41 protein-coding genes and 1 tRNA gene are annotated in these 46,646 nt (G+C 61.9%); 24 read left to right on the top strand and 18 right to left on the bottom strand.

The genetic code is table 11. The annotated features are described in order from the left end of the window. Nucleotide 1: 1 nt before the first annotated feature. The 3 genes from htpG (at nt 2) to yfcE (ending at nt 3,543) form a co-directional block, all read left to right on the top strand. Complete coding sequence (gene htpG, locus ACT67G_RS06050; RefSeq protein WP_443663485.1) at nt 2-1,834, top strand: molecular chaperone HtpG; 1,833 nt, start codon at nt 2-4, stop codon at nt 1,832-1,834. A 132-nt stretch (nt 1,835-1,966) separates the two neighbouring features. Further along, nucleotides 1,967-2,962, top strand: coding sequence for a Gfo/Idh/MocA family protein (locus ACT67G_RS06045; protein ID WP_443663483.1), 996 nt, complete (start codon nt 1,967-1,969; stop codon nt 2,960-2,962). 29 nt (nt 2,963-2,991) lie between these two features. Then, entirely contained in the window at nt 2,992-3,543 is a 552-nt protein-coding gene (yfcE, locus tag ACT67G_RS06040) for a phosphodiesterase (protein WP_443663481.1), read from the top strand. 51 nt (nt 3,544-3,594) lie between these two features. Here the strand turns inward: yfcE and ACT67G_RS06035 are convergent, their stop codons facing one another. The 8 genes from ACT67G_RS06035 to ACT67G_RS06000 form a co-directional block, all read right to left on the bottom strand. Further along, nucleotides 3,595-4,419: a glycosyltransferase family 8 protein gene (locus tag ACT67G_RS06035; protein ID WP_443663480.1), complete on the bottom strand. Its 825-nt coding sequence runs from the start codon at nt 4,417-4,419 to the stop codon at nt 3,595-3,597. Further along, nucleotides 4,416-5,534 (bottom strand): DUF3810 domain-containing protein, encoded by a 1,119-nt coding sequence (locus ACT67G_RS06030; protein WP_443663478.1) that lies wholly within the window; start codon nt 5,532-5,534, stop codon nt 4,416-4,418. Before ACT67G_RS06030 ends, ACT67G_RS06035 begins: the two co-directional genes overlap by 4 nt. Nucleotides 5,535-5,568: 34 nt before the next feature. Continuing rightward, entirely contained in the window at nt 5,569-6,303 is a 735-nt protein-coding gene (locus ACT67G_RS06025) for an ABC transporter ATP-binding protein (protein WP_443663476.1), read from the bottom strand. After that, entirely contained in the window at nt 6,296-7,090 is a 795-nt protein-coding gene (locus tag ACT67G_RS06020) for an ABC transporter ATP-binding protein (RefSeq protein WP_443663474.1), read from the bottom strand. Before ACT67G_RS06020 ends, ACT67G_RS06025 begins: the two co-directional genes overlap by 8 nt. Beyond that, on the bottom strand, nt 7,090-7,905 hold the full coding sequence (locus ACT67G_RS06015; protein ID WP_325245376.1) for an ABC transporter permease: 816 nt from the start codon (nt 7,903-7,905) through the stop codon (nt 7,090-7,092). Before ACT67G_RS06015 ends, ACT67G_RS06020 begins: the two co-directional genes overlap by 1 nt. After that, nucleotides 7,902-8,852: an ABC transporter permease gene (locus tag ACT67G_RS06010; protein WP_443663472.1), complete on the bottom strand. Its 951-nt coding sequence runs from the start codon at nt 8,850-8,852 to the stop codon at nt 7,902-7,904. Before ACT67G_RS06010 ends, ACT67G_RS06015 begins: the two co-directional genes overlap by 4 nt. A 51-nt stretch (nt 8,853-8,903) precedes the next feature. Then, on the bottom strand, nt 8,904-10,430 hold the full coding sequence (locus ACT67G_RS06005; protein WP_443663471.1) for an ABC transporter substrate-binding protein: 1,527 nt from the start codon (nt 10,428-10,430) through the stop codon (nt 8,904-8,906). Nucleotides 10,431-10,616: 186 nt separating this feature from the next. Further along, a complete protein-coding gene (locus ACT67G_RS06000) occupies nt 10,617-11,867 on the bottom strand; it encodes an AI-2E family transporter (protein WP_443663469.1) in 1,251 nt (416 codons plus the stop codon). A gap of 199 nt (nt 11,868-12,066) precedes the next feature. On the opposite strand from ACT67G_RS06000, the gene ACT67G_RS05995 reads away from it, so the two are divergent. Both ACT67G_RS05995 and ACT67G_RS05990 read left to right on the top strand, forming a co-directional pair. Further along, nucleotides 12,067-12,951, top strand: a complete 885-nt coding sequence (locus ACT67G_RS05995) for a diacylglycerol/lipid kinase family protein (RefSeq protein WP_326215953.1) — start codon at nt 12,067-12,069, stop codon at nt 12,949-12,951. Further along, on the top strand, nt 12,948-13,571 hold the full coding sequence (locus ACT67G_RS05990) for an NUDIX hydrolase (RefSeq protein ID WP_443663467.1): 624 nt from the start codon (nt 12,948-12,950) through the stop codon (nt 13,569-13,571). The genes ACT67G_RS05995 and ACT67G_RS05990 overlap by 4 nt, the downstream gene beginning before the upstream one ends. Before the next feature lie 45 nt (nt 13,572-13,616). Here the strand turns inward: ACT67G_RS05990 and ACT67G_RS05985 are convergent, their stop codons facing one another. Further along, nucleotides 13,617-14,756, bottom strand: coding sequence for a GNAT family N-acetyltransferase (locus tag ACT67G_RS05985; RefSeq protein ID WP_443663466.1), 1,140 nt, complete (start codon nt 14,754-14,756; stop codon nt 13,617-13,619). A gap of 348 nt (nt 14,757-15,104) precedes the next feature. Here ACT67G_RS05985 and ACT67G_RS05980 point away from each other — a divergent pair, with 348 nt between their 5' ends. Both ACT67G_RS05980 and ACT67G_RS05975 read left to right on the top strand, forming a co-directional pair. Next, nucleotides 15,105-15,284, top strand: coding sequence for a hypothetical protein (locus ACT67G_RS05980; RefSeq protein ID WP_326215950.1), 180 nt, complete (start codon nt 15,105-15,107; stop codon nt 15,282-15,284). 174 nt (nt 15,285-15,458) lie between these two features. Next, a tRNA-Ser gene (locus tag ACT67G_RS05975) sits at nt 15,459-15,550 on the top strand. Nucleotides 15,551-15,687: 137 nt separating this feature from the next. Here ACT67G_RS05975 and ACT67G_RS05970 read toward each other — a convergent pair. After that, nucleotides 15,688-17,346, bottom strand: coding sequence for a ribonuclease J (locus ACT67G_RS05970; RefSeq protein WP_326215949.1), 1,659 nt, complete (start codon nt 17,344-17,346; stop codon nt 15,688-15,690). Between the two features lie 471 nt (nt 17,347-17,817). Between ACT67G_RS05970 and ACT67G_RS05965 the strand changes: the two genes are divergently transcribed. The 12 genes from ACT67G_RS05965 to ACT67G_RS05910 all read left to right on the top strand — a co-directional run bounded on the left by ACT67G_RS05965 (nt 17,818) and on the right by ACT67G_RS05910 (nt 32,086). Then, nucleotides 17,818-18,843 (top strand): LacI family DNA-binding transcriptional regulator, encoded by a 1,026-nt coding sequence (locus tag ACT67G_RS05965; protein ID WP_326215948.1) that lies wholly within the window; start codon nt 17,818-17,820, stop codon nt 18,841-18,843. A 129-nt stretch (nt 18,844-18,972) separates the two neighbouring features. Beyond that, a complete protein-coding gene (locus ACT67G_RS05960; protein ID WP_443663463.1) occupies nt 18,973-20,967 on the top strand; it encodes a DHH family phosphoesterase in 1,995 nt (664 codons plus the stop codon). A gap of 54 nt (nt 20,968-21,021) precedes the next feature. Next, complete coding sequence (gene rplI / locus ACT67G_RS05955) at nt 21,022-21,471, top strand: 50S ribosomal protein L9 (RefSeq protein WP_443663461.1); 450 nt, start codon at nt 21,022-21,024, stop codon at nt 21,469-21,471. Nucleotides 21,472-21,533: 62 nt separating this feature from the next. Beyond that, nucleotides 21,534-22,886, top strand: coding sequence for a replicative DNA helicase (gene dnaB, locus ACT67G_RS05950; RefSeq protein WP_443663460.1), 1,353 nt, complete (start codon nt 21,534-21,536; stop codon nt 22,884-22,886). A 35-nt stretch (nt 22,887-22,921) separates the two neighbouring features. Beyond that, nucleotides 22,922-24,286 carry a tRNA lysidine(34) synthetase TilS gene (gene tilS / locus ACT67G_RS05945; RefSeq protein WP_443663458.1) on the top strand — a complete coding sequence of 455 codons (1,365 nt, stop codon included), beginning with the start codon at nt 22,922-22,924 and terminating at the stop codon, nt 24,284-24,286. Next, entirely contained in the window at nt 24,276-24,827 is a 552-nt protein-coding gene (hpt, locus tag ACT67G_RS05940; protein WP_325247392.1) for a hypoxanthine phosphoribosyltransferase, read from the top strand. Before tilS ends, hpt begins: the two co-directional genes overlap by 11 nt. Before the next feature lie 53 nt (nt 24,828-24,880). After that, nucleotides 24,881-26,758, top strand: coding sequence for an ATP-dependent zinc metalloprotease FtsH (gene ftsH, locus ACT67G_RS05935; RefSeq protein WP_325247391.1), 1,878 nt, complete (start codon nt 24,881-24,883; stop codon nt 26,756-26,758). Nucleotides 26,759-27,107: 349 nt separating this feature from the next. Further along, nucleotides 27,108-28,313 carry an ABC transporter substrate-binding protein gene (locus ACT67G_RS05930; protein ID WP_443663456.1) on the top strand — a complete coding sequence of 402 codons (1,206 nt, stop codon included), beginning with the start codon at nt 27,108-27,110 and terminating at the stop codon, nt 28,311-28,313. Between the two features lie 153 nt (nt 28,314-28,466). Further along, entirely contained in the window at nt 28,467-29,354 is an 888-nt protein-coding gene (locus tag ACT67G_RS05925; RefSeq protein WP_325244017.1) for a branched-chain amino acid ABC transporter permease, read from the top strand. Between the two features lie 14 nt (nt 29,355-29,368). Beyond that, nucleotides 29,369-30,541 (top strand): branched-chain amino acid ABC transporter permease, encoded by a 1,173-nt coding sequence (locus ACT67G_RS05920; RefSeq protein ID WP_325244015.1) that lies wholly within the window; start codon nt 29,369-29,371, stop codon nt 30,539-30,541. After that, nucleotides 30,538-31,386: an ABC transporter ATP-binding protein gene (locus ACT67G_RS05915; protein ID WP_325244013.1), complete on the top strand. Its 849-nt coding sequence runs from the start codon at nt 30,538-30,540 to the stop codon at nt 31,384-31,386. Before ACT67G_RS05920 ends, ACT67G_RS05915 begins: the two co-directional genes overlap by 4 nt. After that, a complete protein-coding gene (locus tag ACT67G_RS05910; protein WP_326215942.1) occupies nt 31,373-32,086 on the top strand; it encodes an ABC transporter ATP-binding protein in 714 nt (237 codons plus the stop codon). Before ACT67G_RS05915 ends, ACT67G_RS05910 begins: the two co-directional genes overlap by 14 nt. 47 nt (nt 32,087-32,133) lie before the next feature. Here ACT67G_RS05910 and ACT67G_RS05905 read toward each other — a convergent pair whose 3' ends face one another. The 7 genes from ACT67G_RS05905 to ACT67G_RS05875 form a co-directional block, all read right to left on the bottom strand. Next, nucleotides 32,134-33,525 carry a YfcC family protein gene (locus tag ACT67G_RS05905; RefSeq protein ID WP_443663454.1) on the bottom strand — a complete coding sequence of 464 codons (1,392 nt, stop codon included), beginning with the start codon at nt 33,523-33,525 and terminating at the stop codon, nt 32,134-32,136. A gap of 23 nt (nt 33,526-33,548) precedes the next feature. Next, the gene (argF, locus tag ACT67G_RS05900; RefSeq protein ID WP_443663452.1) at nt 33,549-34,547 is read right to left on the bottom strand and encodes an ornithine carbamoyltransferase; all 999 of its coding nucleotides are present in this window, start codon (nt 34,545-34,547) and stop codon (nt 33,549-33,551) included. 45 nt (nt 34,548-34,592) lie between these two features. Continuing rightward, nucleotides 34,593-35,816: an arginine deiminase gene (gene arcA, locus ACT67G_RS05895; RefSeq protein ID WP_325244005.1), complete on the bottom strand. Its 1,224-nt coding sequence runs from the start codon at nt 35,814-35,816 to the stop codon at nt 34,593-34,595. A gap of 159 nt (nt 35,817-35,975) precedes the next feature. Continuing rightward, a complete protein-coding gene (locus ACT67G_RS05890; protein WP_443663450.1) occupies nt 35,976-37,964 on the bottom strand; it encodes a M56 family metallopeptidase in 1,989 nt (662 codons plus the stop codon). Beyond that, nucleotides 37,957-38,346 carry a BlaI/MecI/CopY family transcriptional regulator gene (locus tag ACT67G_RS05885; protein WP_325247565.1) on the bottom strand — a complete coding sequence of 130 codons (390 nt, stop codon included), beginning with the start codon at nt 38,344-38,346 and terminating at the stop codon, nt 37,957-37,959. Before ACT67G_RS05885 ends, ACT67G_RS05890 begins: the two co-directional genes overlap by 8 nt. A 146-nt stretch (nt 38,347-38,492) precedes the next feature. Next, nucleotides 38,493-39,683 (bottom strand): dicarboxylate/amino acid:cation symporter, encoded by a 1,191-nt coding sequence (locus ACT67G_RS05880; RefSeq protein ID WP_325247566.1) that lies wholly within the window; start codon nt 39,681-39,683, stop codon nt 38,493-38,495. Between the two features lie 32 nt (nt 39,684-39,715). Then, nucleotides 39,716-40,999, bottom strand: coding sequence for an L-cysteine desulfidase family protein (locus tag ACT67G_RS05875; RefSeq protein WP_325247567.1), 1,284 nt, complete (start codon nt 40,997-40,999; stop codon nt 39,716-39,718). 424 nt (nt 41,000-41,423) lie between these two features. On the opposite strand from ACT67G_RS05875, the gene ACT67G_RS05870 reads away from it, so the two are divergent. Then, nucleotides 41,424-42,287: a patatin-like phospholipase family protein gene (locus ACT67G_RS05870; RefSeq protein ID WP_325247568.1), complete on the top strand. Its 864-nt coding sequence runs from the start codon at nt 41,424-41,426 to the stop codon at nt 42,285-42,287. 230 nt (nt 42,288-42,517) lie between these two features. Next, nucleotides 42,518-44,266 (top strand): Na/Pi cotransporter family protein, encoded by a 1,749-nt coding sequence (locus ACT67G_RS05865; protein ID WP_443663448.1) that lies wholly within the window; start codon nt 42,518-42,520, stop codon nt 44,264-44,266. Between the two features lie 36 nt (nt 44,267-44,302). Here ACT67G_RS05865 and ACT67G_RS05860 read toward each other — a convergent pair whose 3' ends face one another. Further along, a complete protein-coding gene (locus tag ACT67G_RS05860) occupies nt 44,303-44,554 on the bottom strand; it encodes a hypothetical protein (RefSeq protein WP_443663446.1) in 252 nt (83 codons plus the stop codon). Between ACT67G_RS05860 and ACT67G_RS05855 the strand changes: the two genes are divergently transcribed. From ACT67G_RS05855 to ACT67G_RS05845, 3 genes are all read left to right on the top strand, one after another. Next, nucleotides 44,536-45,459, top strand: a complete 924-nt coding sequence (locus tag ACT67G_RS05855; RefSeq protein WP_443663444.1) for a transporter substrate-binding domain-containing protein — start codon at nt 44,536-44,538, stop codon at nt 45,457-45,459. The two genes, ACT67G_RS05860 and ACT67G_RS05855, sit on opposite strands and share 19 nt — an antisense overlap. Before the next feature lie 98 nt (nt 45,460-45,557). Then, nucleotides 45,558-46,346 (top strand): amino acid ABC transporter permease, encoded by a 789-nt coding sequence (locus tag ACT67G_RS05850; RefSeq protein ID WP_325247572.1) that lies wholly within the window; start codon nt 45,558-45,560, stop codon nt 46,344-46,346. 1 nt (nt 46,347) lies between these two features. After that, on the top strand, nt 46,348-46,646 hold a 299-nt coding region (locus ACT67G_RS05845; protein ID WP_443663487.1), incomplete at its 3' end, for an ATP-binding cassette domain-containing protein.

Here is a 46,646-nt window from a genome sequence, read left to right as displayed (position 1 = left end):
GATCAACTCCATCTACACCCATAAGGAGATCTTCCTGCGGGAGATCATCTCCAACGCCAGCGACGCCTGCGACAAGCTGTGCTACCAGGCGTTGACGGACGAGAGCGTGGGCATGTCCCGCAAGGACTTCGCCATCCACATCACCGTGGACAAGGACGCGCGGACCCTCACCGTCTCCGACAACGGCATCGGTATGGACCAGGCGGACCTGGAGAACAACCTGGGCATCATCGCCTCCTCCGGTTCCTACCGCTTCAAGCAGGAGGTGGGGGACGACGCCAAGGACACCGACGTCATCGGCCAGTTCGGCGTGGGCTTCTACTCCGCCTTCATGGTGGCAGACAAGATCACCGTGGTGACGAAGAAGTACGGCGCTGAGATCGGCTATACCTGGGTCTCCTCCGGCGCGGACGGCTACACCATCACCCCCTGCGACAAGGAGAGTGTGGGCACCGACATCATCATGCACATCAAGGAGGACACCGAGGACGAGAAGTACAGCGAGTTCCTGGAGTCCTGGCGCCTCCAGGAGCTGGTGCGCAAGTACTCCGACTATATCCGCTTCCCCATCCGGATGGAGGTCTCCAAGACCCGCCGCAAGGAGGGCTCTCCCGACGACAAGCCGGAGTACGAGACCTATACGGAGGAGGAGACCCTCAACTCCATGGTGCCCATCTGGCAGCGGCGCAAGTCCAGCGTCAAGCCCGAGGAGTACAACAAGTTCTACCGGGACAAGTTCCACGACTACGCCGATCCCCAGCGGGTCATCACCGTCTCCGCCGAGGGCGCCGTCACCTACAAGGCGCTGCTGTTCATCCCCGGCGCCACGCCCTTCGACTACTACACCAAGGAGTATGAAAAGGGCCTCCAGCTCTACTCCAACGGCGTTCTCATCATGGACAAGTGCGCCGACCTCCTGCCGGAGCATTTCCGCTTCGTCCGGGGCGTGGTGGACTCTCCGGACCTGTCTCTCAACATCTCCCGGGAGCTGCTGCAGCATGACCGCCAGCTGAAGGTCATCGCCGCCAACCTGGAAAAGAAGATCAAGAGCGAGCTGGAGAAGATGTGCAAGGAGGACCGGGAGGCCTACGAGACCTTCTGGAAGAACTTCGGCCGCCAGATCAAGTACGGCGTGGTGGGCGAGTACGGCGCCCACAAGGAGCTGCTGCAGGACCTGCTGCTCTTCTACTCCTCCACGGAGAAAAAGCCCGTGACATTGGCGGAGTATGTCTCCCGGATGAAGGAGGATCAGAAGTATATCTACTACGCCGCCGGCGACTCCCTGGACAAGATCGACAAGCTCCCCCAGACTGAGGGCCTGCGGGAGTCCGGCACGGAGATCCTCTACTTCACCGAGGAGGTGGACGAGTTCTGCGCCCAGATCCTCCACACCTACCAGGACAAGGAGTTCCGCTCCGTGCTGGACCAGGAGATCGCCGAGGGCGACCGGGAGAAGGCCCAGGAGACCCAGGACGCCCACAAGGCTGCCTTTGACTTCATCAAGGAGACCCTGGGAGACAAGGTCAAGGAGGTTCGGGCCTCCACCCGCCTGAAGTCCCACCCCGTCTGCCTCACCGCCGGAGAGGGCCTCTCCTTCGAGATGGAGAAGTATTTCCAGGCGGTCCAGCCGGACTCCCCCATCCATGCAGACCGGATCCTGGAGCTCAATGTGGAGCACCCGGCTTTCGCTGCTCTGGAAGCCGCCGTCACGGCGGACCCGGAGAAGGCCAAGAAGTACGCCGCTTTGTTCTACGACCAGGCGCTGCTGATCGCGGGCCTTCCCCTGGAAGATCCCGCCGGGTACACGGACCTGGTGTGTGAGCTGATGAAATAAGATCCCAAAGCACCCCGTCCCCGCCGTCCAAAATCAGGACGGCGGGGACGTTTTGACAGCAGCAACGTTGTATTGTATAGTAAGGAAGAATGAAACCGTGGCCCCGGCCACGCTGTAAGGAGGAACTTCCCGATGAATCTTGGTATTCTGGGTGCCGGCTACATTGCCGGGGTGATGGCGGAGACCATCCGCAAGATGAACGAGAGCGGAGACCATACTGTCCGGCTGTACGCCGTGGCCGCCCGGGACGCAGACCGGGCCCAGGCCTTTGCCGCCCGGTACGGGGCGGAGAAGGCCTACGGCTCTTATGAGGAGATGCTGCGGGATCCGGATCTGGATTTCGCCTACATCGCCACCCCCCACTCCCACCACTACCATCTCATCAAGCTGTGCGCCGACCACGGCAAGCACGTACTGTGCGAGAAGTCCTTCACCGTCAACGCCCGGCAGGCGGAGGACGCCATCCGCTATGCCAGAGACAAGGGCGTGCTGGTGACGGAGGCCATCTGGACCCGCTACCAGCCCATGCGGAAGATCATTGATGAGACCATCGCCTCCGGCATCATCGGAGAGCCGAAGATGCTCACGGCGAACCTGTGCTACGCCATCACCCAGAACCACCGGATCGTGGTGCCGGAACTGGCGGGGGGCGCGCTGCTGGACGTGGGGGTGTACACCCTGAACTTTGCGGAGATGGTATTCGGCCGGGCCGACGGCGTCCGGTGCGCCTGCACGAAAAACGAAAACGGCGTGGACCTCACAGACTCCATCACCCTCACCTGGCGGGACGGCCGGGTGGCCAACCTCACCGCCGGGGTCCACTGCGTGTCCGACCAGCTGGGGGTCATCTACGGCACCGACGGCTATGTGATGGTGGAGGACATCAACAATCCCACGGGACTCAAGGTCTTTGACGGGGACCGCCGCCTGGTGCGTGAGGTATCCTGCCCGCCCAAGCTCACCGGCTATGAGTACGAGGTGCTGGAGACTGCCCGCTGCATCCGGGAGGGGCTGCGGGAGTGCCCCTCCATGCCCCATGAGGAGACCATCCACATGCTGGAGCTGATGGATCACGTCCGGGCCCAGATGGGCATTCACTATCCCTGCGAGGATGTGGACGCCCTGTGAGGGATCAAAGGGGAAAGGAGAAAACCACCATGAAATGGATGATCGCGTCGGACCTCCACGGCTCCGCGTATTACTGTGAAAAGCTGCTGGCGGCCTTTGATGCCGAGCAGGCAGACCGGCTGCTGCTGCTGGGGGACCTCCTCTACCACGGTCCCCGCAATGACCTGCCCCGGGACTACGATCCCCGCGCCGTGACGGCCCTGCTCAACGGCTGTAAGGAGCGGCTGCTGTGCGTTCGGGGCAACTGCGACGCCGAGGTGGACCAGATGGTGCTGGAGTTCCCCATCCTGGCGGAATACGCCCTGCTGGAGGTGGAGGGCCGAGTGCTCTTTGCCACCCATGGCCACAAGTACGGCCCCGACAACTTGCCGCCATTGTGCCCCGGGGACATCCTCCTCAGCGGCCACACCCATGTGCCGGTGTGCCGGGAGGCGGAGGGCATCCTTTTGATGAACCCCGGTTCTGCCTCCATGCCCAAGGAGGGAAGCGCCGCCGGGTATATGACCCTGGAGAGGGGCGTCTTTACCTGGAAGGACTTTGACGGCGCTGTGGTGCGGGAGTACCGGCTCCCTCCCCGATAAAGGGAAACCTCTGAAAGAAAAAAGAACGCGGGATTGCTTCCCGCGTTCTTTTTATGCCTGGCTCCGGTCTTCTCCCAGAAGACGCTGGATGTATTTGTACAACGCGGAGAACCGGCCCCGGTAGCTCTTGCGCCAGGGCTTGTTCTTGCCGCAGAAATGGAGAATGGCGGTGTGGGTCACCACCCAGTCCATGTCCTTCTCCCCCTGGCTCATGAGGCGGTAGGCGTCAAAGCGCCGGGCGTCGTAGTTCCAGAGAGTCTCGTCCACCGGGAAGAGCTCCGTGCCGTACAGCCCGTTGAGAATGTCCTGGTCCGGCAGGATCAGCACGTCCGCGTGCTCCCGGGCGTAGGTGAAGATCTCCTCAGGAGCCATGCGGTGCCGCATGGCATCAAGGTCCATCACCAGCACGCCGGAGTTGAAATATCCCTCCGCCTCCGGGGTGTCCAGCCGCAGGCGGTTGACCCGGCTGGAGATGTCCGTGAGCCCCCGGTGGATGGAGGCTGCCATCAGCGCGCCCTGGAGATCTGTGTCGTACAGGGGGCGCACCGGGCCGATGACCAGGATGTCCGGGTCCAGGTACAGCACCCGGTCCAACGTGGGAGGCAGCAGCTGGGCGGAGAGCAGCCGGTAGTACATGGCCCGGGAGTAGTAGCGCACCACCGGCGCCCCGGCAAAAAGATCCTCCGGCACCGCCACGGGGTGCAGCGCCCCGTGGGGAGCGCACAGGGCCTCCAGAGAGGCCAGATCCTCCGCCGTCAGCCCGTCGCCTACCAGATAAACGTCAAAGGCCTCGCCGGGATTGTTCAGGTACAGCGAGCCCAGCATCACCCGCAGAGGGTGAAGATAGTTGCGGTCCAAAGTCACGAGAATGTTCATGGAGTTCCTCCTGCTGAGTGTGATTGCGGCAGGTACCAGGTGACCAGAAGATCCACCACCGTGCCGTAGGACTGTACGCCGTCGGTGTCCCCGTAGCTTTTCAAAAAGCCGTCGTATACCCCCTGGGTGATGGTGGCGGTGGCCTTGTCTTCAAACTGATCCCAGTAGGCGTTGTTGTCCGCCAGATCTGCCCGCACCGTCTCCGGCAGAGAGTCCCGGATGGCCTGCCAGGCCTCCGGATCCGCCCGGTAGAGGGCGTTGCCCAGATGAATATACCCAAAAAGCCACCCGGAATATGTATAATCCGCCAGGCCCGAGGTGGTGCAGGCGAGGATGGAGAGGAAGTTGCACTCCTCCTCCGCCGCCACGCCCCGCTGATGGGCCAGCTCATGGGCCACCGTGGAGGGCAGCAGACACGCCGGGGAGTCCACATTCACGTTGGATTCTCCGGTAAAGGGGCAGTAGATGCCCGTAAAGTTCATGGCGCTCATCACCCGGGAGAAGTGGACGGCTTTCACCCCCCGGTCCTGGAAGGCCAGGAAGGGAAAGAGTTCCTCCACCTCCCCGTAGACCTGGGTGCTCTCCGAGAGGATCTGCTCCTTGGGCACGCCAAAGAGGCCCGCTTCCGTCCGGGGAACGGTATCTGCCGCCTCCTGGAGCATTTGGGCAAAGTACGCCGTCACAGCGGTGAGGTCCTCCGTGGCCACCGGCTGGGCATAGACGCCGGAGCGGTCCTGAAAACTGTCGGCGTAATACTCCACGCCCCACAGGGCGCAAAATCCGCCGTACACCGTCAGCACCGCGCACACGGCACCCAGTACGGCGCTGTAAGTGCGGTTTCCCCGGCGGCCCTTGGCCTGGATCACCGCGATGATGCTCCAGATGAGGTATGCCGCCGCTGCCAGGGCGATAAGGATGCACAGCACCTCCATGACGGAGAAGTCCACCCGGTAGCAAAGGCTCCCCAAAAAGCGGCGGAAGGGGGCGATGACCTGATTTTTCAGGGCGTTCATCCACGCCCGGTTTCCCCGGACCAGGCAGAAAAGGCCCAGAAAGGCCAGCTCTGCCGCAAGCCAGAGGTGTAATTTCCAGTGTCGTTTGAAAAATGCCTTCATGATTTTGCTCGATGTCGCAGTGGGGTGGGTGGGGTCAGTCGGCGGCCGCCAGGAGTTCCCGGGTGTAGTCCGCCTGGGGGTGGTCAAAAATGTCGTCCACGGCGCCCTGTTCCACGATGCGGCCGGCTTTCATCACCAGCACCCGGTCGCAGAGCTGGTAGACCACATTGAGGTCGTGGGAGATGAAGAGATAGCTGAGATCCAGCTGATCCCGCAGGGACTTGAGGAGCTTCAAAATCTGGGCCTGGATGGTGACGTCCAGGGCGGAGACGGGCTCGTCGGCAATGAGGAATTTGGGCCGCTGGATCAGGGCCGTGGCGATGGATACCCGCTGGCGCTGGCCGCCGGAGAGCTCCGAGGGCCGGGCCTCCAGGCACTCCTCCGGCAGCTCCACCCGCTCCAGCATGTCCCGCACCCGGTGTTTGCGCTCCGCGGCGTCGTATTTCCCGTAGATGCGCAGGGGCTCCTCCAGGATCCAGGAGACCGTGTAGGCGGGGTTCAGGGAGCTGTATGGGTCCTGAAAGATCATCTGGGGCCGCTTGGTGTAGTGGATCACCTGTCCGGCGCCGGGCTTGACGATGCCCAGGATGGTCTTGGCCAGGGTGGATTTGCCGGTGCCGGACTCTCCCACCAGCCCCAGGATTTCTCCGTGGCGGACATCAAAGGTCACGTCGTGGAGGACCTCCTGATAAGGGCCCCGCCGGAAGAGACCGCCATCCCGGTAGCCGCTGGTGACATGCTGCACCGAAAGGACCAGTTCGTTATCCATGCTGGTCCTCCTTTCGCTGCCGGGTGGGGATGGCGGCAATGAGGCGGCGGGTATACTCCGCCTGGGGATGGAAGAACACCGTGTCGGTGTCCCCCTCTTCCACCAGCACGCCCCGCTGCATGACAGCTACCCGACGGCACAGCTTGCGCACCACCTTCAAATTGTGGGAGATAAAGAGCATGGAGATGCCGGACTCGGCATTCAGACGCTTCAAAAGGGTCAGAATCTGGGCCTGGATGGTGACATCCAGGGCCGTGGTGGGCTCGTCCAGCAGCAAGAGCTTGGGACGGGCGACGATGGCGGCGGCAATCATGGCCCGCTGCAGCATGCCGCCGGAGAGCTCGTGGGGGTATTTTTCCGCCAGCACCTCCACGTCGGGGAGCTCTACGGCGCCCATGGCCTCCAGAGCCAGGCGGCGGCGCTCCTCCTTGGGAAGGTCCGTGTGGATGCGCAATGTTTCGGACACCTGGGGCCCGATCTTCATCAGGGGGTCCATGCAGCTCATGGGCTCCTGGAACACCACGCCGATATCCTTGCCCTGGATCTTACGAAGCTGGGAGCGGTGGGCGTAGAGCAGGTCCTGCCCGTCCAGGGTGATGGTGCCGGAATAGTCGCACTGTTTGCGGGGCAGCAATCCCGCCACGCTCATGGCGGTGACGGATTTGCCGGAGCCGGATTCTCCCACCAGTCCCAAAATCTCGCCGTCATGGATGGTAAGGGACACCCCGGAGACGGCCTCCCGGGTGCGGTTGTGGAATTTCACATGCAGGTCACGGATCTCCAGCATCAAACCACCTCCTTGTCCCGGCGCTGCAATCCCTCGCCGATGAGGCCCACGCTGAACACCAGCAGCACGATGGTGCCGCCGGTAAACAGGGCGTACCAGGGGGCCACGCCCATCATGCTCTGGGCCTCCGAGAGCATATAGCCCAGGGAGGCGTCCGGCGGGGTGACGCCGATGCCCAGATAGCTCATGGAGGCCTCTGCCAGAACCGCGTTGTTGAAGCCGATGGTGAGAGCAGGCAGCAGGACCGAGAGGGTGTTGGGCAGCAGGTGTACTGTCAGGATCCGGGCCGGGGAGGCGCCCATGAGCCGGGCGCTTTTCACGTAGTTCACATCCCGCAGCGCGGCAAAGGCTGTGCGGGTCACCCGGGCAAAGCTGGGGATGAACACCAGACCCAGGGCCAGCACCACATTATACTTGTTGCCGGGACCCAGGAGGCTGATGACCACCAGGGCCAGCAAAATGCTGGGGAAGGCCGTCAGCACATCCCCCAGGCGCATGAGCACCGCGTCGGCAAGGCCCCCGAAGTACCCGGTAAGAGCGCCGATGGCGGTGCCCAGCACGGCGCCGATGACCACGGTGAAAAAGGCGATGAGGAAGGTGGTGCCCGCCCCCTGGAGTACCCGGCTGAAAATGTCCCGGCCGAAGCTGTCGGTGCCCATGAGATGGGCCAGGGAGGGCGGGTCGAATTTGGGCCCCACGGAGATGGCGTTGGGGTCATAGGGCGTCCAGAAAAAGCCCAGAAGGATCAGGGCCGTGAGGAGGCCCGCCAAAATCAGTCCGGCGGTGAGGAATCCGTTGCGGGATGTTTTCTTCATACGCCGCCTCCTAACCGCAGGCGGGGGTCGATCCGCTGGTTGATGAGGTCCGCCACGGTGCCCGAGAGCACCACCCAGAAGGCCAGGATCACCACGATGGCCTGCACCACCGGATAGTCCCGGTTGGAGATGGAGGCCACCAGCATCCGCCCCAGGCCCGGCACCGCAAAGACCTGCTCGGCCACGATGCTGCCTGCCACAATCTCCGCCATGGTCTGGGCCAGGAAGGTCACCACCGGCACCAGGGCGTTTTTCAAAACGTGATGGAGCAGCACCGCCCGGCGGTCATTGCCCCGGGAGATGGCGGTGCGGACATAGGCTTTGCCCAGCTCCTCCCGGATGGTGCTGCGCAGCATCCGCACCGTCATGGCGATGCGGGGAATGGCAATGGACACGGCGGGAAACACCAGATACCCCAGGGCCCCGGCAAAGTCCTCCCCCAGATCCGGGAAGCTGCCGTGGGTAAAGACGTGGAGCACGGTGCTGAAGAGCCACGTCAGGAGGATACCTGTAAAGAAGGGGGGAACCGCCATGCACAGCTGGTTGAAGGCAGTGCGGCCGGCCTCTACCGCTCCGCTGCCCGTGCGGGCGGACCACACCCCCAGGGGGATGGACACCGCCACGATCATCACAAAGCTCAAAAGGCTCAGCACCAGCGTCACCGCCACTTTGGGGCCAATAATGTCCCAGACGGGCTGGTTATAGTTATAGGAGATCCCCAGGTTCCCGGTGAAAAAGCCTGCCAGCCATTCCCCGTAGCGCACCAGCAGGGGACGGTCCAGCCCCAGCTCTGCTTTCAGGGCGGCCACCCGTTCCGGGGTGGCCTGGGTGCCCAGCATGGCGGTGGCGGCGTCGCCGGAAATGAGATCAAAGGCCACGAATGCCAGAAGGGAGACGATGACCATGGTGATCAGCAGCATGGCGACTCGCCGTACCGCGTACTTCATCGTCTTCGTCCCCCTTTCGGGCAGGCGGCGCATAAACAGCCGCCCATTATATTACTCCGCGAATCGGACCGTGGAGAGGTCCAGCACGTAGATGGGATAGAACTGCAGGCCCTCCAGCCCCGTCCGCATGGCCACCAGATCCGCCAGGTCCTGAATATAGACGTTGGCGGCGTGCTCCGTCAAGTTTTTCTCCATGGCCTTGTACAGCTCCGTCTGCTCCGCATCGTCGTAGCAGGTGACGGCCTGCTGGAACAGCGCGTCGTAATCGGCGTTGGAGTAGTTGATAAAGTTGTCGTCTGCCGTGGAGGTGAACCGCTCCAGCAAAGCCCGGGCGGTCATGTTGGCGGCGTCCACGCCCACCACGGTGGACTGGAACTGCCGGCCCACATAGGTGTCGTTGACCCAGCTTTCCCACTCCACAGGCTGGATGGTGGCGTTGATGCCCACAGCCTTGAGCTGCTCCACCAGCACCGTGGCGGTGTCCATGTGGGGCTGGTAGTTGGAGGGGACGGTGATGGTCATGTCGAACCCGTCGGGATACCCGGCCTGGGTCAGCAGCTCCTGGGCCTTGGCGGGATCGTAGGTGTAGTAGTCGGTGAGGCTCTCGTCAAAGTACTTGCCGAAGGCGGGGTACATGCTGGAGCCGATGGGGGCGCCGTAGCCGTCGAAGGCCAGGTCAATGATTCCCTGCTTGTCCACAGCATAGCACAGGGCCTGGCGCACCAGCTCATTGTCAAAGGGCGCCACGTCGTTGTTGAGGTACAGGGCCTGGACCAGGTTCATCGTGCCCTCCAGGATCTGGAAGTCGTCTCCCAGCTGGGCCACCTGGGTGCTGGTAAGGTGGCTGCAAAGGTCGATGGCGCCGCTCTGGAGGCTCATCAGCAGGCTGTCGGCGTTTTCGATGATCTTGAAGGTCACCTGATCCAGGTAGGCGGGGGTGCCCCAGTATTCGTCAAACTTCTCCAGAACGATGGAGTCCTGGGCAGTGCGGGAGGTGAACTTGAACGGGCCGGTGCCCACCGGGGCGGTGTCCTGCTGGTCGTAATCTGCCGGCAAAATGGCGGTGGTCAGATAGGAGATAAACTCATTGCTGGGCTCCGTCAGGGTGATGACCACGGTGGCCTCATCGGGAGCCTCGATGGAGGCGATGGAGGAGAAGGCCTCCACCGGCACGATGCTGGCGTCCTGGGGATCCTTGCACCGCTCCAGGGAGTACACCACATCGTCGGCGGTGACCGTCTCGCCGTTGTGGAACTTCACACCCTGGCGCAGGGTGAAGGTGTAGACGGTCCCGTCTTCGGAAACTTCATATTTCTCCGCCACGGCAGGCGTGAGATCGCCCTCCGGGGTGGGTTTCATCAGTCCTTCAAACACATTGAACATGATTTCCCGGGTTCCTGCCTTCACGGTCTTGTGAGGGTCAAGACTCTCATCCAGGTCCTGTGCGATGCCAACGGTGATGGCGTTGGCCTGCGTTGCGTCCTCCGGCGTCTCGGCTGTGCTGCTGTCTCCGCATCCGCTGAGTACAGTGCACAGGAGGCCTGCCAGAAGAAGGAACGCCAAGAGCTTCTTCTTCATGATTCAGTTCTCCTTTTCATCACTGCCCGCTTCCGGGTCAGTGTCGGACGGGAATGTCCGCCCGTGACAAAATAAGCGGCCCTGTATAAAAAGAGCCTTGCAGGAGCTTGTTATTTTTCTAACTTACTGCCTGCAAGGCTGTATTGTACACGATGGCGCCCGTGATTGCAAGGGCTTTGACACAAATTAGAGGGGCTTTTGGGGCGTGTCGGGGGATTTTTCCTCCTCCTGGGCGGATACCACGGCGCCGGGGCGGTCATAAGAGGCATCGTCAGTGGGCAGATCCTTCCGGCGCAGCCGGGCGCGCAGGAAGAAATCCACGGCGTTGTAGAGGCAGGCGCACACCGGCACGCCGAAAAACATCCCCGGTACGCCGAAGAAGCTGCCGCCCACCAGAATGGCGATGATGACCCACAGGCTGGAAAGGCCCGTCTTGTCCCCCAGGATCTTGGGGCCGATGACGTTGCCGTCCAGCTGCTGGAGGGCCAGGACAAAGAGCATGAAGTACACCGCCTGGAGGGGGTTGACCAGCAGGATGAGGAAGATGCTGGGGATGGCCCCCAGGAAGGGGCCGAAGAAGGGGATCACGTTGGTGACGCCCACGATGACGGACACCAGGGGCGTGTAGGGAAATTTCAAAATGGAGCAGCCCACAAAACAGATGATGCCGATGATCAGGGAGTCCAGCAGCTTTCCCCGGACGAAGCCGGCGAAGATCTCGTCGGTCTTCCGGGCGCCCCGCAGCACCCAGTCCACGTACCGGGTGGGAACCAGGGCATAGGTCATCTTCCGGGCGTAGGCGGCGCAGTGCTCCTTGGTGGCCAGCAGGTACACCGAGGCGATGATGCCCACCAGCAGGTCCTTGAAGAACACCAGCACCGTCATCACGCCGCCGGAGACGGCGGTCATCAGCGTGGTGGCCTGGGGCAGGGCCTCCTTGGTCAGCCACGTCTGGATATCCTCATAATAGGTGTTCATCTGCTGGGTGACCCAGTGCTCCACATCGGGATTGGATTCCAGCAGGTGCTGGATCCAGCCGCTGATGGTGTTGTAGTAGGATTCCGCGCTGCCGAAGAGCTGCAGCACGCTGCGGTAGAGTTCCGGCAGCAGGATGGAGGCCAGCAGATGGAACAGAACATAGATCACCAGCCAGGTAAGGATCAGGCTCACCGCCCGGGCACCCCGGGAGATCCTGCCCGCGCTGCGGGCCTTGGCCACGGCGGAGGCAAACAGGTGTCCCTCGAAAAAGTCCACCATGGGGGAGAGCAGATAGGCGATAAAGGCACCGTAGAGGATGGGCTGCACCGCCTGCAGCAGCTGCCTGCCGATATTCACCACCACCCGCTGCCCGAAGAGCGAGTCGTAAAAGAGCAAAATGGCTGCCACGGTGACAAACACCGTCACCGCCAGGGCCACGGGCCGGCTTTCATGTTTCATGTAAGGCCGCCTCCTTCTCAGAGATATCCATATTCCATTTCATTGTACATGCTGCGCTGACAAAATGCAATCGTCGGCCCCAGGCCGCCCCCTGATTTTTGATGCCTTCTTTACGTTGCCGCCAGCCTTGCATTCCGCAGGGGGCCGTGTTATACTGCCTTTGTTTTTAGCAGTACCGCCCTGGGCAAGGAGGTTTCAAATGGAAAAGAAGCTGTTGTTTTTGGTCAATCCCAAGGCCGGACGCAATAAGTCCCGGGGGCCGCTGTTTGACGCGGTGTCCGTGTTGTGTCAGGCAGGATATCTGGTGAACGTCCACGAGACCACTGCCGCCGGAGACGCGGCAGCCACTGCCGCCGCCCAGGGGGCGGACTACGACCTGGTGGTGGCCGTGGGCGGGGACGGTACCCTCAATGAGACGGTGTCCGGCCTCATGCGGCTGGAGCAGCCGCCCCTGCTGGGATATCTCCCCCAGGGCAGCACCAATGATTTCGCCGCCAGCCTCCACATTTCCGGCGACCCGGCGGAGGCCGCCCGGGCCATTGTTCGCCATCAGGTGCGCACCCTGGACATCGGGGAGTGGAACCAGCGGAACTTCGTGTATGTGGCCTCTTTCGGGGCCTTTACCCGCTCCTCCTACGCGGCGCCCCAGGCCGCCAAAAACGCCCTGGGCCATTTCGCCTATATCCTGGAGGGCATGAAGGATCTGAGTACCCTGCGGCCCTATCCCCTGCGCATCGACGCCGACGGGGAGAATCTGGACGGGGACTATCTCTTCGGCGCCGTGTCCAACTCCACCTCCATCGGCGGACTCATGAAGCTGGATCCTGCCCGGGTGGTGCTGGATGACGGCCGCTTTGAGCTGCTGCTGATCCCCAACCCCAAGACGGCGGTGGGACTGCAGAATCTCATCTTCGCCCTGCTGAACCAGGATTACACCAGCGGCGGTGTCGTGTTCCGCCACGTCTCCCATCTCCATCTGGAAACGGATACGGAGCTGCCCTGGTCCCTGGATGGAGAGTATGCCCCCAGTGTGCCGGAGGTAGACATCGTCAACCGCCAGGCGGCATTGAGGATGCTGCTGTGAGGGAGCTGGAGCGCCTGGAGCGGCGCTTTGCAGGCCATGTGCCGGGGCTGCTGGGGGCCCGGCACAGCTATGCCGTGCTCTGCCCCCTGGTGGAGACGGCGGAGGGCCTTTCCCTGCTCTTTGAGGTGCGCTCAGCCTCCCTGCGCCGCCAGCCGGGAGAGGTGTGCTTCCCCGGCGGTCAGGCGGAGCCCGGGGAGGATGCCGCTGCCTGCGCCCTGCGGGAGACGGAGGAGGAGCTTGCTATCCCCCGCCGGGAGATCCGGGTGCTGGGGACCCCGGACTTTATCTGCAACCAGCGGGGCTTTTTGCTCCAGCCGGTGCTGGGACTGGTATCGGCGGCGGGATTTGGGGCCCTGCGCCCTTCCCCGGCGGAGGTGGCGGAGGTGTTCACCGCGCCCCTCTCCTTTTTCCGGCAGACGCCTCCCCAGGTGTACGCCTATGATCTGGTCCCCACGGAGCCGGAGAACTTCCCCTATGATGACATAGGGGTGGGGCAGGATTACCGCTGGAGCCGGGGGCGGGTGGAGGTGCCGGTGTGGTACTGGCACCGCCACGCCATCTGGGGCATGACCGCCCGCCTGGTGCGGGATCTGACGGATACCCTGGAGGAGACCTTATAACAAAACAGGGGACCGGAAGCCGTCTGGCTCCGGTCCCCTGTTTTGTTATGCTTCCGTGTTCCCCAGAAATTCCGGGCGGTAGCCGATATCCTTTTCCAGGATCTCCTGGCCCTCCGGCGTCTTTCCCACGGATGTAAAGCCGTACCGGATAAAAAACGCCCGGCCCGTCTCGTCCGAGGACTCCAGCACCGTGCGCAGGCGCTGCCGTCCCAGAGGGCGGTAGTGGGCCACCGCCTGGCCCAGCAGCTGTACGCCGAAGCCCCGCTGCCGAACCGCCTGGGGCAGGCACAGCAGGGAGATATAGCCGATCCCCGCTTCCGCGTCCCGGGCTGTGTCCAGCTGCACCACGCCCACCGGCCCCTCCGGCAGGCATCCCACCAGGGTGGTATGTCCCGCGGCACCGGAGAGCAGGCGCCGGGCGTCAAAGGGCTCCTGGCGGCCGCTCTCCTGCCACACGCTTTGCACGCAGCCGGTAAAAAATGCCTCGTCTTCCGGCAGGGCCAGAGGCCGGAACCACAGCCCCGGCTCCAGGGCGTTGGGGTGCTTTTTCAGCACGGCACCCCCGGTAAAGCGGGGATCCTCCAGATGGCTGGCGTCATCCCGGTATACCACGTGCAGTTTACCGTCCTCCCACTCCAGCAGGGAGACGGCGGTGTTGGAGCCGGTGGGCGTCTGGCCCAGCTGTTCCAGGGAATAGCCCTGTACCGTGGCCAGCAGGATGCGGATGGCGCAGCCGTGGGAGAAGACCGCCACGGTGCGGCCGTCGTTTTCCGCCGCGATCTTCTCTACGGCGTGGAGCACCCGGTCCCGGACCTGGGCGGGAGTCTCCGCCCCCTCCGCGTGCCACAGGTGCAGCCGGTGGGAGAAATTTTCCATCTGCTCCGGATCTGTCCGGGCGATCTCCCCCCAGGTCTTCTGCTCCCATACGCCCACGCAGATCTCCCGCAGGTCGCGGCACCGGTGGAGAGGCAGTTTTTTGGGGATGTAAATGGCGGCGGCGGTGGCGCAGGTGCGGTAGAGGTCGCTGGCGTATACGGCATCGATGTGGATGTCCGCGAACCGCCGCTCCAGAGCCCGGACCTGCTGTTGGCCCAGGTCGGTGAGGATACTGTTGTATTGGCCCTGGGCAATGCGGTAGAGGTTGCCCTCAGCCTCCGCATGCCGGATGAGATAGAGTTTGGTCATGAGTGCCTCCCGGGATGGATTGCAAAGGATGGATGCCCCGTCCGCTTATTTGCAGCGGCCTGCCGCATTGAAAATGATGGCGATGGGCAGCAGAAGCAAACACAGCAGCGGTATGCGGCACATCTCTTTCCACAAAATTTTGAAAAAACGGCCCCGCCGGGAAATGCGTCCTCCGCAAAGGGGCGTTTGCCGTTCGTTCACATTATATAAGAATTGCTCTCCGGTGTAAATCCACAGAGGTCAAGAAAGTTTTGCTCCCCGCCGGATGGCTGTTATGTATTTTTTTCCGGGGTGTTTTTTGTTTTCCGGGGGCATACTACCTCCGTGCCGAAAAGGAGTGACTTGATTATGAAGCTTAGTACCGGATTTTGGGTCGGTATGAGCGCCGGTCTCATGGCCGGCGCAGCCATGGGGATGATGGCGCCCTGCGGCAGGCAGTCCATGAAAACGCAGGTGGGTAAGAGTATCCACAAGCTGGGTGTCGCCGTGGACCATGCCGTGGACAACATCGTCTCCGATCTGCGCTGAAGCGCTGCGGCGGGGTGGGAGGCTGCTGTCTCCTGCCCCGCTGCCTGTCCCAGCAAAAATTTGAAAAAACCGTGATTCGGGGCTTGACTTTCCAAAAACCTCTGCTATAATAATAACGCTGTCGCTTTTGAGCGGCATCAAAGTGCATATGTTTTTTGCTACTGGAACAGCTATGGAGAAGTCGCCTAGTTGGTCGAGGGCGCATGATTGGAAATCATGTAGGCCCCTAAAGGGTCTCGAGGGTTCGAATCCCTCCTTCTCCGCCACATCGGAGCAAGCGTTGATCGCTTGCTCCGATTTTTTTATCCGCAGACAGTTTTGATATTTTCCAGGATATCTTCCCCGCCCGGTGCAGAGAAAAAAAGACGGCCCACAGGGGCCGTCTTTCTTGTTTGTTCGGTTTTTACAGGCGGGTCACCACGGGGATCACCATGGGGGAGCGCTTGGTGGTCTTGAAGAGGTAGCTGCTGACGGCGGACTTCACCGCGCCCTTGAGCTCTCCGTCGTCCCGGCTGCGCTTGCGGGTGACGGACTCCGCCGCCTCCAGCGCCACGTTCTGGAGCTCCTTCATCAGGTCGCCGGACTCCTTGACATAGATAAAGCCGCGGGTGACGATGTCCGGCGGGCTCAGCAGGGCGCCGTCGTGGCTGGAGATGGGCATTACCACCACCACCATGCCGTCCTCGGCCAGGCGCTTGCGGTCCCGCATCACCACGGCGCCCACATCGCCCACGCCGGAGCCGTCCACGTACACCTCGCCGGCGGGCACGGAGCCGCCGATCTTCAGGGTCTTCACCGTCAGCTCGATGACGGAGCCGTTGTCGGCAATGGCGATGTGGTTGCGGTCCATGCCCATTTCCTGGGCCAGCTGGGAGTGGATCTGCAGCATCCGCTGCTCGCCGTGGAGGGGAATAAAGAAGCGGGGCTTGGTGAGGGCGTGGATGATCTTCAGCTCCTCCTGGCAGGCATGGCCGGAGACGTGCAGCATGTCGGCCCGGTCATAGACCACCTTGACGCCCTTGCGGAAGAGCTCGTTGATGACCCGGGAGATGGTAACCTCGTTGCCGGGGATGGCGGAGGCGGAAATGATGACCTTGTCCCCCGCGCCAATCTCCACCTGCTTGTGGGTGGAGAAGGCCATGCGGTACAGGGCACTCATCTCCTCGCCCTGGGAGCCGGTGGTGACAATGACCTGCTTGTTCTTGGGCAGGCCCTTGATCTTGTTGATGTCCACCAGGGTGTTCTTGGGCACCTTCATATAGCCCAGCTCCGTGGAGACCTTCATCATGTTCTCCATGGAGCGGCCGGTGACGGCCACCTTCCGGCCGCAGGCAGCGGCGGCATCCAGCACCTGCTGGATGCGGTGGACGTTGGAGGCAAAGGTGGTGACGATGATGCGGTCCTCGCAGTTTTGGAACTGGCGCTTGAAGGTGGCGCCCACGGTCTTCTCCGACGGGGTGAAGCCCGGCCGCTCCACGTTGGTGGAGTCGGCGCACAGGGCCAGCACGCCCTCCTTGCCCAGCTCGCCCAGGCGGGCCAGATCGATGACTTCCCCGTCAATGGGGGTGGAGTCGATCTTGAAGTCGCCGGTGTGCACCACAGTGCCCATCCGGGTGTGGATGGCGAAGGCCACGGAGTCGGCGATGGAGTGGTTGACATGGATGAACTCCACAGAGAACTTACCGGCCCGGACGGTTTTGCCGGGCTCCACGGTGATGAGCTTGGTGCTCTTGAGGAGGCCGTGCTCCTCCAGCTTCAGCTTGATGAGGCCCGCGGTGAAGCGGGTGCAGTAGATGGGCATATTCACCTGCTTGAGCACGTAGGGGATGGCGCCCACGTGATCCTCGTGTCCGTGGGTGATAAACAGGCCCCGGATCCGGGCGCGGTTCTTGATGAGGTAGCTGACGTCCGGAATAATGGAGTCGATGCCGTACATGTCGTCCCCGGGGAACGCCATGCCGCAGTCCACTACAATGATCTCGCCGCCGTATTCGTAGACGGTCATGTTCTTGCCAATCTCGTTGAGACCGCCAAGGGGAATGATTTTCAATTTTTCTGCCATAGTTTGATCAGGTACTCCTTTTTTTGAAATTCGTGTTTCCCATGACCGGCAGTGTGGCGTGCGGAGGGGAAAGAGGGCTGTTTCCTGGGGAAAGAGCCCCAAAAAGCGGGAAAATTCCGGCATTCCCCCTAAAAAAGGGCACGCAAAGTAAAGACGCCCGGATACCTGTACGGCCCCGTTCCGCCGCCAGGAGTTCGGTCGCGTCATGCGCTCGGTCATATGGAAAATAATCTATTTGACCGGAATGGCACCACAGGCCAACCGGTGAAATACAACAAAGAGAGGCTGCGGGACATTTCCCCGCGCAGCTTAAGTCGATACTCTAGTATACCACACAGGGCACGGTTTGTATACTGTTTTTTCACGTAAACTTTGGAAAAAATCCGCCGGGACTTGACAACCAACCCAAACATGTTATGATTTTCCCATTGGAGAGTGTTTATTTTATATAAAAAAGAGGAGGCGCGGCGGATGCGGGCAACCATCAAAATGATCGCGGAGCGGGCCGGGGTTTCCATCGGTACGGTGGACCGGGTGCTTCACGATCGTCCGTACGTGAAAGCGGAGGTACGGGAGCGGATCTTGCAGGTGATGGAGGAGCTGGACTACCGGCCCAACCGCATGGCCAGCGCCCTTGCCACCAGCGGCACCCCCCGGCGCTTCGTGGTGGTACAGCCCGCCTGGAAGGAGTACCTGGGAGAGGCTATGGCGGAGGGCGTGGCCCAGTTCCGCAAAGCCCGCCGGGACTATAACCTGACGGTGGACGTCCTGGAATATCCCCGCAACGACATGGCTGCCTGCCTGCGCCTTCTGGAGCAGGTGGAGCGGGAGGGAGCCCAGGGCATCGCCCTGAGCGGCTTCGACTGCGAGAGCGTCCGCCGCAAGCTGGAGGAGCTCTCCCAGCGGCGGATCCCGGTGGTGACCTTCAACTCCGACATCGCCAACGCCCCGCGGCTGTGCTACGTGGGCGAGAATGCCCGCCGGGCCGGCCGTACCGCCGGAGAGATCGCCTCCAAGTTCTACCGCCCCGGGGACCGGATGCTGCTGGTATACGGCGGCCCGGAGTTCGCCGGCCACAAGGCCCGGGCGGAGGGGTTTTTGGAGCGGCTGGAAGAGGTGGGTATCCCCCGGGAGGTGTGCCGCCTGGCCGCCACCCACAATGAGTACGCCGAGACCCTGGAGGCAGTGTCCCAGGCCCTGGAACAGGAGCCTGCCCTGCATTATATCTATATGGCCAACGTCAGCGTTCCCGCCTGTGTGGAGGCAGTGCGCAAAGCGGGAAAGACCGGGCAGGTGCGCATCCTGGCCCACGATATCAGCCCCGAGATCCGCGCCTTTTTGAAAGAGGGCGTGGTGGACTTCGCCATTGACCAGAACCTCACCTATCAGATCCGCCATGCGCTGGAGCTGCTCTTTTGCGCGGTGGTGGAAAACCGGATGCCCAAGCAGGAGTGCTACTATCCGGAAAATCCCATTCTCAACGCCGAAAACAGCTGACAAGGGCCGCCCGTCCGCCGGATGGGCGGTTTTTGCTGTTGCACGGATTTTGGAAAGATGGTATACTGATATACCTAGTAATTCGCAGATTTTTTCACAGGTACTGCTGTCCAAAAGGAGACTGCCGGTATGAACAATAAAAAGCTATCCCGCCTGCTGGAGCCCAATTTGAAGCTCTATTTTCTGGTGATGGCCGCCTTTTCCGTGGTCACCGCCACAGTGAGCTTGAGAGTGGGTCTGGTGGAGGTTGCCGTGACCGTGGGGCTGTATGTCTACTTTACCCGGGCCAATCAGTCCCGCCGCCAGGGTATTTTGCAGTATATCGACAATTTGACCGGCAGCGTGGATACCGCCAGCAAGTCCACCCTCATCAACTCCCCCCTGCCCATCATGGTCTTTCGGCCAGACACCGGGGAGGTCATCTGGAGCAATGAGAACTTTCTCCAGCTGGCGGGGGTGCGGGAGCACCTCTTTGAGATGAAGGTGGAGGACGCGGTGCCCCACCTGCCGGTGGAGTGGCTGCTGGAGGGCAAGACGGAATGCCCGGAGCGGGTGGTCATGAACAACCGGCGCTTCCGGGTGTACGGCAGCCTGGTGCGCAGCCGCGGAAAGGGTACGGAGCAGAACCTGGTGGCCACCACCTACTGGGTGGATACCACCGATGCCGATGACCTCCGGGAGCATTACACCGCCTCCCGGCCGGTGATGGCCATTTTGCTCATCGATAACTACGAGGATCTCATGAAGGCCTGCGCCGATACCCAGCGCAGCGCCGTCCAGGCCCAGATCGACGAAAAGCTCAATGCCTGGGCTGCCCAGGGCCAGGGGATTTTGCTGAAAACCGACCGGGACCACTACCTCTTCATCTTTGAAGAGCAGTATTACCAGCCCTTTGTCCAGGAGCGTTTCGCCGTGCTGGACGCCATGCGGGAGATCAAGGTGGGCGAGGGCGTCCACCCCACCCTCTCCATCGGCGTGGGCAAGGATGCGGACAGCCTCCGGGAGCTGTACAAAAACGCCAACCTCTCGGTGGAGATGGCCCTCAGCCGGGGCGGCGACCAGGCGGTGGTGCGGGGCCGCATGGACTTCGAGTTCTACGGCGGCCGCTCCAAGACCACGGAAAAGCGCACCAAGGTCAAGTCCCGGGTCATGGCCAACGCCTTGAGCGAGCTGATTGCCGACGCCACGGAGATCTATATCATGGGCCACAGCTTCGCGGATATGGATGCTGTGGGCGCGGCGGCAGGCCTTTGCTGCGCCGCCCGCAAGCGGGGTAAAAAAGCCCGCATCGTCATCAATCTGGAGCACAACGCCGCCGGACTGGTGCTGGATCGGCTGCGGGCCCTGCCGGAGTATGAGGGGGTGTTTACCTCCCCGTCGGAGGCCTTCATCAACATCCGCCCCGGCGCGCTGCTGGTGGTGGTGGATACCAACCGGCCGGATATGGTGGAGAGCCAGCAGCTGCTGGAGTCCTGCAACCGGGTGGCGGTCATCGACCACCACCGCCGGGCGGCCTCCTACATTGAAAACGCCGCCTTCAGCTTCCACGAGCCCTACGCCTCCTCCACTTCGGAGCTGGTGACGGAGCTTCTGCAGTACCTGGTGGATTCCGCCGACCTCCTGCGGGAGGAGGCGGAGGCCCTGCTGGCGGGCATCGTGCTGGATACCAAGCACTTCACCCTCCGCACCGGCGGCCGTACCTTCGAGGCTGCGGCGTTTTTGCGCCGGGCAGGAGCCGACACCACCGATGTCCAGCGGCTGTTCCAGAACGATCTGCAGGACATGGTCTCCCGCTACGACATCATCCGCCGGGCCCAGCTCTACCGGGAGAATATCGCCGTGGCGGTGATCCCCCAGGACGGGGTGGACCGGGTGGCGGCGGCCCAGGCGGCGGACGAGCTGCTGACCCTCAAGGGGGTCAAGGCCTCCTTTGTGGTCTACCGCAGCGGGGAGGATGTGCTCATGTCCGCCCGCTCCCTGGGTGAGATCAACGTCCAGGTGATCCTGGAGGCTCTGGGCGGCGGTGGCAACTCCGCCACGGCCGGCGGCCGTGTGGAAAACGGCGACATCGACACCGTGCAGCAGGATCTGCTGGCGGCCATCGATCACTATTTTGAAAAATGACCCGCGGCCCCAGGGGCTCCAAGGGTCAATCTTGAAGAAACGAGGAACGAATCCATGAAAGTCATTTTACAGCAGGACGTCAAGGGCCAGGGCAAGAAGGGCCAGATGGTGGAGGTCTCCGAGGGCTACGCCCGCAACTACCTCCTGCCCCGGAAGCTGGCCATCGCCGCCACGGCGGACGCCATCAATACCATGAACCTCAAGGAGAAGGCCCGCAAGGCCGAGGAGGCCCGCTTGAAGGCTGAGGCCGAGGCCACCGCCGAAAAGCTCAAGGAGTGCCAGGTGAAGCTCACCGCCAAGGCCGGAAACGGCGGCCGCCTCTTCGGCGCCGTCACCGCCAAGGAGATCTCCGAGGGGCTCAAGGCCCAGTTCGGTCTGGACATCCCCAAGCAGAAGCTGGTGCTGGAGGAGCCCATCAAGGCATTCGGCACCTATCAGATCAAGGCCAAGCTGGGCTTTGAGGTCACCGGCACGGTTTACGTGGCCGTGTACGAGGAAAAATAAGGATACCCGCGGGGGAGCTGCCCCGTTTCCATTTTGATTGCTGATCCCGGAGGTGATGATCCATGGCAAATGAAGACCTGCTGCTGCGGCAGATGCCCCACTCCCTGGAGGGGGAGCAGGCGGTGCTGGGTTCCATGCTCATTGACCCGGACTGCGTCAAGGACGTCATGGATAAGCTGCGGCCGTCGGATTTCTACCTGCGCCAGAACCGGGAGATCTTCGAGACCATTTACACCATGTTCACCTACGCCAAGCCCATCGACGGCATCACCGTCTGTGAGGAGATGCAAAAGGCGGGCACCTACGACGACCAGACCACCCGCTCCTACCTTGCCCAGCTGATGGAGATCACCCCCACCAGTGCCAACGTCATGGAGTACGTGGCCATCGTCCATGACAAGGCCATGTTGCGGGGCGTGGCCCAGGCCGCCGCCGAGATCACCGCCATGGTGCAGGAGGGCGTGGGTGAGGCCTCCGCCATTTTGGAGAACGCGGAGCAGAAGATCTACGCCGTGCGCCGGGGCCAGGGTGCCCAGAGCATGGTGCCGCTGCGGCAGGTGCTGCCGGAGGTGCTGGACCGCCTGAGCGAAATGAGCGAGAGCGATTCCCGCCTGCCGGGCCTTTCCACGGGCCTTTCCGCCGTGGACCAGAAGATCACCGGCCTTAATAAATCGGACCTCATTTTGCTGGCGGCCCGTCCCGGCATGGGTAAGACCTCCTTTGCCATGAACGTGGCGCTGAACGTGGCCAAGTCCACCCAGAAGACGGTGGCCATCTTCTCTCTGGAGATGTCCCGGGAGCAGCTGGCCATGCGCCTTTTATCCTCGGAGGCCTGCGTGGAGAACTACCGCCTCAAGACCGGCTCCCTGCGGGAGACGGACTGGGAGAAGATCGCCGGCGCCGCCACGGTTTTGAACCGGGTGGATGTGCGCATCGACGACAACCCCATGCTCTCCGTGGCGGATATGAATGCCAAGTGCCGCCGCCTGGACAACCTGGGCCTGGTGGTCATCGACTACCTGCAGCTGATGACCTCTGCCGGGGGCAAGGGCCACAGCGGCGAAAACCGCCAGCAGGTGGTCTCCGATATCTCCCGGATGCTCAAGATCATGGCCAAGGAGCTGAACATCCCCGTCATCTGCCTGAGCCAGCTCTCCCGTGCCAACGAAAAGCGGGACGATAAGCGGCCCATGCTCTCCGACCTGCGGGAATCCGGCGCCATCGAGCAGGACGCGGATATCGTTCTCTTTTTGTACCGGGACGACTATTATAATGAGGACTCCGAAAAGCACAACATCGCCGAGTGCATCGTGGCCAAGAACCGCCACGGCGAGACCGGCAAGGTGGAACTGCGGTGGATGCCGGAGTACACCACCTTCTCCACACTGGATACCCGCTATGACGACGAGGAATGAGCCGGCCTGATGCCGGAGATGGGAGGCAGGCGCCTATGTGTGAGGTTCTGGACCGGGTGCCCCGCTGGCTTTTGCCGGGACCGGGACAGACGGTGCTGTGCGCCGTCTCCGGCGGCCTGGACTCCATGTGCCTGCTCTATCTGCTGGCGGATTGGTGCGGCAGGCGGCAGGGCCGGGTGGTGGCGGCCCACTTCAATCACCGCCTCCGGGGGGCGGACTCCGACAGGGACCAGGCCTTCGTGGAAAGCTGGTGCGCCGCCCGGGGGATCGAGGCCGTCTGCGGCTCCGGAGACGTGGCGGCCCTGGCCGCCGGGGAGGGCCTGTCCCTGGAGGAGGCCGCCCGGGACCTGCGGTATGCCTTTTTGCGCCGGGAGGCGGAGAAGCTGGGGGGCGTGCGGATCTACACCGCCCACCACGCCGATGACAACGCCGAGACCATCCTCTTCCACCTGATCCGGGGCACCGGGGTGGCGGGACTTGCCGGCATGACATACCAGCACGAGGGCATTTACCGCCCCCTGCTGGATCTCACCCGGCAGGAGCTGGCCCAATACGCCGCCGCCCATGAGATCCCCCATGTGGAGGATGCCAGCAATGCCGATCCGGATGCCGCCGCCCGGAATTTCCTGCGGCTGGAGGTGATGCCGCTTCTGCGGCAGATCAACCCCAGGGCCGTGGAGCACATCAATGCCGCCGGACGCCGCCTGCGGGTGGTGGACCGGTCTCTGGAGGAGGAGGCCGCCCGCCGCACCGCCCATGTGGAGGTCCGGGAGGGCCGGGTGACACTGGCGGGACAGGCCCTGGCAGAGGCCACTGCCGCGGTGCGGCCCCGGATGCTGCTGCGGCTCTTTGATCTTCTGGGGGTGGGCCGGAGGGATATCACCGCCGCCCACCTGAACGCCATCCTCCGCCTGATGCGCAGTACCCTCCGGGGACGGGAGAGCCGCCTGGACCTGCCTCACGGCGTCACCGCCCGGTACTGCCGGGAGTGGCTGATCCTGGAGACCCGCCCCCAGCCCCTGACGGAGGTCCAGCTGCTGCCGGGCTGCCCCGTCACCTGGGGAGATTACACCCTGACCCTGCTGGACCGCCGGGCGGGGCCGGGCCTTGCCCTGCGGCCCCGGCGGCAGGAGGAGCGGATGAGCCTCACCGTAGGGCCCTGCCAGGCAGGGGACCGGCTGACGCTGCCGGGAGAGCGGGGCGGGCGCACCGTCAAGCGGCTGTGCCTGGACCGGCACATCACCCTGGCGGAGCGGGACCGGCTCCCCGCCGTTTACCTGGGGGACCGCCTGGCCGCCGTGTGGGGACTGGGTGTGGATATGGAATTTGCACCGGAGGGGGAGCCCTGCCGGTTTATCCAAATTATGAAAAAAACAGAGGAGAATCACCATGAAAAGTGAGATGGAACAGGACATCCTGAAGGTACTGGTTACGGAAGAGGAGCTCAAGGCCCGCATCGCGGAGCTGGGCGCGGAGCTCTATGACCGCTTCCAGGGCAAGCAGCCGTTGTTTTTGGGGGTGCTGAAGGGCTCCTTCGTCTTTATGGCGGACCTGGTACGCGCCTGCCAGCTGCAAAGCGACGTGGAGTTCATCGCCGTGAGCTCTTATCAGAACGCCACCGTGTCCTCCGGGCGGGTGCAGATCACCCATGACCTCCAGCAGGACATCACCGGCCGCCACCTCATCATTGTGGAGGACATTCTGGACTCCGGCAATACCCTGGCCTTCCTGAAGGAGTATTTCCTCACCAAGGGGGCCGCGTCCATCACCATCGTGACGCTGCTGGATAAGCCCTCCCGCCGGGTGAAGGCCATCACCGCGGATCTGGCGGGCTTTGTGGTGCCGGACGAATTCGTGGTGGGCTACGGCCTGGATTATTGCCAGCGCTACCGCAATGTGCCCTATATCGGCGTTTTGAAGCCGGAGGTCTACAGCAAGTAAGATCCCGGCCACGTCTGCCGGGAGCATCCGGCGGAAAAGGAGGAACCCGTCCCGTGAACAAGCAAAACCGCACATCCAACCTCAGCTTTATCCTGCTGCTGGTAGTCATCCTGGGATGCCTGGGCTGGCTGTGGCAGGCGGATGATCACGCCCCACAGGTGTCCTATGCCCAGGTTCGGCAGCTTTTCCTGCAGGAAAAGGTGAAGACCTTCGACATCGACACCGACCACACTCTGACCTTGACGCTGCGGGAGCCGGTGGACGGCAACAGCGAGGTCCGCTACAAGCTCTATGATTTCCAGCTCTTTTACGATGACCTCAATGACCTGGTGCAGCAGCAGTACGCCGATGGGATCATCACCGACTACGATTACCCGGATCCGGAGACCACCAACTGGCTGGAAGTGCTGCTGCCCTGGGTGCTGACGGCGCTGCTGCTGGGCGGCCTGTGGTACTTTATGGTGCTGCGGGGCCAGGCCGGAGGCGTGGGACCCGACAAGATGGCCAAATTCGGCTCCGCCCGCACCCGGATGCTCTCCGACAAGGATAAGAAGATCACCTTCGACGATGTGGCCGGCGCCGACGAGGAGAAGGAGGAACTCCAGGAGATCGTGGAATTCCTGCGGGATCCCAAGCAGTTTATGGCCCTGGGCGCCCGGATTCCCAAAGGCGTGCTGCTGGTAGGCCCTCCGGGCACCGGCAAGACCCTCCTGGCCAAGGCTGTGGCCGGAGAGGCCGGGGTGGGCTTCCTCTCCATCTCCGGCTCCGACTTTGTGGAGCTGTACGTGGGCGTAGGCGCCAGCCGCGTCCGGGACCTCTTTGACCAGGCCAAGAAGAACTCCCCCGCCATCGTCTTTATCGATGAGATCGATGCTGTGGGCCGCCAGAGAGGCACAGGCCTGGGCGGCGGACACGACGAGCGGGAACAAACCCTCAACCAGCTGCTGGTGGAGATGGACGGCTTCGCCGCCAACGAGGGCGTGGTGGTTCTGGCCGCCACCAACCGGGCCGACGTGCTGGATCCCGCCCTGCTGCGCCCCGGCCGGTTCGACCGGCAGATTTACGTGGGCCTGCCGGATATCAAGGGCCGGGAAGAGATCCTACAGGTTCACGCCAAGGGCAAGCCCCTGGCGGAGGATGTGGATCTCAAGCGCCTGGCCCAGGGGACTCCCGGCTTCACCGGCGCCGACCTGGAGAACCTCATCAACGAGGGCGCCCTGCTGGCCGCCCGCCGCAAGCGCAAGTTCATCACCATGGCCGATCTCAAGGAGGCGGAGATCAAGGTCATTGCCGGCCCTGAGAAGAAAAGCCGCATCATCCCCCAGCATGAGCGGGAACTCACCGCCTATCACGAGGCGGGCCACGCGGTGGTGATGCACGTCCTGCCGGACCATGATCCCGTTACCCAGATCACCATTGTGCCCCGGGGCAAGGCCGGCGGCATGACCATCTCGTTGCCGGAGGAGGACCGTTCCTACCTCTCCAAGCGGTATATGGAAGATCAGATCGTGGCCCTGCTGGGCGGCCGGGTGGCGGAGAAGCTGTGCCTGGGAGACATCTCCACCGGCGCCAGCAACGACATCCAGCGTGCCACGGAGATCGCCCGGAAGATGGTGGCCTCCTACGGCATGAGCGACAAGATCGGCACCGTCTCCTTCGAGTCCGGCCACGACGAGGTGTTCATCGGCCGCACCATGACCCAGGGCCGCAGCTATTCCGAGGCTGTAGCCGCCCAGATCGACGAGGAGGTCAAGGCCCTGGTGCAGCGCTCCTACGACCGCTGCGAGTCCATCCTCCGGGACAACCGGCGCAAGCTGGACACCGTGGCCCAGTATCTGCTGGAGCACGAGACCATGGATCAAGAGGCCTTTTTGGCGGTCTTTGACGAAAAGCCCGCCCCTCCGGCGGAGGACGCCGCCGATTCCCAGTGATCCTGATTTCTGACAAAAACCGCCGCGGTTTTCCGCGGCGGTTTTTTTGAACCAAGAAAAAGTTAAAAATGCCTGAAAAATTTCTCCCAAGATGGGCAAAATCACGAAAAAGACTGTCTCCCAGCTGCGGACAAAATTCCATAGTTTTAAAATTGATTTTCACGACTGTCCACGTACAGAGGACAAATGACCGGATAATGGAGAGGACAGGCGGCCTGGAGGCAGAAAAAACGGCGTTTCTTTCTGTGAATTATGAATCTTGAAAACCGGGGCAAAATCTCTTAGAATGCCATTATTACATTGGGGGCCGTGGAAGAGGCTCCCAAGAGGATCAGGAGGAAAAGAAGCTATGAAGAAGATTCTGGCATTGGTTCTGGCCATGGCCATGACGCTGTCTCTGGCGGCCTGCGGCTCCAGCGGCACCAGCGGCGAGACTGCCGACACCACCGGCGATAGCGGCTCCGGCGACAAGGTCGTCAAGATCGGCGTGTTTGAGCCCGCCTCCGGCGACTCCGCCTCCGGCGGCAAGAAGGAAATGCTGGGCATGCAGTTCGCCAACTCCGAGACGCCCACCGTGGACATCGGCGGCGAGACCTACAATGTGGAGCTGGTCTATGCCGACAATGGCTCCGATACGTCCAAGGCACCCTCTGCCGCTTCCACGCTGGTCAGCGAGGGCGTGAGCATCGTGCTGGGCTCCTACGGCTCCGGCGTGTCCATCGCCGCCGGCAACACCTTCCGTGACGCGGGCATCCCTGCCATCGGCGTCACCTGCACCAACCCCAACGTCACCGCCGGCAACGACTACTATTTCCGCATCTGCTTCCTGGATCCCTTCCAGGGCACCGTTCTGGCCAACTTCGCCGGTGAGAAGTTCGGCGCCAAGAAGGCGTACCTGCTGGGCGAGCAGGGCAACGAGTATGACCAGGGCCTCATCGCCTTCTTCGAGCAGGCCTTCACCGCCGCCGGCGGCACCGTGGTCAAGGACTCCTTCCCCAAGAACAACTCCGACTTCACCTCTTACCTGAACAAGGCCAAGAGCGAGGGCGCCGAGGTCATCTTCACCCCCGTCTCCATCGCCTATGCCACCCAGATCGTCTCCCAGGCTGCCAAGCTGGGCATCGACATCCCCTTCCTGGGCTCTGATACCCTGGACGACAACAAGGTCCTGGAGGCTGCCAAGGGCACCAACATCCAGCTCTACGTCTCCACCTTCTATCAGGAAGGCGGCAACCCCGACTTCGACGCGGGCATCAAGGACTATATCAACAACAACGCCGACGCCAAGACCGCCAACGGCGGCGACGACACCATCGCGGCTGTGACTGCCATGGGCTATGACGCCTACTATGTGGCCCTGGAGGCCCTCAAGGCCGCCGGTTCCACGGATTCCGCCGCTGTCCAGCAGGCTCTGTGGGACGTCACCTATGACGGTGTCTCCGGCCACATTGCCTTCGACGACACCAACGGCGACGCCGTCCGCGACACTGCCTATATCAAGGTGTGCGACACGGCTGCCGGCGCCTGGACGCTGGAGAAGTCCCAGACCGCCTGAGAACACACATGCTGTCAGCTTGGCGGGGGTCCCTACCCCCGCCAAGCCCATGTCTCCCGGTTCCGGGAGTCCGGTTCTGGGCGGTCCTGAAAGGGACGGCGGGAGGGTCCTTTTCAAGACCGCCCAAATCTGCAAACAAGGGAGGAACCTTTTGTGGAATACGCCATTTCCGTACTGCTCTCCGGTATCTCCGTGGGAGGACAGTACGCCCTCATCGCCATTGGGTATACCATGGTGTACGGCATTTTGCGCCTCATCAACTTCGCCCACGGCGACGTGTTCATGGTGGCGGGCCTCATCGCCATCTATCTTACCACCATGGGGCTGCCCCTGCCTGTGACGCTGCTGCTGGTGATCGTGCTGACGGTTGCCCTGGGCTTCATCATTGAGCGGGTGGCCTATAAGCCCCTGCGCTCGGCGCCCCGGATGAGCGTCATGATCTCCGCCATCGGCGTCAGCTACCTGCTGCAAAACACCGCCACCTTCGTCACCGGCGGCCAGCCCATGAACTACCCCACCATTCCCGCCCTCTCCAAGATGGTCACCATCGGCGGGGCCTCCACCACCCTGGTGACGGTGGTCACCCCCATTCTGGTGGTGGTGCTGGTGATCGCCCTGGTGCAGCTCATCAACCACACCAAGATCGGCATGGCCATGCGGGCCGTGGCCAAGGACTTTGAGACCAGCCAGCTGATGGGCATCAAGATCAACTCCGTCATCTCCATGACCTTCATCATCGGCTCCGCCCTGGCGGCCCTGGGCTCCATTTTGTACTTTACCAACTATCCCTATATCACCCCCACCGCCGGCGCCATGCCGGGGCTGAAGGCCTTCGTGGCGGCGGTATTCGGCGGCATCGGCTCCATTCCCGGGGCCGTCATCGGTGCATTCCTCATCGGCATCTGCGAAAATATCATCAAGGCCCTGCCCTTTGAAGGGGCCACCACCTTCGTGGACGCCTTCACCTTCGCCCTGCTCATCGTGATCCTGGTGGTCAAGCCCACCGGCCTCTTCGGTGAGAAGGCCACCGACAAAGTGTAAAGGGGGCGCAGGAAATGATTCGGAAAAAGACAGTCAACAAGGGCGCCCTGGCGGGCTTCATCGGCGCTGTGGCCGTGCTGGCCCTGGTGATCATCCTGGAAAATACCATGGGGCCCAACGGCCAGCTCTTCACCGTGCTGAAAAAGGGCGCGGTGTATACCCTGGTGGCCGTGTCCATGAACCTGCTCAACGGCTTTACGGGCCTCTTTTCCCTGGGCCAGGCGGGCTTTATGCTGCTGGGCGCTTACACCTATGCCATTTTGACGGTCCCTGTGGCCGCCAAGGATACGGTCTACTACCTCTACGGCGGCTCCGCCGTGAAGTTCTCCCTGCCGGACATCTTCTACGGCATCTTCGGCTCTGAGGGTGCCGGCGGCATGGTGGCCCTGACGCTGGGCGTGCTGCTGGCCATCATCCTGGGCGGATTGGTGGCGGCCATCTTCGCCTACCTGATCGGCCTCCCCGTCCTGCGGCTCAAGAGCGACTATCTGGCCATCGCCACGCTGGGCTTCGCGGAGATCATCCGGGCCATCTTCCAGTGGCAGGCCCTGGGCCCCGTCACCAACGGCGCAAACATGATCACCCAGATCCCCATTTTCTCCAGCTTCAACATCAAGCTGGCAAACGGCGGCACACTGTATCTCTCCACCGCCTTCCCCATCCTCATCATGATGATCTGCCTGGCGATTATCGTCATGCTCATCAACTCCTCCTACGGCCGGGCCTTCAAGGCCATCCGGGAGGATGAGATCGCCGCGGAGGCCATGGGCATCAACCTGGCCCACCACAAGATGCTCTCCTTCTGCATCAGCTCCTTCTTCGCCGGTGTGGGCGGCGCCCTCTTCGCCATGTACGCCAGCAACGCCCAGGCCATGGTGTATACCTCTACCATGACCTATGAGATTTTGCTGATCGTGGTCATCGGCGGCATCGGCTCCATTACCGGCAGCGTCCTGGCCACCTTCCTGTATGTGGCCTGCTCGGAGTGGTGGCTCCGGGGCCTGGATATGGGCTCCTTCCTGGGGATCCAGTCGGGCCTGTTCCGCAACGGCTTCCGCATGGTGGTCTTCTCCGTGGTCATCATGATCGTGGTGCTGTTCTTCCGCCGGGGCATCATGGGTGACAAGGAGCTCACCGATCTCTTCCGGCGCCGCAAAAAACCGCAAGCAAAGGAGGCGGCGAAATGAGTGAGAACGTCCTTCGCCTGGAACATGTGACCATGCAGTTCGGCGGTGTGGTGGCCGTCAACGATCTGAACCTGGAGGTCAACAAGGGGGAGATCGTGGCCCTTATCGGCCCCAACGGCGCCGGCAAGACCACGGCCTTCAACTGCATCACCGGCGTCTACCAGCCCACCAACGGCCGGGTTTCCTTCCTGGGGGAGACCATGGTGGAAAACCATCCCCAGGGCAAGATGCAAAAGCTCTACGCTGGGGAGCAAAAGGGCATGTATACCCAGGCCATCGCCCCCACCCCGGATAAGATCACGGCCCTGGGCATCGCACGGACCTTCCAGAATATCCGTCTGTTCTCCAAGCTCTCCGTACTGGAAAATGTCCTCATTGCCAAGCACATGCGGGCCAAGCAGAATGTCTTCTCTGCCACCTTCCGCCTCAACCGCAAGGAAGAGGAGCGGATGCAGCAGGAGTCCATGGCGCTTCTGGAGGAGCAGAATCTCGCCCACCTGAAAGACGAGGTGGCAGGCTCCCTGCCCTACGGCCTCCAGCGCCGTCTGGAGATCGCCCGGGCCCTGGCCACGCAGCCGAAGCTCTTGCTGCTGGATGAGCCCGCCGCGGGCATGAACCCCCAGGAGACCCAGGAGCTGGCGGACTTCATCCGCAAGATCCGCAGCGAGTACGATCTAACGGTGCTCATCATCGAGCACCACATGGACCTGGTCATGCAGATCTCCGACCGCATCTACGTCCTGGACTTCGGCAGGCTCATCGCCCAGGGCACTCCGCAGGAGATCCAGAACAATCCTCGGGTCATCGAGGCGTATTTGGGGGTGGCAGACGATGCTGAAAATTGATGAACTGAAAGTCAGCTACGGCGGCATCGAGGCCGTCAAGGGCATCACCTTCGAGGTGCCCGAGCGGAAGATCGTCACCCTCATCGGCGCCAACGGCGCCGGCAAGTCCACCACCCTGCGGACCATCGCGGGATTGGTGCGGCCCGCCGCAGGACGCATCCACCTTCAGGGAGAGGACATCACCGGCCTCTCTCCCGACCGCATCGTGCCCAAGGGCATCACCCTGGTGCCGGAGGGACGGCGGGTGTTCCCGGATCTGACGGTGCTGGAGAACCTGCGCATCGGCGCCTACCTGCGCACCGACAAGGACAGTGTGGAAGAGGATATCCAGTGGGTCTACGAGCTCTTCCCCCGGCTCCAGGAGCGTTCCTGGCAGGCGGCGGGCACCCTTTCCGGCGGCGAACAGCAGATGCTGGCCGTGGGCCGGGCCCTGATGTCCCGCCCCAAGCTGATGATGCTGGATGAGCCCTCTCTGGGCCTTGCCCCGCTGGTGGTGCAGGACATCTTCTCCATCATCCGGGAGATCAACCACCAGGGCGTCACCATCCTCCTCATTGAGCAGAACGCCAACATGGCCTTGAAGATCGCGGATCTCGCCTACGTGCTGGAAACCGGCAAGATCACCATGTCCGGTACCGGTGCGGAGCTGCTGGCCAACGAAAAGGTCAAGGAAGCCTACCTGGGCAAGCACAAGAACTGAAAAAGCGCAAAAGAAAGATCCCGTTCCGAAAGGAACGGGATCTTTTTTCACGCCAGCAGCGCACCTGCTGCCAGAAACACAAGCGTCAGCGCCAGGAAATACAGCGCCAGCTTCCACACGAATTTGATCCAGCGGTCGTAGGGTACATGGCCCAGGGCCAACGCGCCCATTACCACCGCCGCAGTGGGCGTTACGATGTTCACCAGGCCGCAGGCAGACTGGAAGGCCGTAACCACCAGGTCGCCCCCTACCCCGGCAAAGCGCCCCAGAGGGGCGATGATGGGGATGGAGAGGGTGGCAAGGCCCGAGGAGGAGGGGATCAGCACCGTCAGGGGCAGGTAGAGCAAAAAGACCAGCAGCACGAAGCTGACGCTGCCCGCTCCGGAAAGAGCCTCCTCCCCCCAGTGGAGGATGGTGTCGGTAATGCGGCCGTCGGCCATGAGGACGGTGATGCCCCGGCTGATGCCGATGATGAAGGCCACGCCCAAGAGATCCGCGCAGCCTGCCACAAAGGTCTCCACCAGCTCCTCCTCCCCCATGTGGTCCATGAGTCCCACGATGACGCCGCCCACCAGGAACAGCGCCGAGAGCTCCGGGAACCACCAGCCCAGGGTGGGCAGGGCCAGGCCCATCTCGTCAAAGGGGATAACGGCGTAGGTCATCACCAGAAACGTCAGGGCAAAGACCGCCAGAATGGCTTTGCGCCGGGATGTCAGAGGCATGGAGTCGCTGGTGCTGCTCACCTGGAGTCGTCCGGCGCCCACGCCCACTACCGACCGGGCGGGATCGTGCTTGACACGCCGGGCGTAGGCCATCACAAACCAGATGGCCGCCCCTTCAAAGACGATCCACTGCAAAAGCCGCAGCAAAATGCCGTCTCCCAGGGAGACCCCGGCAAAGCCCGCCGCAATGCCGGTGGCAAAGGGGTTCACGGTAGAGGCAATGACGCCGGCGCCGGCCCCCAGCAAAATGACGCTGATGCCTACCACGGCGTCGTATCCTGCCGCCAGAAACACCGGGATCAGCAGGGGGTAAAAAGCCATGGTCTCCTCCCACATGCCGTAGGTGGTGCCCCCCAGGCCGAAAAACAGCATCAAAATGGGAATCAGCCACATCTCCCGGCCTCCCAGCCGGGCGATGACGGCCCCCACCCCGGCGTCAATGGCGCCGGTTTTCATGACGATGCTTAAAAAGCCGCCCACCATCAAAATGAACAGGCACACGTCCACCGCATCGTAGAAGCCGGAGAAGGCGGCCTTGAGCACATCTCCCACCCCTTGGGGGGCGGCCTCCACGGCGTGGTACGTCCCTGCCACCGGCACGCCGTCCACGTAGTCGTAGGATCCGGCGGGAATGATCCAGGTGGCGGCGGCCACCGCCACGATCAGCAGAAAGAGGATGGTGTAGGCGGTGGGCATCCGGAATTTCCGTTTTTCCAAAAGCTCCCCTCCCTCAGCGGCCATCAGGCGCCGATGGTGGCCACCAGCACGGCCTTAATGGAGTGCATCCGGTTTTCCGCCTCGTCAAAGACCACGGAGTGCTTGCCCCGGAAGACTTCGTCGGTGACCTCCCGGATATCCACGCCCTTGTCCTTCCACTCCTTGGCCAGCTTCGTCTCAAAGTCGTGGAAGGAGGGCAGGCAGTGCATATACAGCACATGGGGGTTCCCGGTGGCCTGGAGCACCTCCTCCGTCACCCGGTAGGGGGAGAGGAGCTTGGTGCGCTCGGGGATCAGGGCTTCTTCGCCCATGGAGGCCCAGATGTCGCCGTAAATGACGTCGGCGTCCTTGACAGCGGACATGTCGCTGGTGATCTCGATGCGGGCGCCGGTCTCCTTGGCGGTGGCGGCGGTGGAGCGGAGGATCTCCTGATCCATCTCCTTGGCCAGGGAGTCCGGGCCGATACCCACGAAGTGCATGCCCATCTTGGCGGCGCCGATCATCCAGGCGTAGCACATGTTGTTGCGCACGTCGCCGGGGAAGACCACCTTCACTTGGTTCAAGGGCTTGTGGCAGTGCTCTTCAATGGTCATCATGTCCGCCAGGATCTGGGTGGGATGGTCGGCGTCGGTGAGGCCGTTCCACACGGGAACGCCGGAGTACTTGGCCAGGTCCACCACGGCCTGCTGGTCAAAGCCCCGGTACTCGATGCCGTCGAAGAAGCGGCCCAGCACCTTGGCAGAGTCCTCCAGGGACTCCTTCTTGCCCATCTGGGAGCTGCCGGCGTCCAGATAGGTGACGTGGGCACCTTCCTGGGTGGCGGCCACCTCGAAGGAGCACCGGGTGCGGGTGGAGGTCTTTTCAAAGAGCAGCACGATGTGCTTGCCCTCCAGGGTCTTGCCGGGGATGCCGGCGCGGCGCTTGGCCTTGAGGTCGTGGCCCAGGTCCAGCAGGTACCGGATCTCGCAGGGGGCAAAGTCGTTGAGGGTCAGAAAGCTCCGGCCTTTCAGATTCACAGCCATAATGTCAGTCTCCTTTGAAGTTGATGTTGAAAAATGTTGAGGATTTCAGGGATCGTCCCGCCACAACGGCATGGACATGCACCGGGGACCGCCTCGGCCACGGGAGAGCTCCGCGCTGGGGATCTCGTGGATCCGGACTCCCGCCTCCTCCAAAGAGCGGTTGGTAACATAGTTGCGGGAGTACACCACCACCTCTCCGGGGGCGATGGCCAGCGTGTTGGACCCGTCGCTCCACTGCTCCCGGGCGGCATCGATCTCGCTGCCCTGTCCGCAGGGGATCAATTTCACGGCGTCCAGCTCCAGGTGCTCCTTGAGGATATCCTCCAGGCGGCCGTCCTCCTGCCGGATGGACATTTTGCCCCCCTCATCCAGCTCCATGACAAACACGGTAATCTCCTTGAGAATGTTGGGGTGGACGGTGAACTTGTCGTAGTCCACCATGGTGAACACCGTGTCCAGGTGCATGAAGGAGCGGGTTTTGGGGATGTTGAAGGCCAGCACCTTTTTGAAGGTCTTGCTGCGGGAGAGCACCGTCTCCGCCAGAGCATCGATGGAGTCCTCCTGGGTGCGCTGGGAGATGCCCACCGCCAGCACCTGGGGGGAGAGCACCAGGATATCGCCGCCCTCCAAAGAGGAGGTCTCCCCCCGGTCATACCACTGGGGGGCGTTTTTGTAGACGGGATGGTGCTGGAAGATAAACTTGCCGAAGAGGGTCTCCCGGTTGCGGGTGGGGGTGTGCATCTTGTGGATGGACACGCCGGTGCCGATGGTGGCGAAGGGGTCCCGGGTGAAGTAGAGGTTGGGCAGGGGATCCACGGCGAAGGGGTAGTCGTCCCCGGCGTCCGAGAGGTAGTCTCCCAGCCGCACGCCCTCCCGGCGCAGCTGGCTTTTGCGGACGCCCGCCATCATGGCGGCGATCATCTCCCGGTCGGGCAGGGCGCCCAGATAGTCCTCCAGGCTCTCCCGCAGGCGGGGAGAACGGAGATCCGCCTCGTCCAGGAACTGGCGCAGCAGATCCCGGCGCACCTCTCCGTCGGTGATGGACTCTGCCACCAGGTCGGAAAGGTACACCACCTCCACCCCCTGTCCCCGCAGACAGTCGGCAAAGGCGTCGTGCTCCCGCTGGGCCTCCCGCAGATAGGGGATGTCGTCAAACAGCAGCCGTTCCAGGTATTCGGGCATGAGATTTTCCAGCTCTCCGCCGGGTCGGTGCAGCATCACGCGGCGCAGCCGCCCGATTTCGGAGGTGTTGTGAATTCCGGTTTCCAATGAGGTCACTCCTTTTTGGGGATCGTTACAGTGGTCGTCCGTTAGGTTGCCTGCTTTTGCCCATTTCATGCGTTTTCCATGGAAGATTGTTTTGATGTTTGAAAAAACGCGCAAAAAAGATGCCCGCTCAAAGAGCGGGCATCTGAAAAGGGCGAATATTCAGGCCACAGGCGCGGCCGCCTGGGTGTCTGCCACCGGGCCGGAGGTACAGTGGAGGGCACCCTGGCTGTCCACGGACATGAGGGCCAGGTCCTCCCGGGTGACTTCGGACTGAAAGGGGCTGAGGGAGTCGTTGACCAATTCCACCAGGGCATCCTGCTGGGGAATGATGTAGGAGAGGTGCTGGTGATAGGTGCGGCTCCAGGCGGAGACGCCTTCCCCGGGCAGCGTGACAAACCGGATATCCTCCGCCTGCAATCCCCCCAGGACGGCCTGCTGGGCAAACCAGAGAAGATTGGACGGGGAGAGGTCGGTAGTGACATTTTCCGCAAGCACCTGGGTAAACTGGTTGATCTTGGAGAGATTTTGAACCTGGAGCAGCTGCTCTGCCATGGCTTTGAGAAACGCCTGCTGGGTCTCAATGCGGCCGATATCACCGTTGGAGTAACCGTTTTTTCCCTCCCGGAACCGGATGACGCCCATGGCCTGTTCCCCGTTGAGAGTTTGAGGCCCTTTGCTGATATGGATGGAGAGATCCTGATAGGGGTCCTCGTAATCCATATCCATAGGCACGTCAAAATACACGCCGCCCATGGCGTCCACCATCTCCCCCACGGCGTCCCACTCCACCTGAATGGTATAGTCCGGGGCGAAGCCCACCAGCTCCGTGACGGTCTCCCGCAGCCGGGCCATGCCCTCCTCTCCGCCGCCGTAATACTGGTACACGGAGCCAATTTTTTTTATATCCCAAGGGACGTTCACCATGGTGTCCCGGGGGATGTTCAAAACCGTCATTTGCTGGCCCGTGACGTCGTAGGAGGCCAGGAGGATGGCGTCGGTATTGCTGTCGGGGCCTGCCTGACCGGCGATCAGCACCGTATAGATGTCGGCGCTTTTCCGCTCTCCGGTTACTTCCGGAGCCGCGGTGTCCCCAGAAGTCTGGTCAGCGGTGCCCGCTTCTGCCGGAACCTCCTCCCGGACGCAGGCGGAGAGCACCAGGGCAAGACACAGCACGCCGCACAGCACCGACCAGCCCCGTCCCCGCTTCCGGGGAGCGTCCAGAATCCGCCCCAGCCGATGGCGCAGGGCTCCGGCCCCGCCCCGCAGGGAGGTGGACACCGCCGGATACCGTCCGCCGGAGGCGGCGGAGAGGATCACCGCTCCGTATGCCCGGCGGTCCGCCGCATCCGCATTTTGCAGAACGGATTCGTCGCAGCTTTGCTCCAGATCCCGGTCCAGCCGGTGCCGCAGCAGCCACACCAGGGGATTGAACCAGTGGAGGGCGTTGGCTGCAAGAGCCAGGACTTTCCACAAAAGGTCCCGGCGCCGCCAGTGGGTCAGCTCATGGCGCAGGACCCACTGGGCCGTCTGCGGCTTTTCCGTTCCCTGGGGCAGCAGCAGCGCCGGACGCAGCAGTCCCGTCAGCATGGGGGAGGCCAGGCCCGGCAGCACCAGCAGCCGGGGCGGACGGCGGTCCCGGGCCGTCAGGACCCGGTATTGGGCCAGCAGGGCTGGGTCCGATACAGGCCGGGCCCAGCGCCGGACTTTCCGGGAAAAGAGCAGGTGCCCGGTGATCTGATAGAGGAGAAAGAGAATCACGCCCGCCAGATACAGCCCCGCTGCCGCAGCTTTTGGTGAGATGCGGGTGGAAGGCACCGCCGCTGTCTCCGGGACGCCGTGAGACGCTTCCCCGGCGGGAGCAGGCTCCAACGGCTGCATAGGATCCGCCGGGGCCGTGTCCGGCAGCACCTGCACCGCCACGGCTTCTTCCGCTGCCGCTTGAGAAGGAGCGGCCGCCGGCGCGGCGGGAATGGGCAGATGCAGCCAGGGGGCGATCAGCAGCGCCAGTACCAGCAAACACCACACCCTCCGGCGGCCTGCTGTTTGGAGATGCCGGTCCCACAGGGGCGTCAGCAGTGTGATGGCGGCAGCCGCCGCCCCCACGGCGGCGGAGATCCGCACCAGAGGGATGCTCCAAAGCTCACTCATGGGATGCCTCCTTTTCCTCCAAAAAGCGGCGCAGCTCCGCCAGATCCCGGTCACTGATGGAGTGGCCGTCGTACAGGGCCGCCACCAGGCCGGTGACGGAGTTGCCGTAGAGCCGCTCCAGAATGGTGCGGCCCTCCCGCTGCTGATACGTCCGCTCATCGATCAGCGGGGCGTAGAGATTGTTGCGCCCCTGCTTTTCCCGGCGGAGAAAGCCTTTGTCGCAAAGGCGGCCCAGGGCAGTCATCAACGCCCCCAGGGCCCAGTCCCGGCGGCCCCGCAGGGCCTGCTGGACATAGGTGGAGCTCACCGGCTCCCCGGCGGCCCACACCGCCTGCATGATCTCCAGCTCCGCGTCCCCCAGCCGCCGAATGGTCTCTTCCATGGTCATGACACCTCCTTTGAATATTATACAGCTGTATAAGTTAACTGTATTATACGACTGTATAATTTGAAATGTCAAGGGGGAAGAGACGTTTTTACAAAAAAAGCGCCCGCTCGAAAGAGCGGGCGCCGGGGATGCAGGAGCAATCACATGGTGAAGTCGATCTTCTTCTCCTCGATGTTGTGCTTTTTGGCATAGCCGGTGAGCATCAGGGTCAGGGCGCCGTCGCCGGTGACGTTGCAGGCGGTGCCGAAGGAGTCCTGCAGGGCGAAGATGGTGAGCATCAGGGCCGTGCCGGTGTCGTCGAAGCCCACCACGGAGATGATGAGGCCCAGGGAGGCCATGACGGTGCCGCCGGGGACGCCGGGGGCGCCTACCGCGAACACGCCCAGCAGCACGCAGAAGAGGATCATGGTGCCGATGGAGGGGATGGAGCCGTAGAGGATTTTGCTGACGGTCATCACGAAGAAGACCTCCGTCAAAACGGAGCCGCACAGGTGGATGTTGGCAAACAGGGGGATGCCGAAGTCCACCATGTCGGGGCGCAGGGTCTTGGCCTTCTTAGCGCAGCGCAGGGCCACGGCCAAGGTGGCGGCGGAGGACATGGTGCCCACAGCAGTGATGTAAGCGGGGCCGTAGTGCTTGAGCACTTCCATGGGGTTGGTGCCGGAGTAGGCGCCGCCCAGGCCGTACAGCAGAGCCAGCCAGATGTAATGGCCGATCATGACGATGATGACCACGATCAGGAAGATGGGCAGCTGCTTGGTGATGGTGCCCTCATAGGACAGCGTGCAGAAGGTGCAGGCGATGAAAATGGGCAGGATGGGGATGATGACCTTGGTGACGATCTTCAGCACGATCTCCTGGAACTCCTGGAGCACGTTGGCGATGACCTTGGCATTGGTCCAGGTGGCGGCCAGGCCCACCAGCACGGAGAACACCAGGGCGCTCATGACGGACATGATGGCCGGGATGTCCAGCTGGAAGATGGCCTCGGGCACTTCCTTCAGGCCGTCCACAGTGGAGACGATGTTCAGGTTGGGGATGATGGCGTAGCCGGCGGCCATGGAGAACAGGGCCGCACCCACAGAGGAGACATAGGCGATCAGCAGCGCCACGCCCAGCATCCGGGAGGCGTTGGAGCCCAGCTTGACGATGGACGGGGCGATGAAGCCGATGATGATCAGGGGCACGCAGAAGGAGATCAGCTGGTTGAGGATGTACTTGACGGTGACGATCACCTGCAAAATGCCGCCGTTGGGGATGACCAGGCCGATCAGGATGCCCAGGACTACGCCCACCAGCAGCTTGAACGGCAAGCTCTTGATGATTTTCATGGTGATACCCTCCTAAAAAGATTGTGTATGGGTCACAGACCGGTCATGATCCGGATAATCTCCTTATCCGTCTCCCGCATGCCGTCATGGCCCAGACGACCGATATTGCGGATGGTGTTTTCCACACCCTTGGTGACGATGCCGTCACCGCCGTAGAATTGCTGGCCGTCCTTGTACATCTGATAGCCCAGGATACCCACATCCACAGCAGTGGCGATCTTAGCGGCGCAGGACGGCTTGGCACCGTCGCAGATCATGCCGGACACCGTAGCCAGGGAGTTCACCAGGGCGTGCGTGATGCCCTCATAGCCGCCGCCCAGCAGCCAGGCGATGGCCGCGCCGCTGGAACACCCGGCGCTGACTGCGCCGCAGTAGGCGGACAGACGGCCGATGCCGGTCTTCAGGTGGATGGTCAGCAGGTCGGAGAGGGTCACGGCCCTTACCATTGTATCGTGATCCACGTCCAAATATTTCGCATATACGATGACGGGAACGGAAGCGGTGATGCCCTGGTTGCCGCTGCCGGAGACAATGATCACCGGCAGTTCGCAGCCGCTCATGCGGGCGTCGGATCCGGCGGCGGCCATGGCCCTGGCACGGACCTTCACATCGTCGCCGTAGTTGCGCAGCAGCACGGAGCCGATATTGGCGCCCCAGTTGCCGGCGATACCGGCCTCGGCGATGGCGTAGTTATAATTGATCTGACGCTCCACCATCTCCCGCACGTCATCCACGTTCATGGTTTCCACGAACTCCAGAATATCCTGCACGGACATGAAGCTGCGGTCCGTCAGGGAGGCGGCAGCGGGAGAGTCGGCGGTGTGGCCCGCTTCCAGCAGGACCTCGCCATCCTTTTCCACATAGACGATATTGGTGTGATAATCCGAGATGCGCAGCTTGACGAAAGACGCTCCTGCCCGCAGTGTCAGGATGATGTCGAAAATGACATCCCCTTCCGCAGGAAGGACCTTGATCTCGTGGCTGTCCAGATACGCCTTGATGGCTGCCTTGTCCTCGTCGGATACTTCGGCAATGACCTCCAGGATCTTGTCGGCCTTTCCAGCAACAATACCGGCTGCCGCAGCGGCTTCAATGCCGTGAAGGCCGCCCGTATTAGGCACCACCACACTCTTGACGTTCTTGATGATGTTTCCGCTGGCTTCCACCAGCACAGTCTCCGGCAAGCATCCCAGCACCTCGCGTGCCTTCGCCGCGCCATATGCAATGGCGATCGGCTCAGTACACCCCATGGCCGGGACAAGCTCTTCACGCAGAACCTGAATGTAGTTCTGGTAACGGGTGTCCGCAGGCTGCATGGCATTTCCCTCCTTTGTAAAAATCCAAAATTTCAGAATCCGGGAAGGAATTCCCGGTGATTCCAAAAAGAATTATACATGGCTTTGTCAAAATATACAAGTAATTTTTAAAAAAATGTACTTTAGCACAGCAAATAGCACAACTCGCCACTCTTAAAAACGACAGAAATCCTTCAAATAATGAAAAATCTCCTGCATATTACGCTTGAAAAGTAATAGGGCGCGGAAAAAAATTTATAATTTGTCCACGATAGGGAGACAACCGGACCTGGATTCGGGGCTGCGGCGTCCGGTTTACTTTTTTCGGCGGCGATGGTATACTGAAGCGGAACGAATTCTTCTGAGAACCGTGCTCCGTATGGGGAAAAACAACTCCGGCGGCCCGAAAGACGGCGGATGGATTTTGAAAAAGGAAGTGACGAGCATGAAGACCGGACTGGTGCTGGAGGGCGGCGCCCTGCGCACCATCTTTTCCTCCGGCGTGTGCGACGCGTTTTTGGACGCGGGAGTGCCTCTGCCGGATTACACGGTGGGCGTCTCCGCCGGGATCGCCTATGGCGTCAGCTATCTCTCCCGGCAGAGCCGACGGAACCTGAAGCTGCTGACCACCTATGCCCGGGATCGGCGGTACATGAGCTGGGGCAATCTGCTCAATCCCGGTAACCGCTCCTATTTTGGGCTGAAATTTTCCTATGAGACCATTCCCAATCAGCTGGTGCTTTTTGATTACGCGGCCTTTGAGGCGTATCCCGGCACCGTGGAGGCGGTGGTCACCAATGTGGACACCGGACGGGCGGAGTATCTGCCCGTCCCCCGGCGGGACGAGCACTTCCTGCTGCTCCAGGCCACCTGCGCCATTCCGCTGATGTTCCCCATCATCCGCATTGACGGCCAGCCCTACCTGGACGGCGGCTGCGCCGACGCCATCCCCTGGAAGCGGGCTTTTGAGGAGGGCTGCGACCGGGTGGTGGTGGTGCTGACCCGGGAGCGCAGCTACCGCAAGACGCCGGACCGGACTTTCCCGGCCCTGGCCCGGGCCTTCTCCCGGTATCCCGCCTTTGTGGAAGATCTGCGGACCCGCACGGAGCGCTATAACCGGAGCCGTGAGGAACTGTTTGCCCTGGAGCGGGAAGGACGTGTCCTGGTGATCACGCCGGAGGATACCACGGGCTTTTCCCGCACGGAGAAGGATCTGGACAAGATCCGGCGCATGTGGCAGTCCGGCTACTTCGCCGGCCGCCGGGCGTTGGAGGACGTCCGGGCATTTTGGCAGAAGGATCCTTCCTGAGACCGCTTTTGACAGCCGCCGTTTCTTCTATGAAGAAGCGGCGGTTTTTTTGCACAAAATGCGCATGGCTTATTCCATACTTCATACAATAATTTACGCAAATTTTTCATTTTCCACATGCGGCCTCTTCCCAGGCCCTGATTTTGCATATATAATGGTGGCGCATCATAAAATCAGAACCGGTGCCGCTGGACGGGGCCGGAATATGGAAGATCAAAAGGAGCGGTTCCATGGATCTCTTCTCCATTTTTACGCTGTGCGGAGGCCTGGCGTTTTTCCTATACGGCATGACCACTATGTCCAAGAGCCTGGAAAAAATGGCCGGCGGCAAGCTGGAGCGCCTGCTGAAAAACATGACGTCCAACCCCTTCAAGAGCCTGCTGCTGGGGGCGGGAATCACCATTGCCATCCAGTCCTCCTCCGCCATGACGGTGATGCTGGTGGGCCTGGTGAACTCCGGTGTCATGGAGCTGGGGCAGACCATCGGCGTCATCATGGGCTCCAACATCGGAACGACCCTCACTGCGTGGATCCTCTCTTTGACGGGGCTGGAGAGCGGAAATGTTTTTGTGAATCTCCTCAAGCCCGAGAACTTCTCTCCCCTGGTGGCCCTGGTGGGCATCATTCTCATCATGGGCTCCAAAAAGCAGAAGCGCCGGGATATCGGCCGGATCATGGTGGGCTTTTCCATTTTGATGTACGGTATGGAGCTGATGAAGGAGGCTGTGAGCCCTCTGGCCGATATGCCGGAGTTTGCCAGCATCCTCACCGCTTTCAACAATCCCCTTCTGGGCGTGCTGGTGGGCGCTGTGTTTACAGGCATCATCCAGTCCTCCGCAGCATCTGTGGGCATTCTGCAGGCCCTGGCGCTGACGGGATCCATCACCTATGGCATGGCCATCCCCATCATCATGGGCCAGAATATCGGCACCTGCGTCACGGCCCTGCTGAGCTCCATCGGCGTCAACCGCAATGCCAAGCGTGTGGCGGTGATCCATATCTCCTTTAATATCATCGGCACCGTGGTCTGCCTGATTTTGTTCTACGGCGGGAACCTGATCTTCCACTTTGCCTTCATGAACCAGCCTGTGGGCGCAGTGGGCATCGCCTTCTGCCACACGGTGTTCAACGTGTTCACCACCGTGATTCTGCTGCCGTTCTCCCGCCAGCTGGAACAGCTGGCGCGGAGACTCATCAAGAGCGAGCCCAAGAAGGAGCATTTCGCCTTCCTGGATCCCCTGCTGCTGCGCACCCCCGGTGTGGCCGTCAGCGAGTGCGTGAACATGACCGTCCAAATGGGACAAACTGCCCGGCGCAATGTGCTGCTGGCCATTGAGCAGCTTTCCGACTACCAGGAGTCCCGGGAGACAGAGATCCTGGAAAATGAGGACAAGCTGGATATCTACGAGGATCGCCTGGGTGGGTATCTGGTGGAGATCTCCCAGCACGGCATCTCCATTGCCGACAGCCGCACCGTTTCCCGCCTGCTGCACGCCATCGGCGATTTCGAGCGCCTGGGAGACCATGCTCTCAATCTCCAGGAATCCGCCCGGGAGCTCCACGAAAAGGAGCTGCATTTCTCCGCCGCCGCAGAGGCGGAGCTGGAAGTGCTGCTCTCCGCGCTGCGGGATATTCTGGATCAGGCGCTGAACAGCTTTTCTGCCGACGATCCCGATACCGCCAAGAACGTGGAGCCTCTGGAGGAGACGGTGGACCGCCTGATCGAAGAGATCCGGGTGCGCCATATCCAGCGGCTGCAGACGGGAGAGTGCACCATCCGGCTGGGCTTTGTCCTCAACGATCTGCTCACCAACTTCGAGCGGGTGTCCGATCACTGCTCCAACATCGCCGTATCCATCATCGAGGAGCACAACGGCGAGGCGGACCGTCATGCCTACCTACACAGCGTCAAGGCTGGCGGAGATTTCTCCGCGGATCTGGATCGGGATCTGGAAAAATACCGGCTGCCCGGGCAGTGAATTTGGGACAAGCACGATGAATATTCATTTCAATATTCATTTTTCTTCCGGCAGGTTTTGGGGATTTTCTCCAAAACCTGCCGCTTTTTTGGCGGCTTTTGGTATCATGACGGAAAGATAGGAAACCGAAGGCAAATAATTATTCATATTTTTGTGGAAAAGCATTGACATTGCCTGGTGGAAGTGATAAGGTAGGGCATGTTCCAAAGCAGGGTGCTGCGGCGCCCGCGGAGGATTGGAAAATTCGTTTGGAAGAGGATGAAACCAATATGAAGAAGTTTTTTGCATTGCTGCTGGCTCTGGCCATGACCATGAGCCTGGCCGCCTGCGGCAGCTCTGAGGAGACCACCGAGGAGACTACCGACGGCGATACCGCTACCGAGGAGACCACCGATTACGCCTCCATGAGCGATGAGGACCTGAAGGCCGCCATCACCACCGTTACCGCCGGCACCCTTACCGTGGCTACCAGCCCCGACTTCGCCCCCTATGAGTTCTACGCCATCGGCGAGGACGGCCAGGCCACCCTGGCGGGCTTCGAGATGAGCCTGGCTCAGTACATCGCCGACTACCTGGGCTTGACCCTGGAGGTCGTCCCCATGGACTTCGACGGCACCTTGATGGAGCTGCAGAACAAGAGTGTGGACCTGGGCATGGCTGGTTACTCCCCCAAGCCCGAGCGTGAGAACATCATGGACTTCTCCGAGATCTTCTACACCGGCGGCCAGTCCTTTGTGACCACTCAGGCCAATGCCGATAAGTTTACCTCCCTGGAGGATACCAACAAGGCTGAGTACTCCATCGGTGCCCAGACCGGCTCCATCCAGGTGGATCTGGCCATGGCCAACTCCCCCGACGCCGACATCATCCAGCTGCCCAAGGTTCCCGATATCATTACCGACCTGCTGGCCGGCAACCTGGACGGTGCCTACATCGAGACCGTCGTGGCTGAGACCTATGCCAAGAATTATCCCGACCTCAACGTGCTGCTGGATGTCCCCTATGAGCAGGAAGGCTCCGTGGTGGGCGTCTCCAAGGGCAACGCCGCTCTGCTGGAGGGCGTGAACCGTGCCATCGCTGCCGTCCTGGAGGATGGCACCATGGACCAGTTTGTCACCGAGGCCAATGAGCTGGCTTCCGGCACCACCTATGAGGGCCTGCTGGACGAGAACGGCCAGGCCGCTGAGGGCTGAGCCACCTTTGTGTGTTTTCCAATTCCTCCCCCGAACGCTGGGGGAGGAATTGGCGTGTTTTTTAAGGGTCTTGAACAAATAGAGAAAGGGGTCACCCCATGGGAACCTTTATCCAGCTGAAAAATTTCGAAGCCCTCCTGCCTTACGCCGGCATGTTTAAGGAGGGCCTGATCGTCACGGTGCTGCTGGCCTTGTTCACCGTGTTGATCGGTTTCGTGCTGGCTTTGGTGCTGGCCATTATGCGGATGTCCAACATCTGCCCGTTCCGTTTTCTGGGCCTGACCCGGGACGGCCATCTGCGGGACGGCGGCTTTTTGCTGCATCTGAGCCGCTTCAACCCGGTGAGTTTCCTGGCCACTGCCTATGTGGAAATCATTCGCTCTACGCCCGTGGTGGTCCAGGTGTTTATTATCTATTTCGGCGTGTTCAGCGCCCTGTTCGATCTGCCTTCTTTCAAGATCTTCGGGTTCATTGCCTTCAACCGCTTCTTCCCCGGCGTGGTGGCCCTGGCCATGAACTCCGGCGCCTACCTGTGTGAGATCATCCGTTCCGGCATCCAGTCCATTGACGGCGGCCAGACGGAGGCTGCCCGGTCCCTGGGGCTTACCCAGACCCAGAACCTGCGGTTTATCATCCTGCCCCAGGCCATCAAGAACATTCTTCCCGCTATCGGGAACGAATTCGTTACCATCATCAAGGAGTCCGCCATTACCTATACCATCGGCGTTCAGGACATCATGGCCATGGTCAATGCCATCAAGACCTCCGCATTCATTATCATGGAGCCTCTGCTGGTGGCCACAGCACTGTACTTCTGCCTGTGCTTCCCACTTTCCAAGCTGATTGCGTATATCGAAAGGAGAATGAGCCGTGGCGACCGGAGATAAGCTGATTCAGGTAACCGACCTGAAGAAATACTACAACAAGGGCGCCATCAAGGCTCTGGACGGCGTCACGGTCAATATCGACCGGGGCGACGTGATGGTGGTCATTGGGCCCTCCGGCTCCGGCAAGTCCACCTTTTTGCGGAGCCTGAACCTGCTGGAAGAGCCCACCGGCGGCTCCATCGTGTTTGACGGGGTGGACATCACCAAAAAGAAGGTGCGTACCCCTGAGGGCAAGCTGGTGAAGCTGGACATCGACCAGCACCGCCAGAAGATGGGCATGGTGTTCCAGCACTTCAACCT

It is taken from the genome of Dysosmobacter sp. (assembly GCF_052306735.1).
GTDB lineage: Bacteria > Bacillota > Clostridia > Oscillospirales > Oscillospiraceae > Oscillibacter.
Note: the sequence above shows the minus strand (reverse complement) of the source record. Positions and strands in the feature narration are given on the sequence as shown.

Coding starts and splice junctions, on each gene's coding strand:
- ACT67G_RS06045 (WP_443663483.1), top strand. CDS start 1,967: ATGAATCTTGGTATTCTGGGTGCCGGCTACATTGCCGGGGTGATGGCG.
- yfcE (WP_443663481.1), top strand. CDS start 2,992: ATGAAATGGATGATCGCGTCGGACCTCCACGGCTCCGCGTATTACTGT.
- ACT67G_RS06035 (WP_443663480.1), bottom strand. CDS start 4,419: ATGAACATTCTCGTGACTTTGGACCGCAACTATCTTCACCCTCTGCGG.
- ACT67G_RS06030 (WP_443663478.1), bottom strand. CDS start 5,534: ATGAAGGCATTTTTCAAACGACACTGGAAATTACACCTCTGGCTTGCG.
- ACT67G_RS06025 (WP_443663476.1), bottom strand. CDS start 6,303: ATGGATAACGAACTGGTCCTTTCGGTGCAGCATGTCACCAGCGGCTAC.
- ACT67G_RS06020 (WP_443663474.1), bottom strand. CDS start 7,090: ATGCTGGAGATCCGTGACCTGCATGTGAAATTCCACAACCGCACCCGG.
- ACT67G_RS06015 (WP_325245376.1), bottom strand. CDS start 7,905: ATGAAGAAAACATCCCGCAACGGATTCCTCACCGCCGGACTGATTTTG.
- ACT67G_RS06010 (WP_443663472.1), bottom strand. CDS start 8,852: ATGAAGTACGCGGTACGGCGAGTCGCCATGCTGCTGATCACCATGGTC.
- ACT67G_RS06005 (WP_443663471.1), bottom strand. CDS start 10,430: ATGAAGAAGAAGCTCTTGGCGTTCCTTCTTCTGGCAGGCCTCCTGTGC.
- ACT67G_RS06000 (WP_443663469.1), bottom strand. CDS start 11,867: ATGAAACATGAAAGCCGGCCCGTGGCCCTGGCGGTGACGGTGTTTGTC.
- ACT67G_RS05995 (WP_326215953.1), top strand. CDS start 12,067: ATGGAAAAGAAGCTGTTGTTTTTGGTCAATCCCAAGGCCGGACGCAAT.
- ACT67G_RS05985 (WP_443663466.1), bottom strand. CDS start 14,756: ATGACCAAACTCTATCTCATCCGGCATGCGGAGGCTGAGGGCAACCTC.
- ACT67G_RS05980 (WP_326215950.1), top strand. CDS start 15,105: ATGAAGCTTAGTACCGGATTTTGGGTCGGTATGAGCGCCGGTCTCATG.
- ACT67G_RS05970 (WP_326215949.1), bottom strand. CDS start 17,346: ATGGCAGAAAAATTGAAAATCATTCCCCTTGGCGGTCTCAACGAGATT.
- ACT67G_RS05965 (WP_326215948.1), top strand. CDS start 17,818: ATGCGGGCAACCATCAAAATGATCGCGGAGCGGGCCGGGGTTTCCATC.
- ACT67G_RS05960 (WP_443663463.1), top strand. CDS start 18,973: ATGAACAATAAAAAGCTATCCCGCCTGCTGGAGCCCAATTTGAAGCTC.
- rplI (WP_443663461.1), top strand. CDS start 21,022: ATGAAAGTCATTTTACAGCAGGACGTCAAGGGCCAGGGCAAGAAGGGC.
- dnaB (WP_443663460.1), top strand. CDS start 21,534: ATGGCAAATGAAGACCTGCTGCTGCGGCAGATGCCCCACTCCCTGGAG.
- tilS (WP_443663458.1), top strand. CDS start 22,922: ATGTGTGAGGTTCTGGACCGGGTGCCCCGCTGGCTTTTGCCGGGACCG.
- hpt (WP_325247392.1), top strand. CDS start 24,276: ATGAAAAGTGAGATGGAACAGGACATCCTGAAGGTACTGGTTACGGAA.
- ACT67G_RS05930 (WP_443663456.1), top strand. CDS start 27,108: ATGAAGAAGATTCTGGCATTGGTTCTGGCCATGGCCATGACGCTGTCT.
- ACT67G_RS05920 (WP_325244015.1), top strand. CDS start 29,369: ATGATTCGGAAAAAGACAGTCAACAAGGGCGCCCTGGCGGGCTTCATC.
- ACT67G_RS05915 (WP_325244013.1), top strand. CDS start 30,538: ATGAGTGAGAACGTCCTTCGCCTGGAACATGTGACCATGCAGTTCGGC.
- ACT67G_RS05910 (WP_326215942.1), top strand. CDS start 31,373: ATGCTGAAAATTGATGAACTGAAAGTCAGCTACGGCGGCATCGAGGCC.
- argF (WP_443663452.1), bottom strand. CDS start 34,547: ATGGCTGTGAATCTGAAAGGCCGGAGCTTTCTGACCCTCAACGACTTT.
- ACT67G_RS05890 (WP_443663450.1), bottom strand. CDS start 37,964: ATGAGTGAGCTTTGGAGCATCCCTCTGGTGCGGATCTCCGCCGCCGTG.
- ACT67G_RS05885 (WP_325247565.1), bottom strand. CDS start 38,346: ATGGAAGAGACCATTCGGCGGCTGGGGGACGCGGAGCTGGAGATCATG.
- ACT67G_RS05880 (WP_325247566.1), bottom strand. CDS start 39,683: ATGAAAATCATCAAGAGCTTGCCGTTCAAGCTGCTGGTGGGCGTAGTC.
- ACT67G_RS05875 (WP_325247567.1), bottom strand. CDS start 40,999: ATGCAGCCTGCGGACACCCGTTACCAGAACTACATTCAGGTTCTGCGT.
- ACT67G_RS05870 (WP_325247568.1), top strand. CDS start 41,424: ATGAAGACCGGACTGGTGCTGGAGGGCGGCGCCCTGCGCACCATCTTT.
- ACT67G_RS05865 (WP_443663448.1), top strand. CDS start 42,518: ATGGATCTCTTCTCCATTTTTACGCTGTGCGGAGGCCTGGCGTTTTTC.
- ACT67G_RS05855 (WP_443663444.1), top strand. CDS start 44,536: ATGAAGAAGTTTTTTGCATTGCTGCTGGCTCTGGCCATGACCATGAGC.
- ACT67G_RS05860 (WP_443663446.1), bottom strand. CDS start 44,554: ATGCAAAAAACTTCTTCATATTGGTTTCATCCTCTTCCAAACGAATTT.
- ACT67G_RS05850 (WP_325247572.1), top strand. CDS start 45,558: ATGGGAACCTTTATCCAGCTGAAAAATTTCGAAGCCCTCCTGCCTTAC.